At 62.6% G+C, this 56556-nt stretch carries 53 protein-coding genes (2 of these 53 only partly in view); 37 read left to right on the top strand and 16 right to left on the bottom strand.

Annotated elements, in window-relative coordinates; translation table 11 throughout:
* Both rnr and AC07R0_RS18465 read left to right on the top strand, forming a co-directional pair.
* Positions 1-319 carry the 3' portion of a ribonuclease R gene (gene rnr / locus AC07R0_RS18470; RefSeq protein WP_495105912.1) on the top strand. The gene continues 1964 nt to the left of window position 1, outside the view, so the window shows 319 of its 2283 coding nt (coding positions 1965-2283); its start codon lies off the left edge, out of view; its stop codon occupies positions 317-319.
* 13 nt (positions 320-332) lie between these two features.
* Positions 333-1088 (top strand): SDR family oxidoreductase, encoded by a 756-nt coding sequence (locus AC07R0_RS18465; protein WP_495105911.1) that lies wholly within the window; start codon positions 333-335, stop codon positions 1086-1088.
* Between the two features lie 33 nt (positions 1089-1121).
* Here the strand turns inward: AC07R0_RS18465 and AC07R0_RS18460 are convergent, their stop codons facing one another.
* The 3 genes from AC07R0_RS18460 to AC07R0_RS18450 all read right to left on the bottom strand — a co-directional run bounded on the left by AC07R0_RS18460 (position 1122) and on the right by AC07R0_RS18450 (position 5320).
* Entirely contained in the window at positions 1122-2600 is a 1479-nt protein-coding gene (locus AC07R0_RS18460) for an NAD(P)H-hydrate dehydratase (RefSeq protein ID WP_495105910.1), read from the bottom strand.
* A gap of 2 nt (positions 2601-2602) precedes the next feature.
* A complete protein-coding gene (locus AC07R0_RS18455; RefSeq protein WP_495105909.1) occupies positions 2603-3856 on the bottom strand; it encodes a D-amino acid dehydrogenase in 1254 nt (417 codons plus the stop codon).
* A gap of 93 nt (positions 3857-3949) precedes the next feature.
* Positions 3950-5320: an amidase gene (locus AC07R0_RS18450; protein ID WP_495105908.1), complete on the bottom strand. Its 1371-nt coding sequence runs from the start codon at positions 5318-5320 to the stop codon at positions 3950-3952.
* A 175-nt stretch (positions 5321-5495) separates the two neighbouring features.
* On the opposite strand from AC07R0_RS18450, the gene rpsB reads away from it, so the two are divergent.
* From rpsB to AC07R0_RS18350, 20 genes are all read left to right on the top strand, one after another.
* Positions 5496-6248 carry a 30S ribosomal protein S2 gene (gene rpsB, locus AC07R0_RS18445; RefSeq protein WP_490592642.1) on the top strand — a complete coding sequence of 251 codons (753 nt, stop codon included), beginning with the start codon at positions 5496-5498 and terminating at the stop codon, positions 6246-6248.
* A gap of 91 nt (positions 6249-6339) precedes the next feature.
* Positions 6340-7272 carry a translation elongation factor Ts gene (tsf, locus tag AC07R0_RS18440; protein ID WP_495077256.1) on the top strand — a complete coding sequence of 311 codons (933 nt, stop codon included), beginning with the start codon at positions 6340-6342 and terminating at the stop codon, positions 7270-7272.
* A gap of 71 nt (positions 7273-7343) precedes the next feature.
* Complete coding sequence (gene pyrH, locus AC07R0_RS18435; protein ID WP_490592644.1) at positions 7344-8066, top strand: UMP kinase; 723 nt, start codon at positions 7344-7346, stop codon at positions 8064-8066.
* 30 nt (positions 8067-8096) lie between these two features.
* Positions 8097-8657, top strand: a complete 561-nt coding sequence (gene frr / locus AC07R0_RS18430; RefSeq protein ID WP_495077257.1) for a ribosome recycling factor — start codon at positions 8097-8099, stop codon at positions 8655-8657.
* 68 nt (positions 8658-8725) lie between these two features.
* Positions 8726-9442 (top strand): polyprenyl diphosphate synthase, encoded by a 717-nt coding sequence (gene uppS / locus AC07R0_RS18425; RefSeq protein ID WP_495105907.1) that lies wholly within the window; start codon positions 8726-8728, stop codon positions 9440-9442.
* Positions 9443-9451: 9 nt separating this feature from the next.
* The gene (locus AC07R0_RS18420) at positions 9452-10303 is read left to right on the top strand and encodes a phosphatidate cytidylyltransferase (RefSeq protein WP_495105906.1); all 852 of its coding nucleotides are present in this window, start codon (positions 9452-9454) and stop codon (positions 10301-10303) included.
* Between the two features lie 19 nt (positions 10304-10322).
* Positions 10323-11501, top strand: coding sequence for a 1-deoxy-D-xylulose-5-phosphate reductoisomerase (gene ispC, locus AC07R0_RS18415; protein WP_495105905.1), 1179 nt, complete (start codon positions 10323-10325; stop codon positions 11499-11501).
* 20 nt (positions 11502-11521) lie between these two features.
* On the top strand, positions 11522-12883 hold the full coding sequence (gene rseP, locus AC07R0_RS18410) for an RIP metalloprotease RseP (RefSeq protein ID WP_495105904.1): 1362 nt from the start codon (positions 11522-11524) through the stop codon (positions 12881-12883).
* 46 nt (positions 12884-12929) lie between these two features.
* Entirely contained in the window at positions 12930-15227 is a 2298-nt protein-coding gene (gene bamA / locus AC07R0_RS18405; protein ID WP_495077262.1) for an outer membrane protein assembly factor BamA, read from the top strand.
* The gene (locus AC07R0_RS18400; RefSeq protein ID WP_495077263.1) at positions 15227-15748 is read left to right on the top strand and encodes an OmpH/Skp family outer membrane protein; all 522 of its coding nucleotides are present in this window, start codon (positions 15227-15229) and stop codon (positions 15746-15748) included. Before bamA ends, AC07R0_RS18400 begins: the two co-directional genes overlap by 1 nt.
* Before the next feature lie 8 nt (positions 15749-15756).
* Positions 15757-16773, top strand: coding sequence for a UDP-3-O-(3-hydroxymyristoyl)glucosamine N-acyltransferase (lpxD, locus tag AC07R0_RS18395; RefSeq protein WP_495105903.1), 1017 nt, complete (start codon positions 15757-15759; stop codon positions 16771-16773).
* Positions 16770-17210, top strand: coding sequence for a 3-hydroxyacyl-ACP dehydratase FabZ (gene fabZ / locus AC07R0_RS18390; protein ID WP_495077265.1), 441 nt, complete (start codon positions 16770-16772; stop codon positions 17208-17210). Before lpxD ends, fabZ begins: the two co-directional genes overlap by 4 nt.
* 9 nt (positions 17211-17219) lie before the next feature.
* Positions 17220-18008, top strand: a complete 789-nt coding sequence (gene lpxA / locus AC07R0_RS18385) for an acyl-ACP--UDP-N-acetylglucosamine O-acyltransferase (RefSeq protein WP_495105902.1) — start codon at positions 17220-17222, stop codon at positions 18006-18008.
* Positions 18008-19156, top strand: coding sequence for a lipid-A-disaccharide synthase (lpxB, locus tag AC07R0_RS18380; RefSeq protein ID WP_495105901.1), 1149 nt, complete (start codon positions 18008-18010; stop codon positions 19154-19156). The genes lpxA and lpxB overlap by 1 nt, the downstream gene beginning before the upstream one ends.
* Positions 19128-19766, top strand: a complete 639-nt coding sequence (gene rnhB, locus AC07R0_RS18375) for a ribonuclease HII (protein ID WP_310370296.1) — start codon at positions 19128-19130, stop codon at positions 19764-19766. Before lpxB ends, rnhB begins: the two co-directional genes overlap by 29 nt.
* Before the next feature lie 31 nt (positions 19767-19797).
* Positions 19798-20571 (top strand): TrmH family RNA methyltransferase, encoded by a 774-nt coding sequence (locus AC07R0_RS18370; RefSeq protein ID WP_495105900.1) that lies wholly within the window; start codon positions 19798-19800, stop codon positions 20569-20571.
* A gap of 264 nt (positions 20572-20835) precedes the next feature.
* Positions 20836-22008: a glutamine-hydrolyzing carbamoyl-phosphate synthase small subunit gene (carA, locus tag AC07R0_RS18365; RefSeq protein ID WP_495105899.1), complete on the top strand. Its 1173-nt coding sequence runs from the start codon at positions 20836-20838 to the stop codon at positions 22006-22008.
* Positions 22001-25231: a carbamoyl-phosphate synthase large subunit gene (gene carB / locus AC07R0_RS18360; RefSeq protein ID WP_495105898.1), complete on the top strand. Its 3231-nt coding sequence runs from the start codon at positions 22001-22003 to the stop codon at positions 25229-25231. Before carA ends, carB begins: the two co-directional genes overlap by 8 nt.
* A gap of 32 nt (positions 25232-25263) precedes the next feature.
* On the top strand, positions 25264-25740 hold the full coding sequence (gene greA, locus AC07R0_RS18355) for a transcription elongation factor GreA (RefSeq protein ID WP_495077271.1): 477 nt from the start codon (positions 25264-25266) through the stop codon (positions 25738-25740).
* Between the two features lie 3 nt (positions 25741-25743).
* Positions 25744-26157, top strand: coding sequence for a DUF4149 domain-containing protein (locus tag AC07R0_RS18350; protein ID WP_495105897.1), 414 nt, complete (start codon positions 25744-25746; stop codon positions 26155-26157).
* A gap of 1 nt (position 26158) precedes the next feature.
* On the opposite strand, the gene AC07R0_RS18345 is transcribed toward AC07R0_RS18350, so the two are convergent.
* Positions 26159-26641 (bottom strand): YhbY family RNA-binding protein, encoded by a 483-nt coding sequence (locus AC07R0_RS18345; protein ID WP_495105896.1) that lies wholly within the window; start codon positions 26639-26641, stop codon positions 26159-26161.
* Positions 26642-26662: 21 nt separating this feature from the next.
* Between AC07R0_RS18345 and AC07R0_RS18340 the strand changes: the two genes are divergently transcribed.
* From AC07R0_RS18340 to AC07R0_RS18320, 5 genes are all read left to right on the top strand, one after another.
* A complete protein-coding gene (locus AC07R0_RS18340) occupies positions 26663-27352 on the top strand; it encodes an RlmE family RNA methyltransferase (protein ID WP_495105895.1) in 690 nt (229 codons plus the stop codon).
* A gap of 157 nt (positions 27353-27509) precedes the next feature.
* On the top strand, positions 27510-29432 hold the full coding sequence (ftsH, locus tag AC07R0_RS18335; protein WP_495077275.1) for an ATP-dependent zinc metalloprotease FtsH: 1923 nt from the start codon (positions 27510-27512) through the stop codon (positions 29430-29432).
* 77 nt (positions 29433-29509) lie between these two features.
* Positions 29510-30370 (top strand): dihydropteroate synthase, encoded by an 861-nt coding sequence (folP, locus tag AC07R0_RS18330; protein ID WP_495105894.1) that lies wholly within the window; start codon positions 29510-29512, stop codon positions 30368-30370.
* Positions 30371-30436: 66 nt separating this feature from the next.
* On the top strand, positions 30437-31792 hold the full coding sequence (glmM, locus tag AC07R0_RS18325) for a phosphoglucosamine mutase (protein ID WP_495105893.1): 1356 nt from the start codon (positions 30437-30439) through the stop codon (positions 31790-31792).
* A gap of 164 nt (positions 31793-31956) precedes the next feature.
* A complete protein-coding gene (locus AC07R0_RS18320; protein ID WP_495105892.1) occupies positions 31957-32808 on the top strand; it encodes a GNAT family N-acetyltransferase in 852 nt (283 codons plus the stop codon).
* A 129-nt stretch (positions 32809-32937) separates the two neighbouring features.
* Here the strand turns inward: AC07R0_RS18320 and AC07R0_RS18315 are convergent, their stop codons facing one another.
* Both AC07R0_RS18315 and AC07R0_RS18310 read right to left on the bottom strand, forming a co-directional pair.
* Positions 32938-33807, bottom strand: coding sequence for a segregation and condensation protein A (locus tag AC07R0_RS18315; RefSeq protein ID WP_495077279.1), 870 nt, complete (start codon positions 33805-33807; stop codon positions 32938-32940).
* Between the two features lie 63 nt (positions 33808-33870).
* Positions 33871-34074, bottom strand: coding sequence for a DUF3460 family protein (locus AC07R0_RS18310; protein ID WP_495077280.1), 204 nt, complete (start codon positions 34072-34074; stop codon positions 33871-33873).
* A gap of 95 nt (positions 34075-34169) precedes the next feature.
* On the opposite strand from AC07R0_RS18310, the gene bamE reads away from it, so the two are divergent.
* Positions 34170-34652, top strand: a complete 483-nt coding sequence (bamE, locus tag AC07R0_RS18305; RefSeq protein ID WP_495077281.1) for an outer membrane protein assembly factor BamE domain-containing protein — start codon at positions 34170-34172, stop codon at positions 34650-34652.
* A 7-nt stretch (positions 34653-34659) separates the two neighbouring features.
* On the opposite strand, the gene AC07R0_RS18300 is transcribed toward bamE, so the two are convergent.
* The 4 genes from AC07R0_RS18300 to AC07R0_RS18285 all read right to left on the bottom strand — a co-directional run bounded on the left by AC07R0_RS18300 (position 34660) and on the right by AC07R0_RS18285 (position 41334).
* On the bottom strand, positions 34660-36312 hold the full coding sequence (locus AC07R0_RS18300) for a SulP family inorganic anion transporter (protein WP_495077282.1): 1653 nt from the start codon (positions 36310-36312) through the stop codon (positions 34660-34662).
* A 2-nt stretch (positions 36313-36314) separates the two neighbouring features.
* Positions 36315-38393: a methionine--tRNA ligase gene (metG, locus tag AC07R0_RS18295; protein WP_495077283.1), complete on the bottom strand. Its 2079-nt coding sequence runs from the start codon at positions 38391-38393 to the stop codon at positions 36315-36317.
* Positions 38394-38478: 85 nt separating this feature from the next.
* On the bottom strand, positions 38479-39735 hold the full coding sequence (locus tag AC07R0_RS18290; RefSeq protein ID WP_495077284.1) for a patatin-like phospholipase family protein: 1257 nt from the start codon (positions 39733-39735) through the stop codon (positions 38479-38481).
* 129 nt (positions 39736-39864) lie between these two features.
* Positions 39865-41334 carry an aminotransferase-like domain-containing protein gene (locus AC07R0_RS18285; RefSeq protein ID WP_495105955.1) on the bottom strand — a complete coding sequence of 490 codons (1470 nt, stop codon included), beginning with the start codon at positions 41332-41334 and terminating at the stop codon, positions 39865-39867.
* 111 nt (positions 41335-41445) lie between these two features.
* On the opposite strand from AC07R0_RS18285, the gene AC07R0_RS18280 reads away from it, so the two are divergent.
* On the top strand, positions 41446-41745 hold the full coding sequence (locus tag AC07R0_RS18280; RefSeq protein ID WP_495095927.1) for a DUF2917 domain-containing protein: 300 nt from the start codon (positions 41446-41448) through the stop codon (positions 41743-41745).
* A 91-nt stretch (positions 41746-41836) separates the two neighbouring features.
* Here the strand turns inward: AC07R0_RS18280 and AC07R0_RS18275 are convergent, their stop codons facing one another.
* A complete protein-coding gene (locus AC07R0_RS18275; protein WP_495105891.1) occupies positions 41837-42730 on the bottom strand; it encodes a LysR family transcriptional regulator in 894 nt (297 codons plus the stop codon).
* 99 nt (positions 42731-42829) lie between these two features.
* Between AC07R0_RS18275 and AC07R0_RS18270 the strand changes: the two genes are divergently transcribed.
* The 7 genes from AC07R0_RS18270 to fdhD all read left to right on the top strand — a co-directional run bounded on the left by AC07R0_RS18270 (position 42830) and on the right by fdhD (position 51571).
* On the top strand, positions 42830-43522 hold the full coding sequence (locus AC07R0_RS18270) for a Bax inhibitor-1/YccA family protein (RefSeq protein ID WP_495105890.1): 693 nt from the start codon (positions 42830-42832) through the stop codon (positions 43520-43522).
* Between the two features lie 93 nt (positions 43523-43615).
* A complete protein-coding gene (gene apbC / locus AC07R0_RS18265; protein WP_495105889.1) occupies positions 43616-44707 on the top strand; it encodes an iron-sulfur cluster carrier protein ApbC in 1092 nt (363 codons plus the stop codon).
* 167 nt (positions 44708-44874) lie between these two features.
* Positions 44875-46506 carry an OFA family MFS transporter gene (locus AC07R0_RS18260; protein ID WP_495077290.1) on the top strand — a complete coding sequence of 544 codons (1632 nt, stop codon included), beginning with the start codon at positions 44875-44877 and terminating at the stop codon, positions 46504-46506.
* 87 nt (positions 46507-46593) lie between these two features.
* Complete coding sequence (locus AC07R0_RS18255; RefSeq protein ID WP_495105888.1) at positions 46594-48132, top strand: methyl-accepting chemotaxis protein; 1539 nt, start codon at positions 46594-46596, stop codon at positions 48130-48132.
* A gap of 50 nt (positions 48133-48182) precedes the next feature.
* Positions 48183-50528, top strand: coding sequence for an FdhF/YdeP family oxidoreductase (locus AC07R0_RS18250; RefSeq protein ID WP_495105887.1), 2346 nt, complete (start codon positions 48183-48185; stop codon positions 50526-50528).
* Positions 50529-50532: 4 nt separating this feature from the next.
* Positions 50533-50784: a hypothetical protein gene (locus AC07R0_RS18245; protein WP_495077293.1), complete on the top strand. Its 252-nt coding sequence runs from the start codon at positions 50533-50535 to the stop codon at positions 50782-50784.
* Positions 50777-51571: a formate dehydrogenase accessory sulfurtransferase FdhD gene (fdhD, locus tag AC07R0_RS18240; RefSeq protein ID WP_495077294.1), complete on the top strand. Its 795-nt coding sequence runs from the start codon at positions 50777-50779 to the stop codon at positions 51569-51571. The genes AC07R0_RS18245 and fdhD overlap by 8 nt, the downstream gene beginning before the upstream one ends.
* A gap of 6 nt (positions 51572-51577) precedes the next feature.
* On the opposite strand, the gene AC07R0_RS18235 is transcribed toward fdhD, so the two are convergent.
* The 3 genes from AC07R0_RS18235 to AC07R0_RS18225 all read right to left on the bottom strand — a co-directional run bounded on the left by AC07R0_RS18235 (position 51578) and on the right by AC07R0_RS18225 (position 54520).
* Entirely contained in the window at positions 51578-52375 is a 798-nt protein-coding gene (locus tag AC07R0_RS18235) for a hypothetical protein (protein WP_495105886.1), read from the bottom strand.
* A 202-nt stretch (positions 52376-52577) separates the two neighbouring features.
* Complete coding sequence (locus AC07R0_RS18230; protein WP_495105885.1) at positions 52578-53516, bottom strand: SMP-30/gluconolactonase/LRE family protein; 939 nt, start codon at positions 53514-53516, stop codon at positions 52578-52580.
* Positions 53517-53566: 50 nt separating this feature from the next.
* Entirely contained in the window at positions 53567-54520 is a 954-nt protein-coding gene (locus AC07R0_RS18225; protein ID WP_495105884.1) for a LysR family transcriptional regulator, read from the bottom strand.
* Between the two features lie 111 nt (positions 54521-54631).
* Here AC07R0_RS18225 and AC07R0_RS18220 point away from each other — a divergent pair, with 111 nt between their 5' ends.
* Positions 54632-55552 carry a DMT family transporter gene (locus tag AC07R0_RS18220; RefSeq protein WP_495105883.1) on the top strand — a complete coding sequence of 307 codons (921 nt, stop codon included), beginning with the start codon at positions 54632-54634 and terminating at the stop codon, positions 55550-55552.
* 71 nt (positions 55553-55623) lie between these two features.
* Here AC07R0_RS18220 and AC07R0_RS18215 read toward each other — a convergent pair whose 3' ends face one another.
* A complete protein-coding gene (locus tag AC07R0_RS18215) occupies positions 55624-56514 on the bottom strand; it encodes a hypothetical protein (protein ID WP_495077299.1) in 891 nt (296 codons plus the stop codon).
* Positions 56511-56556, bottom strand: partial view of an esterase/lipase family protein gene (locus tag AC07R0_RS18210; protein WP_495077300.1) — the final stretch only. The gene runs 878 nt beyond the window's last position; the window shows 46 of its 924 coding nt (coding positions 879-924); its start codon lies beyond the right edge, outside the window — the gene reads right to left on this strand; the stop codon is at positions 56511-56513. Before AC07R0_RS18210 ends, AC07R0_RS18215 begins: the two co-directional genes overlap by 4 nt.

Here is a 56556-nt window from a genome sequence, read left to right as displayed (position 1 = left end):
CATCGGCACGCGGGTGCAGGTCCAGGTCAGCCGCGTCGATCTGGACGGACGCAAGATCGACTTCCGCCTGATACGCGAAGGGGAAGATCTGGTGAACCGCGCCATGAAAGACAAGGGTGTGCAGCGCGAGGGCCCTAACCGTTCCAAATCCGAGGCTGCGCCTTCCAAGCGCTCTGGCCGCAGGGAGTCGCAGTCACGTGATCACGCGCCGCGCACGCCCGTGCAGGCGGCCAAGTCGGCTGCCAAGTCCTCGAATTCGGCTTCAGCCAAGGGCGGTGCGGCCAAGAAGAAGACCCAAAAACCGCGTACCCGCAGATAGGCGAAGGAAGGCTATGGTTCACCATTCCAAAGTCGCCGTGGTGACCGGCGCCGGCAGCGGCATCGGCCGGGCTGTGGCCTTGGCCCTGCTGGCCGATGGCTACCGTGTCGCGCTCGCCGGGCGGCGCAGCGAAGCCTTGTTGGCTGTGCAGGCCGAATCCGGTGCCGCGCAGAATGCGCTGGTAGTGCCTACCGATGTGACCGATCCTGTGGCCGTCCAGGCCTTGTTCGAGGCCACGGTGCAGACTTTTGGCCGCGTCGATCTGTTGTTCAACAATGCCGGCACCAGTGCGCCAGGCGTGTTGCTGGAAGACCTGAGCCTGGCACAGTGGCAGGGCGTGGTGGATGTGAACTTCACCGGCATGTTTCTGTGCATACAGCAGGCCTTCCGGGTGATGAAGGCGCAGACGCCGCGCGGCGGGCGCATCATCAACAACGGCTCCATCTCCAGCACCACGCCGCGGCCCAATTCGATTGCCTACACCGCCACCAAGCACGCGGTACGCGGCATGACCAAGTCGGCCGCGCTGGACGGGCGCAAATACGATATTGCGGTGGGCCAGATCGACATCGGTAACGCCGCCACCAAGATGACCCAGCGCATGACCACCGGCATCTTGCAGGCCCACGGCGAGATGGTGGTGGAGCCGGTCATGGACGTCAACATCGTCGGTAAGTCGGTGCTCTATATGGACAGCCTGCCGCTCGATGCCAATGTGCTGTTCCACACCGTGATGGCGACCAAGATGCCGTTCGTGGGCCGGGGCTAGGCTGCTTTTACTCTGTCGTATTGTGCCGGGCGGCTAGAACTGCGCCAATGCGCTGGCCGTTAAAGGCTTGCCCTCGGGCCAGCGGTCTGCTGCCAGTCCGTGGGCATAGACCGCGTCACAGGCCGCATCCATGGCGTACTGGCCCGCCGCCAGCCGTGCGCCCACCATGCCTGCCAGCACGTCCCCCGTTCCCGCAGTGGCCAGCCGGGCGTTGCCCGTGGGGTTGATGGCCGGTGTTCGCAGTGGGGCCGTGATTACTGTGCCCGAACCTTTCAGCACGGCCACGCAGGCAAAGCGGTCGGCCAGTTGTTGGGCGGCGGCCAGGCGGTCGGCCTGGATCTGCAGCGTGGTGCAGCCCAGCAGGCGTGCGGCCTCCAGGGGGTGCGGCGTCAGCACCGTGGGCAGGCCTTGGGCCGCGCGGTGGCGCAGCAGGGCTTGCAGGGCGGTGTCGCTGGCGATGGCGTTCAGGGCGTCGGCGTCCAGCACCAGGCGGGCAGCTTCGCCCAGCACGCGCGGCAGCAAGGGGCGCACGGCCTCGCCGCCGCCACATCCGCAGACCAGGGCCAGTGCATGCAGTTTGAGCGCGCCCGGGGCGCGGAACATCAGCTCGGGCTGCTGTGGGTGGACCTGCATGCTGCCGCCGTCCAACAAGCCGACGAAGACCCGGCCCGCGCCGTGGTGCAGGGCGGCCGTGGCCGCCAGTAGCGCGGCACCGGTCATGCCGGGCGCGCCGCCGATAACGGCCACGTCGCCGTAGCTGCCCTTGTGGCTGGCGTGGCTGCGCTGTGGGGGCTGCGGCGCACCCAGCAGCCGGGCGCTGGCCGCGATACCGGGCGTGACGCCCAGTGCGTCCAGCCAGACCTGGCCTGCGCTGTCCCGGCCATGGGCGGTGAACAAACCGGGTTTGAGCGTCAGCAGGCTGAGTGTGTGGTCTGCATAAATGATGGCTGCAGCGCTTGTTTCATCTGCGCGGGCAGCTACTGAATTTGTAGCAAGTGCGCCGGTGTCTGTTTGCAGGCCGGTGGGTAGGTCCACTGCCAGCGTGGGGGCAGGGCTGGCGTTCATGGTGACGATCCAGCTGGCCATGCTACCGCTGGGGGCGCGGCTTTGGCCTAAGCCGAGCAGGGCGTCTATGCATAGGTCCTGGGCGTCCAAGTCGGTGGGTGGGGTGTCGGCAAATTGCACGCCGGCCGCCCGGGCGCGCCCCAGGGCGGCCAGGGTGTCGCTGGAGGCCCGGGCTTCCTGGCCCAACCAAGTCACCACGACCTGGACGCCGTGCTGTTGTAGCTGGGCCGCGGCTTCCAGGCCGTCGCCGCCGTTGTTGCCGGGGCCGCAGGCGATCCAGATGCGGCGCGCATGCGGTGCCAGGGCGCGGGCCAGACGGGCCACGGCCAGGCCGGCGCGGGGCATCAAGGTGTTGTCGGGCAGGCCGGCCAAGGCGGCCTCTTCGATGCGGCGCGAGGCGGCGGTATCGAAAAGGGGCTGCGATTGGTCGGCGTTGATGCGTTGCATACTCAGTTCCTCAGGCGTTCCAGGCCTAGGCCTTCCATGTCGATGGCCGGGCTGTGGCCGGCTACCAGGTCAGCCGTGGCGCGGGCACTGCCGCAGGCCAGGGCCCAGCCGCTGGAGCCGTGGCCCAGGTTGAGCCAGACGCCGGGCAGGCCGCTGGCACCGATCAGGGGAGGGCCGTCGGGCAGCATGGCGCGGGCGCCTTTCCAGATCTGCACATTGCTGGCCAGTTGGGCCGCACCGGGGAACCAGTCGTGCAGCACTTTGTACAGGGTGGCGATGGCGGCGGGGTTCTTGGTGTCGGGCTGGCCGCCGAGCTCGGCGCTGCCGGCCACGCGTACGCGCTGGCCCATGCGCGAGATGGCGACCTTGTAGTGCTCGTCCATCACGGCGCTGACCGGGGCGTTCAGCGGCTCGCGGATATTGGCAGTGAGCGAATAGCCGTACACCGCCGCCAGCGGTATGTGTACGCCCAGCGGCTTGAGCAGGGCGGCCGAGGCCATGCCGGCGCACACCACCACGGCATCGAAGCGCCGGGGCGTGGTCTCGTTTGCTATGGAAACCGTAGCTGCTGGCGCAGGATTTATCTGCGCTACCGTGCGATTGAACTCAAATTTTGCACCCAGCTGCTGGGCCGCGGCCTTGAGCAGCATGGTGAATTGGCGGCAGTTGCCCACCTCGTCGTCCGGCAGGTGGATTGCGCCGAAGAAGTCGGTCTCGGCGCACAGCGCGGGCTCGATGCTGCGTGCCGTGGCCACGTCGATCTGCTGAAAGCGCACACCCGCATCGCGCAGCAGCTGCAGGCCGGGTTCGGCCATGGCGGCGTCCTGCGCCGTACGCAGCAGCACCATATAGCCGTCGCTGCGGTCGTATTCCAGGTGCAGCGTGTGGGCCAGCGCGTGCAGGCGTTCGCGGCTGTAGAAGGCCAGGCGCTGCAGGCGGCTGCGGTTGGCCAGGTAGGTGTCGAGCTTGCAGGCGCGACGCCACTTCCACATCCAGGCCAGGTCGCCGGTGGACAGGCGCAGACCCAGCTGCAGCGGGGCGTGGCGCTGGAACAGACTTTTGAACATCTTGCCCGGCATGCCTGGGGCCGCCCAGGGGGTGACGTAGCCGGGCGCGATGATGCCGGCGTTGGCAAAGCTGGTTTCTTCGGCGGCGGCGCTGCGGCGTTCGAAAACGGTGACTTCGTGGCCGTCGGCGGCCAACTCATAGGCTGTGCTGACGCCGATGACTCCGGCGCCAATGATGGCAACTTTCATGCGGAAAACATCCGCATCTTCACGACATGCATGAGGACCTTGTTTTTATAAGAAAAGTGGCTCTTGCGCAGGTATCGTCTGCGCAGGTAGCTATTAAAACTGTAGTGCTTGCTCGGCCTGCAATGCCAGGCCGAGCAGGGCATCATCGCGCATCGCGGTACTCCACAGCATCAGGCCGGTTGGTAGTTCATCGCGCGTATGGCAGGGCAGGGAGATGGCGCAGCCGTCCAGCATGTTCACCACGCTGGTATTGCGCAACAACAGGCCGTTGGCGTGGAAGAAGGCGTCGTCGCGCGCCGTGCCCGGTGCCATATGCGAGATGGGTGGCGCCACGATGGGCACGGTGGGCGAGACCACGGCGTCAAAGCCGCGCAAGGCGGCCTCCATCTGTGTGATCCAGGCGGCGCGTGCTTCTACCAGCTCGAAATACTCGAAGGCCCGCATCTGCGCACCGCGTTCTATGCGCACCAGTACCCGGGGGTCGTAGGCGGCGCGCGTGAGCGGGCCACGGCCCAGCAGAGGGCGGTGCCAGATATACGACTCTACCGCCGAGAAGCCACCGGTTTGCTGGATGCGGGCCAACTCGTTGACTGGCTCCAGAGGGAGCTCCACCAGCGTGGCGCCGGTATCACGCAGGCGCTGCAGCGCGCGCTCGAAGGCGCGGGCCACGGTGGAGTCCAGGTTGTCTAGCAGGATGTTGTTGGCCACGGCAATGCGGTATTGCGACAGCGGTGCGTCGCTGAGCGCCACGCTGCGCTGGGCCAGGATTTCATGGGCCAGCACGGCGTCACGCGTGCTGCGGGTCAGCGCGCAGACCGTGTCCAGCGTACTGGACAAGGGGATGGCGCCGGTCGTAGGTACCAGCCGGGTCGTGCTTTTGAAGCCCACGATGCCGTTCAGCGCGGCCGGGATGCGGATCGAGCCGCCGGTGTCCGAGCCCAGCCCGATGAAAGCCGCACCGGTGGCCACCGACACCGCAGCGCCCGACGATGAGCCGCCCGGCACCCGCGCCACGGGGCCTACGGTACGGGCGCCCGCAGGCTGGTTGTAGCGGCCATCCCAGGCGGCCGGTGTGTCGAAGTGCGGGTTGGTACCCACGCCGGAAAAAGCGAACTCCACCATGTGGGTGCGGCCCAGGATGGCGCCGCCAGCGGCCTGCAGGCGCGCCACGGCGGGGCTGTCGGCTGCGGCAGCGGGTCGGTCGGCCAGCACCGTGGAGCCGGCGCTGCTGACTTCGCCAGCCACATCGAACAGGTCTTTGACCGACACCGCCAGGCCGGCCAGCGGTGTTTCTATGATGCGGGGCTGTGCGGCCACGCTGCGGGCGGTATCAAAGCGGGTATGCAGAAAAGCGCTTTTGCATGCATCCGACTGGGCGATGGCGATCGACCGTTCCAGCTCTTTCAGGGGGGTGGACTGCTGCGATTGGAGTTTCAGGCGGGTGGCGACAAGGTCTGTAAACATGGTGTGGCGTGGAGCGTGCTACACTCCTTGGGTTTTGCTGATCGGTCAGAATCGTTTGACTGTTGCAGTAAAACTAATCGCAAACCAGTCCATTCAAGGTGTTGCGCTGACTTTGAGTATCTCAAAACAGTTGCAAATCGGACTGAATTTTAGACACAACCTTACGGAGAACTCCATGTCTGTCACCATGCGCGAAATGTTAGAAGCCGGCGTCCATTTTGGTCACCAAACCCGCTTCTGGAACCCCAAGATGGCCCCGTTCATCTTCGGTCACCGCAACAAAATTCACATCATCAACCTGGAAAAATCGCTGCCGATGTTCCAGGACGCGGCCAAGTTCGCCAAGCAACTGACCGCCAATCGTGGCACCATCCTGATGGTCGGTACCAAGCGCCAAGCCCGCGAAATCGTCGCTGGTGAAGCTGCTCGCGCTGGCGTGCCTTTCGTTGACCAACGTTGGTTGGGCGGCATGCTGACCAACTTCAAGACGGTCAAGACCTCGATCAAGCGTCTGAAGGACATGAAGATCCAGCAAGAAGCCGGTCTGGACAGCATGAGCAAGAAAGAACAGCTGATGTTTGCCCGCGAAATGGCCAAGCTGGAAAAAGACATCGGTGGCATCCAGGATATGACCACCTTGCCAGACGCGATCTTCGTGATCGACGTTGGCTACCACAAGATTGCCATCGCTGAAGCCCGCAAGCTGGGCATTCCGCTGATCGGCGTGGTCGATACCAACCACTCGCCCGAAGGCATTGACTACGTAATCCCAGGCAACGATGACTCCTCCAAGGCTGTCACTTTGTACGCCCGTGGTATCGCTGACGCCATCATCGAAGGCCGTAACAACGCCGCCAGCGACGTGGTCAAGGCCGTGGCTGCTGAAACTGCCGACGAATTCGTGGAAGTGAGCGAAGCCGCTGCCTAAGCGCTTCTCCATTGCGCGGTTCGCCGCCATGAAAGAGGGGCGCAAGCCCCCTTTTTTTTACTAATTTTTTTGATTTAAGACGGAGAGAAATATGGCTGCAATTACCGCAAGCATGGTCGCTGAACTGCGTGGCAAGACCGATGCTCCCATGATGGAATGCAAGAAGGCCCTGACCGAAGCCGAAGGCGACATGGCCAAGGCTGAAGAACTGCTGCGCGTCAAGCTCGGCAGCAAGGCTGGCAAGGCCGCATCGCGCGTGACCGCTGAAGGCGTGGTGACCAGCTACTTCGAAGGCACCGGATCGGCATCTGTGGGCGCTCTGCTGGAAGTGAACTGCGAAACCGACTTCGTGACCAAGAACGACAGCTTCCTGGCTCTGGCCCAAGGTGCGGTGCAATTGATCGCCAAGCACAACCCAGCCGATGTGGCTGCCCTGAGCGCCCTGGCTTACGAGCAAGACGGTTTCGGCCCCACGCTGGAAGATGTGCGCAAGGGTCTGATCGGCAAGATCGGCGAAAACATGACCTTCCGCCGCTTCAAGCAATTCTCCGGCTCCAAGCTGGCGGGTTACCTGCACGGCACGCGCATCGGCGTGGTGGTTGAGTTCGAAGGCGACGAAGTGGCGGCCAAGGATGTCGCGATGCACATCGCCGCCATGAAGCCCGTGGCCCTGACCAGCGCTGACGTGCCTGCCGACTTGATCGCCAAGGAGCGTTCCGTGGCAGCTGCCAAGGCCGCTGAAGACGCTGCTGTGGCAGTGGCCGCCGGCAAGCCTGTGCAGTCCGACGAAATCGTTGCCAAGCGCATCGAAGGCGGCGTGCAGAAGTACCTGAAGGAAGTCTCGTTGTTCAACCAGAGCTTCGTCAAGAACGACAAGCAAACTGTGGAGCAAATGCTCAAGGCGGCTTCGACCAATGTCAAATCATTCACCCTGTACGTGGTGGGTGAAGGCATTGAAAAGAAAGTTGACGACTTTGCTGCCGAAGTAGCGGCGCAAGTGGCTGCAGCCAAGGCTACGGCCTAAGTCCTGTTCCAGACATCTACGCGAAACACTTTGCCCCTACCATTTTTCATCCAACCATCCAAGGAGTTTCAATGACCCAAGCCCAACCAGCCTACAAGCGTATCTTGCTCAAGCTGTCGGGGGAGGCACTCATGGGAGACGACCAATTCGGTATTAACCGTGACACCATCGTGCGTATGGTGGAAGAGGTCGCCGAAGTCACCCGCTTGGGTGTGGAGGTTGCGGTGGTGATCGGTGGCGGCAATATTTTCCGTGGTGTGGCGGGCGGCTCGGTCGGTATGGACCGCGCCACCGCCGATTACATGGGCATGTTGGCCACGGTGATGAACGCATTGGCATTGGCCGATGCGATGAACAAGGCCGGCCTGACAGCGCGTGTGATGTCTGCCATCGCCATCGACCAGGTGGTCGAGCCCTATGTGCGGCCCAAGGCTTTGCAGTACCTGGAAGAGGGCAAGGTCGTGGTGTTTGCCGCCGGTACTGGCAACCCATTTTTCACCACCGATACGGCTGCAGCTTTGCGCGGCGCGGAGATCGGTGCGCAGGTGGTGCTCAAGGCCACCAAGGTGGATGGCGTGTACACCGCCGACCCCAAGAAGGACCCCTCGGCAACCCGTTACGCCAGCCTGTCCTTCGATGAAGCCATGTCGCAAAACCTGGGCATCATGGACGCAACGGCCTTTGCCTTGTGCCGTGACCAGAAGTTGCCGATCAAGGTGTTTTCCATCTTCAAGCACGGTGCGCTCAAGCGTGTGGTGATGGGTGAAGATGAGGGCACCCTGGTCCATGCCTGACCCTGTGTGCAGGCCCCTGAGGAGAAAAGCATGACTATCGCCGACGTTAAAACCAATCTGCAAGCCAAGATGGACCAGTCCATCGTGGCATTCAAGAACAACCTGGCCAAGATCCGTACGGGTCGCGCCAATCCCGCTTTGCTGGATACCGTACAAGTGGAGTATTACGGCTCCATGGTGCCTATCAGCCAGGTGGCCAATGTGTCGCTGATCGATTCGCGCACCATTGGTGTTCAGCCCTGGGAAAAGAACATGGCGTCCAAGGTCGAAAAGGCCATCCGTGACAGCCATCTGGGTTTGAACCCCGCTTCGTTGGGTGACCTGATCCGCGTGCCCATGCCGGCCATGAGCGAAGAGCGCCGCAAGGAACTCACCAAGCTGGCACGCACCGAAGGTGAAAGCGCCAAGATCGTGGTGCGCAGTGTGCGCCGCGATGCCAACGAAGCCGTGAAGAAGCTGGTCAAGGACAAGCTTGCCTCCGAAGACGACCAGAAGCGTGCTGAAGCCGATGTGCAAAAGATCACCGACCGCCACATCGCCGAAATTGACCAACTGGTGGTTGCCAAAGAGCAGGACATCATGGCCGTCTAGCATGTGGAGCATCCCCGGTCTTTATGCAGTCGGTTCCACGGTGTTTTTGACAGGGGTTGATTTTTAACATGGCTACTTCTCTATCTTCGGTTCCCGGCCATATTGCCATCGTCATGGATGGCAATGGCCGCTGGGCCACGCGGCGCTTCATGCCGCGCATTGCCGGTCACCACCAGGGTGTGGATTCTTTGCGTCGCTGCGTGCAGGCTTGCCTGGACCGTGGTGTCGGCGTGCTGACCGTGTTTGCGTTTTCCTCCGAGAACTGGGACCGTCCGGCAGAAGAGGTTTCGGGGTTGATGTCCTTGATGGTTGGTGTGCTGGCCAAGGAAGTCGCCAAGCTCAAGGCCAATGGTGTGCAGTTGCACTTCGTGGGCGACCTTGGCGCCTTGTCGGAAAAGGTCCGCAATGGCCTGCTGGAAGCCGAGAAGGCGACGGCCGACAACACCCGGTTGGTGCTCAACATCTGTTTCAACTACGGTGGTCGCTGGGATATTGCTCAGGCCGCGCGCAAACTTGCTGCGACGGGCGAGGCCATCACCGAGAAAAGCCTGGACCGCGCCATGGCCCTGGCGCATTCGCCGGACCCGGATCTGCTGATACGCACCGGCGGTGAGTTCCGCATCAGTAACTTCCTGATCTGGCAGGCCGCATATTCCGAGCTGGTCTTCAGCGACAAGCTGTGGCCCGAATTCGATGAAGCCGCGCTGGACGAGGCGATTGCCGTTTACAGCCGCCGTGAACGCCGCTTTGGCAAAACCTCGGAGCAGGTGGCTACGCCCACCTGATCACCTTCCATGCTGTTGCAACGTGTCATCACGGCCATCGTTCTGTTGGCGATTCTTTTGCCTGCGCTGTTTTATCCAGCACCCGAGCCGCTATGTCTGCTGGCCGTCGTGGCGATAGTCGCAGCCGCCTGGGAGTGGGGTCGCATGAATGGCTTGAGCCAGGCCAAATCTTTGGGCTTGGGCCTGCTGATGGCACTGGCCTGCGCCGTGTCCTGGTTGATGGGTTTGCTGACCGCGCATACCCCGATGCTGTGGACCGTGGTCGGTGCAGCCTGGGTGCTGGTGGGTGCCTGGCTGCTGCGTGGCGGCGTGGATGGGTGGGGACGCATCCCTGGCGTCGTGCGTGGCACGGTGGGGTTTGCCGCCCTGTGGGTCGCTTGGCTGGCTATGTGCCAAGCCCGCGTGGTGGGCATTAACTTTCTGCTGTCGGCGCTGGTGCTGGTTTGGGTGGCCGACATCTTTGCCTACTTTGCAGGGCGCGCCTTCGGCACCAAATTTTTCAAGAACAAACTGGCTCCCGCCATCAGCCCCGGCAAGAGTTGGGAAGGTGTGTGCGGTGGTATGTTGGGGGTTGTGGTGTTGGCGTTTGCCTGGGTGGCCGCAGATAGTGCGAACCACGTCACGGTGGCCAGTCTGTACACCCGCCTGGCGGAGCGCAGCAATGTGCTGTTGTTGTTGGCGGCCTTGTTCCTGGCCGCCATGAGTGTGGCGGGGGATTTGATCGAGTCTCTGGTCAAGCGCAGCGCCGGTGTGAAAGACAGCAGTGGTTTGTTGCCCGGTCACGGCGGTGTGCTGGACCGGGTGGATGCCTTGCTGCCAATCCTGCCGCTGGTGATGATGTTGGCCTCCGCTGTAGGCTAATGAACCCATGAAGCAGGGTATGAAACAGGTTTTGACGATTTTGGGTTCTACCGGCTCGGTGGGTACCAGCACGCTGGATGTGGTGGCCCGCCATCCCGAGCGCTTTGAGGTTTTCGCTCTGACGGCGGCGACCCAGGTGGATTTGATGCTGCAGCAATGCGTGCAGTTCAAACCCCGTTTTGCCGTGATGGCCAGCGTACCGCATGCCGAACTGCTGGTCCGAAAATTTAAGGAAATAAGCCTTCCAACGCAGGTATTGTCTGCGCCAGCAGCTATTGAAATGGTAGCGTCGCATGAAGATGTGAACGCGGTGATGGCGGCCATCGTCGGGGCTGCTGGCTTGGCCCCTTGTCTGGCCGCGGCCCGCGCCGGCAAGCGTTTGCTGTTGGCAAATAAAGAGGCGTTGGTGGTCGGCGGCGAGGTGTTTCTGGCGGCGGTAAAAGAAGGCGGTGCGCTGCTGCTGCCTATCGACAGCGAACATTCCGCGGTGTTCCAGTCGCTGCCTGAAGACCCGGCGGTCTGGCCACGGCGCATCGAGAAGATCATGCTGACATCGTCGGGCGGCCCCTTCCGTACCCGTGACCCGGCCACGTTGCGCGATGTCACGCCAGAGCAGGCTTGTGCCCATCCCAACTTCGCCATGGGCCGCAAGATCTCGGTGGACTCGGCCACCATGATGAACAAGGCGCTGGAGGTGATCGAGGCCAAGTACCTGTTTGGCGTCACGCCTGAGCAGATCGAGGTGGTCATCCATCCGCAGCAAATCATCCATTCCATGGTGCAGTTCCATGATGCCTCGGTAATGGCCCAGCTGGGCACGCCGGATATGCGGGTGCCGATTGCCTACGGCCTGTCCTGGCCGGAGCGCATCGAGAGCGGCACGGCGCGGCTGGACTTCGCCAAGATGGCGGCGATGACTTTTGAGCTGCCTGATTTTCAACGCTTCCCTTGTCTGCAGTTGGCCTGGGAGAGTTTGCGTGCGCCGTCTGGTACCTGCGCGGTACTGAATGCGGCCAACGAGGTGGCGGTCGCCGCGTTTCTGGACCGGCGTATCCGCTTCGACCAAATTCATTCCATTAATCTTGCAACTTTGGCGGCAGTACAGCCGTCCAAGCCGCAGACGCTGGAAGATTTGCTGGTGTTGGACGCGCAATCGCGCGCCGCTGCACAGCAGACCGTATCGCGTCTGCAAATCTAGAAATCTAGTAAAGGACTGCCATGTTGACCATAGTGGCTTTTGTCGTGGCGCTGGGCTTGTTGATTGCCGTGCACGAGTACGGCCACTACCGCATGGCTGTGGCCTGTGGCGTCAAGGTGCTGCGCTTTTCCGTGGGCTTTGGCCAGCCCTTGTTACGCTGGCAGCCCAAGGGTTCACCGACCGAATTCGTGCTGGGGGCATTTCCCCTGGGCGGTTACGTGAAGATGCTGGACGAGCGCGAAGCGCCCGTGGCGCCGGCAGAGCGTCACCTGGCTTTCAACACCCAGACCCTGGCCAAGCGGGCGGCCATCGTGGCGGCTGGGCCCTTGGCCAATTTGTTGTTGGCGGTATTGCTGTACGGCGTCGTCAATTGGAGTGGTGTAGACGAAGCCCGCGCAGTGCTGGCCAGCCCGGGCATAGGCTCGGTGGCGGAAAAGGCTGGCGTGCAGGGCGGCGAAGTTGTCACCCGTGCCGGCTGGGACGGTGAAGAGCTGGACGACGTCCAGTCCTTTGACGACCTGCGCTGGCTGCTGACGCGCGGCGCGCTGGATGGCCGCGATGTGCGTCTGGAATTGGCTTCGAACGAACATGGCGCCCGCCGCGAAGTCGTCATGGGCCTGGCCAGCCTGCATGCCCAGGATGCGGATGCCCAACTGTTCCGCACCATAGGTGTGGTGGGGCCTTGGACGCGTCCGTTGCTGGGAGATGTGACGACTGATGGAGCCGGCGCCCGTTCCGGTTTGCAGCGCGGTGACCTCGTCGTGCAGGTCGGCGCCACGCCGATTGTGGATGGCCAACAGTTGCGCGCGGTGATACGCGCCTCCTTGGTGGACGGCCAGCCGCTGGCGCAGACCTGGCGCGTGGAGCGTGCGGGCCACATGCTGGATGTGACCGTCACACCGGACATCAAGCCCGAGGGCCTGCAGTCGGTGGGCCGCATTGGCGCCTATGTGGGCGCCCCGCCTGAAATGGTGACCATTCGTTACGGGTTGGTCGAGGGGCTGTGGCGCGGTGTGGAGCGCACCTGGGAGGTGTCCGGCCTGACCTTGCGCATGATGGGCCGCATGCTGGTGGGCGACGCCTCCATCAAGAATCTGAGTGGCCCCTTGTCCGTGGCCGAGTACGCGGGCAAGTCGGCCAGTCTAGGCTTTACACAGTATCTGGTGTTCTTGGCGTTGATTAGTGTGAGTCTGGGCGTGCTGAACCTGCTGCCCGTGCCCATACTCGATGGTGGGCACCTGTTGTATTATCTTTGGGAGGCCGTGACAGGCAAATCCGTATCTGACGCCTGGATGGAGCGCTTGCAACGCGGAGGTGGTGCGGTGCTGTTGCTCATGATGTCCATTGCGCTGTTTAACGATGTCAACCGCCTCTTTGGCTAACATTCAATCGCTGAGCTGCTCTGCAGGTTTGGCAAGACCCTTATCCATGAAAAACCACTTTAATAGCTTTCGCCTGCGGTCTTTGTCGGCTGCTGCGGCTTTGATTTTTGTCGCCAATACGGCCTGGGCCGTGACACCGTTTGCCGTGCGTGACATCCGCATCGAAGGCCTGCAACGTGTAGAGCCCGGCACTGTTTTCGCATCTTTACCTTTCCGTGTGGGTGATACCTACAACGACGAACAGGGCTCGGCGGCCATCCGCACCTTGTTTGCTTTGGGGCTGTTCAAGGACGTGCGCCTGGAAGTGAATGGCGATGTGCTGGTGGTAGTGGTGGAAGAGCGCCCGACGATCGCCGACGTGGAGTTTGTCGGCTCCAAAGAGTTTGACAAGGACGCACTGAAGAAGTCCATGCGCGATGTGGGCTTGACCGATGGCCGTCCTTTCGACAAGGCCTTGGCCGACCGCGCTGAGCAAGAGCTCAAGCGCCAGTACATCAACAAGAGCCTGTATGCGGCCACCGTGGTGACTACCGTCACGCCGGTGGAGCGCAACCGCGTCAACCTGACCTTCACGATCACCGAAGGCGAGCCGGCCAAGATCAAGGACATCCATATCGTAGGCGCCAAAGCCATCGAGGAGTCCACCCTGCGCGGCCTGTTTGAACTGGACACCGGCGGCTGGCTCAGCTGGTATACCAAGTCGGATCGCTATACCCGTGCCAAGCTCAACGCCGATATCGAGACCTTGCGTTCCTACTACTTGTCGCGCGGTTTCCTGGAGTTCAAGGTGGACTCGACCCAGGTAGCGATTTCACCTGACAAGCAGGACATGTCTATCACCATCAACATCACCGAAGGTGAGCGTTTTGTGGTGTCCGCCGTGCGCCTGGAAGGCAACTACCTGGGCAAGGAAGACGAGTTCAAATCTCTGGTCAGTATCAAGCCCGGTGAAGCTTACAACGCCGACCTGGTCGCCAAGACCACCAAGGCGTTCAAGGATAACTTTGGCAGCTTCGGCTTTGCCTTTGCCCAGGTTGAGGCCCGTCCAGAAATCGACCGTGCCACCAACCGCGTGGTGCTGGTGCTGCAGGCCGAACCTTCGCGTCGCGCCTATGTGCGCAAGGTGAATGTGGCCGGCAACAGCCGCACGCGTGACGAAGTCATCCGCCGAGAATTCCGCCAGTTCGAATCGTCCTGGTATGACGGTGACAAGATCAAGCTGTCGCGCGACCGCGTGGACCGTCTGGGTTATTTCAAGGAGGTTGGCGTAGAGACGCAGGACGTGGCCGGTTCGCCCGACCAAGTGGACCTGCAGATCAATGTGGAAGAGAAATCCTCCGGCAGCATCCAGCTGGGTGCAGGCTTCTCCAGCGCTGAAAAGCTGGCGCTGTCGTTCAGCATCAAGCAGGAAAACGCCTTCGGCTCGGGCAACTACCTGGGCCTGGAAGTCAACACCAGCAAATACAACCAGGTGGTGGTGGTCAGCACGGTCGATCCGTATTTCACCAACAGCGGTATTTCACGCTCGATCGACGTGTTCCACCGCGCCACCAAGCCCTATAACGACCAGGGCGGTAACTACCAACTGGTGACCCAGGGCGCGGGCTTGCGTTTCGGCGTGCCGTTCAGTGAGCTGGACACCATCTACTTCGGCGCCAGCCTGGAGCGCACCACCATCAAGCCAGGTACCAATATCCCGGCTGCCTATTTGGCGTACGCCGAGAAATTTGGCTACACAAGTTCGGCTTTTCCCTTGACCGTGGGTTGGTCGCGTGACAACCGCGACAGCACCTTGGCGCCCAGTTCCGGTATCTACCAGCGCTTCAACACCGAAGCTGGCTTGTTCGGCGATGCCCGCTATCTGCGCAGCAACTACCAGTACCAGCAGTATGTGCCTTTGACCAAGCAGTTCACCTTTGCCTTCAACGGTGAGCTGGGCTATGGCAAGGGCCTGGGCGGTGAGCCATTCCCGGTGTTCAAGAACTTCTACGGCGGTGGCCTGGGTTCGGTGCGTGGTTTTGAGCAGGGTACGCTGGGGCCACGTGACGTGACGGGCTCGGTCATTGGTGGTCCGAAGAAGTTCACCTTGAACACCGAAATCCAGTCGCCGTTCCCCGGTGCTGGTAATGACCGTACCCTGCGTTTGTTCGCATTTGCCGACGTTGGCAACGTCTACGGCGAAGACCAGAAAATGAGCTTCAGCGACATGCGGGCATCCACCGGCGTGGGCCTGAGCTGGATTTCTCCGGTCGGTCCGCTTCGCCTGGCTTATGCCAAACCGATACGTAAATTCGCTGGCGATAGAATCCAGTCCTTGCAATTCCAAATAGGCACGTCTTTCTAATGAAGAAATTTCTACGCAACTGGGGCTCCGGCATTGTTCTGGGAGCCATGCTTCTGTCGGCACACGCGCAGGCAGACGAGTTCCGCGTTGGATTTGTCAACACGGACCGTATCTTCCGCGAGTCTGCGGCCGCCAAAGCAGCCCAGTCCAAGCTGGAACAAGAGTTCTCCAAGCGCGAAAAAGAACTGACCGATGCGGGTTCGGTGCTCAAGGCCGCCTCAGACAAGTTCGAGCGTGAAGCTACGACCCTGGCCGAAAGCCAGCGTACGTCGCGCCAGAAGCAGCTGGTCGACCAAGACCGCGAATTCCAGCGCAAGCGCCGTGAGTTCCAGGAAGATCTGAATTCCCGCAAGAACGAAGAGCTGCAGCAGGTCCTGGAAAAGGCCAACAAGGTCATCAAGCAAGTGGCAGAGACTGAAAAGTACGATGCCGTTCTGCAAGAGGCCGTCTACATCAACCCCAAGTACGACATCACTGACAAGGTCATCAAGGCCTTGAATGCGACGACGGGCGCTAAATAATTGAAGTGATGACGGGGGCTTCCAGCGTGGTGTTGCGCCTTGGCGCGATCGTGGAGGCCCTGGGGGGCGAGTTGCATGGTGATGCATATCTGGCCATTACCGGCATTGCGCCCCTGGAGTCTGCGACTGCCAGTCAGATCGCCTTTCTCAGCAATCCCAAATACCAGCAGCAGCTGGCGCATTCCCAAGCTGGGTGTGTGATCGTCGGCCCTACCCAGCGCGACATGGCGCTGGCGCGTGGTGCCTGCATCGTGGCCGATGCGCCATATCTGTATTTCGCCAAACTCACCCAGTTATGGAAGCGCCAGCGCGCGGCCGCGCAATCGCCGGGCATACACCCCAGTGCCGTGGTGGACCCGAGTGCCGACATCGACCCGACGGCCACCATCGGCCCGCTGTGCGTGGTGGAGCGCGGTGCGCGCATCGGCGCCGGTACGGTGCTCAAGTCCCGCGTCACCCTGGGTGAAGACTGTAGTGTCGGCGCGCGCTGCCTGCTGCATGCGGGTGTGGTGATCGGTGCCGATGGCTTCGGCTTTGCGCCGAATGCCGGCGCATGGGAAAAGATCGAACAGCTGGGCGCGGTGCGCATCGGCGACGACGTGGAAATCGGCGCAAATACCTGCATAGACCGGGGTGCGCTGGACGACACCGTGATTGGCAACGGCGTCAAGCTCGACAACCTGATCCAGATCGGCCACAACGTGCAGATAGGCGAACACACTGCCATGGCCGGCTGTGTCGGTGTGGCCGGCAGCGCCCACATCGGCGCGCATTGCACTGTGGGCGGCGGGGCTATCGTGCTGGGCCATCTGGCGCTGGCCGACCGTGTCAACATCTCTGCGGCCACGGTGGTGACCCGTTCCATTGCCCAACCCGGCCACTACACCGGCATGTTTCCGATCGATGAAAACAGCAAGTGGGAAAAGAATGCCGCTTCCCTGAAACAGCTGCACAGTTTGCGTGATCGTTTGAAAGCGGTCGAAAAATCACTAGAACAACATTTGAAGAGCCTAGAAACACCATGATGGACATCCACCAAATCCTCAAGCAGCTGCCCCACCGTTACCCCTTTCTGATGGTGGACCGGGTGGTGAGCATCGACAAATCCAAGTCCATCCGCGCGTTCAAGAACGTCACCATCAACGAACCGTTTTTCCAGGGCCATTTCCCGCGCCGTCCGGTCATGCCCGGCGTGCTGATGCTGGAAGCGCTGGCCCAGGCTGCTGCTTTGCTGGCTTTTGATGCATTGGGTAAATCGCCCGAGGATGACACCGTCTACTACTTTGCCGCCATCGACAACGCCCGCTTCAAGCGCCCGGTCGAGCCCGGCGACCAGCTGATGCTGGACGTGGAACTGGTGCGCATGAAGTCCGGTATCTTCAAATTCAAGGGCAAGGGCACCGTGGGTGAAGAGCTGGCGGTCGAAGCCGAGCTGACCTGCGCGATGCGCACTATCGCCTAAGGACTGCGTGTGACCGCTATCCACGCTACTGCCCTGGTGGACCCGTCGGCCCAGCTGGACCCTACGGTCAGCGTCGGCCCGTACACCGTGATCGGCCCGTATGTGCAGATCGGCGCCGGCACCACGGTCGGCCCACATTGCGTCATCGAAGGCCACACCACGATAGGCCGTGACAACCGCATCTTCCAGTTCAACTCCCTTGGCGCAGTGCCACAGGACAAGAAGTACGCCGGTGAACCCACCGAACTGCAGATCGGTGATCGCAACGTCATCCGCGAGTTCTGCACCTTCAACCTCGGCACGGTACAGGATGCCGGCGTGACCCGTATTGGCGACGACAACTGGATCATGGCCTATGTGCACATCGCGCACGACTGCCAGTTGGGCAACCAGATCACCATGGCCAACAACACCACGCTGGCCGGCCATGTGCAGATAGGTGATTGGGCCACGATTGGCGGCCTTACTGGCGTGCTGCAGCGCATGCGTATCGGCGCCCACACCATGGTCGGCTTTGCCAGCCATGTGAACAAGGACGTACCGCCCTTCATGGTGGTGGATGGCCACCCGCTGGAAGTACGCGCGGTCAATCTGGTGGGCCTGAAGCGGCGTGATTTTTCGGATGCGAGCCTGAAGGCCATCCGCGAGATGCACAAGCTGATCTACCGCCAGGGCAAGACCCTGGACGAAGCCCGTGCCGCGATCCAGGCCCTGGCGACCCAGATGCCCGAAGCCGCGGCGGACATCGCGCTGATGGACGACTTCCTCGGCTCTTCCGTCAGCGGCATCGCCCGCTAATGTCCGCTCCCCGTATCGCCATGGTGGCCGGCGAGGCCTCTGGCGACTTGCTGGCGGGTCTGGTGCTGGACGGTTTGCGCGCGCGCTGGCCCGATCTGCAATCCACCGGCATAGGTGGTCCCCAGATGGCCAAGCGCGGCTTCCAGGCGGCCTGGCCCAGCGACAAGCTGGCCGTGCATGGCTACAACATGGACGTGTTTCTGCGTCTGTATGAGCTGATCAACATCCGCAAGCAGCTGCGCGAACGCCTGCTGCAAGAGCGCCCGGCGGTGTTCATCGGCGTGGATGCGCCCGACTTCAACCTGGGCCTGGAAGCCGCGCTGAAGGCCCAGGGCGTGCCCACCGTGCATTTCGTCTGCCCGTCGATCTGGGCCTGGCGCGCGGAGCGGGTAGAGAAGATCCGCCGTGCGGCCGACCATGTGCTGTGCATCTTCCCCTTCGAGCCGGCCCTGCTGGCCGAGCACGGCATTGCCGCCACCTATGTCGGCCACCCGCTGGCCAGCGTGATCCCGCTCAACCCCGACCGCGCAGCCGCACGGCAGAAGCTGGGCCTAGACGCTGCTGACGATGTGGTTGCCATCCTGCCTGGCAGCCGGCAGTCCGAAATCAAATACCTGGCTTTGCGGTTCTTTCAGGCTGCGGCGCAGATGCTGCTTGCGCGGCCAGCTATTAAATTTGTAGTGCCGGCGATCCCCTCGTTAAAAGAGCGGATCGAAGCCATCGCCGCCCAGGCCGGTATGGCCGGGCGCGTGCAGATTGTCGCCGGCCAGTCGCACACCGTGCTGGCAGCCTGCGATGTGACCCTGATCGCCAGCGGCACGGCCACGCTGGAGGCGGCGCTGTTCAAGCGGCCCATGGTCATCGCCTACAACATGCACTGGCTGTCCTGGAAGCTGATGCAGCGCAAGCAGCTGCAGCCCTGGGTCGGACTGCCGAACATCTTGTGCGCTGACTTCGTGGTGCCCGAGCTGCTGCAGGACGCGGCCACGCCCCAGGCGCTGGCCAAGGCCACACTGCAGTGGCTGGACGCCAAGGGCTCTGCGAAAATCGCCGCTCTTGAAGAAAAATTCACCGCGCTGCACCACACGCTACAGCGCGACACCGCCCAGCTTGCCACCCATGCCATCGAAAAAATCATCCGCACCTGAACAGGTTCCGCTGGCCTGGAGCCCGCGCGGCCTGGTCGCCGGTGTGGACGAAGCTGGGCGGGGGCCGTTGGCCGGGCCGGTGGTAGCCGCGGCGGTGATCCTGGACGATTTGCGCCCCATCCGCGGCCTGGCCGATTCCAAGAAGCTCACGGCCAAACGGCGCGAGCAGCTGTTCGACGAAATCCTGGCCAAGGCCTTGTGCTGCTCGATTGCCGAAGCCAGCGTGGAAGAAATCGAAAAGCTGAACATCCTGCAGGCCACCATGCTGGCCATGCAGCGCGCCGTCACCGGACTGCGCCTCAAGCCCGGCCATGTGCTGGTCGACGGCAACCGCCTGCCCACGCTGAGCATGACCAGCGACGCCATCGTCAAAGGCGACTCCCTGGTGCCGGCGATCTCGGCGGCCTCCATCCTGGCCAAGGTGACGCGGGACCGCTGGTGCGCCCAGGTCGATCTGGACTACCCACAGTACGGCTTTGCCGGCCACAAGGGCTATGGCACGGCCGCCCACCTGGCGGCGCTGCAAGCCCATGGCGCCTGCCCGCTGCACCGAAAAACTTTTGCCCCCGTGACTTCCATGCTTGGGCGGCAGAGCCGTCCCGAAGCATGAAAGCCACTCTAGGTTCAACGCAGGTACTTCGATGAGCTCCGACCCCATCACCCACATCCAGTCGCGCGACAACCCGCTGCTGAAAGAACTGCGCCGCTTGTCGCAGGACAGCACGGCCTACCGCAAGCAGGGCCGGGTCTGGCTCGAAGGCGACCACCTGTGCCGGGCCGCGCTGGCCCGCGGCTGGAAGCCGGCGCTGGCGGTGTTTTCAGAGTCTTTTTGGCCTCAGGCGCAGGCGCAATATGCGCAGGCAGCTATTAAAACCATAGTAATGGCCGACAAACTGCTGGCCGACCTGAGCAGCCTGGAATCGCCGGCGCCCATGGGTTTTGTCATCGACCTGCCCAGCGCCACCGCGCTGGACCCGGCGGCGGCCAGCGTTATCCTCGACCGGGTGCAGGATGCTGGCAACGTCGGCTCCATTCTGCGCAGCGCTGGTGCTTTCGGCTTCAAGCAGATCATCGCGCTCAAGGGCACGGCGGCGCTGTGGAGCCCCAAGGTGCTGCGCGCCGGCATGGGTGCGCATTTCGGCCTGCGGCTGATCGAAGGCCTGGAGCCCGAGGCGCTGGAGGCGCTGGCCGTGCCCCTGGTGGTCACCAGCTCGCACCAGGGCGCGCTGCTGCAAGACCAGAAGCTGCCCTTTCCCTGCGCCTGGGCCATGGGCCACGAAGGCCAGGGCGTGGGCCCGGCTCTGCAGGCGCGCGCACAGATTGCAGTACGCATCGGCCAGCCCGGCGGCGAGGAATCGCTGAACGTGGCGGCGGCGGCGGCTATCTGCCTGCATGCTTCCAGCGTCGGGCGTTAGCGGGTTGTAGAGAGTCGCGGTGGTCGTCCCGCATCCGTCGCAGGAACCCATGGAACCGGCTTTGCCGGGTCATCGGGTTCGCCCCCAGCAAGGGGGTTGGCGCAGCTACACGCAGTGGGCGGAGCCTGGGGGTGAGCTATAATGATGGGCTTTCCCGCATCCACGTACGCCTAGCGCCGGTCTCACCGAACCCCCTTCCAGAGCATTTGCAAGAGTTTTCTCTTGGACCGCTTGGGCGTACCCGTAACTATTTCGGAGAACCCAGTGCTTTTGTCTCTTCAGGGAACCTTCCCATCCGCCATCCTGGCGCTCGCAGACGGCACGGTCTTTGTTGGCAATTCCATTGGAGCCCCCGGCTCCACCGTGGGCGAGGTGGTGTTCAACACCGCCATGACCGGCTACCAGGAAATCCTCACCGACCCCAGCTACTGCCAGCAGATCGTCACCCTGACGTACCCCCACATCGGCAACTACGGTGTCAATGTGGAAGACGTTGAAGCCGCCCGCGTGCATGCCGCCGGCCTGGTCATCAAAGACCTGCCGCTGGTCGCCTCCAACTTCCGCAGCCACCTGAGCCTGTCGGACTACCTAGTTCAGCAAAAGACGGTGGCGATCGCCAACCTCGATACCCGCAAGCTGACCCGCCACCTGCGTACCCACGGCGCGCAGAACGGCTGCATCCTGGCACTGCCCGCGGGCCACGACGTCACGCCCGAGGCCATTGCCCAAGCGGTGGCTGCCGCCAAGGCCGCACCCAGCATGGCCGGCCTGGACCTGGCCAAGGTGGTGTCGGCCAAGGAATCCTATGCCTGGACCCAGACCGAATGGCAGCTGCACCAAGGCTATGGCGACCAGACCGCACCGCGCTTCCACGTGGTGGCGTATGACTTTGGCGTCAAGTTCAACATCCTGCGCATGCTGGCCAGCCGCGGCTGTCGCATCACCGTGGTGCCGGCCCAGACCAGCGCCAAAGACGTGCTGGCACTGAAGCCCGATGGCGTATTCCTGTCCAACGGCCCTGGCGACCCGGAGCCCTGCGACTACGCGATTGCCGCGACCCGCGAGCTGATCGAAACCGGCATCCCCACCTTCGGCATCTGCCTGGGCCACCAGATCATGGCCCTGGCCAGCGGCGCCAAGACCTTCAAGATGAAGTTCGGCCACCACGGGGCCAACCACCCGGTCAAAGACCTGGACGATGGCCGCGTCAGCATCACCAGCCAGAACCACGGTTTTGCCGTGGACCAGGCCAGCCTGCCGGCCAATCTGCGCGCCACCCATGTGTCCTTGTTCGACGGCACGCTGCAAGGCCTGGCCCGTACCGACAAGCCGGCGTTCTGCTTCCAGGGCCACCCTGAAGCCTCACCCGGACCGCACGATATCTCGTACCTGTTTGACCGCTTTACCGCACTGATGGAGAAAACAAAAAATGCCTAAGCGGACCGACCTTAAATCCATTCTGATCATTGGCGCTGGCCCGATCATCATCGGCCAGGCCTGCGAGTTCGACTACTCGGGCGTGCAAGCCTGCAAGGCGCTGCGCGAAGAAGGCTACAAAGTCATTCTGATCAACAGCAACCCCGCGACGATCATGACCGACCCGGCCACGGCCGACGTCACCTACATCGAGCCCATCACCTGGCAGACGGTCGAGAAGATCATCGCCAAGGAGCGCCCGGACGCGATCCTGCCAACCATGGGCGGCCAGACCGCGTTGAACTGCGCGCTGGACCTGTGGCACAACGGCGTACTGGAGAAGTACAAGGTTGAGCTGATCGGCGCCAAGCCCGAGGCCATCGACAAGGCCGAAGACCGCCTGAAGTTCAAGGACGCGATGACCAAGATCGGCCTGGGCTCGGCCCGTTCCGGCATCGCCCACAGCATGCAGGAAGCCTGGGATGTGCAGAAGACCCTGGGTTTCCCCACGGTCATCCGCCCCAGCTTCACCCTGGGCGGCACCGGTGGCGGCATCGCCTATAACGCCGAAGAGTTTGAAACCATCTGCAAGCGCGGCCTGGAAGCCTCGCCGACCAACGAGCTGCTGATCGAAGAGTCGCTGTTGGGCTGGAAAGAGTACGAGATGGAAGTGGTGCGCGACACCGCCGACAACTGCATCATCGTCTGCTCGATCGAAAATCTGGACCCCATGGGCGTGCACACCGGCGACTCGATCACCGTGGCCCCGGCCCAGACCCTGACCGACAAGGAATACCAGCTGCTGCGCAACGCCAGCCTGGCGGTGCTGCGCGAAATCGGCGTGGACACTGGCGGCTCGAACGTGCAGTTCTCCATCAACCCCAAAGACGGGCGTATGGTGGTGATCGAGATGAATCCGCGCGTCTCGCGTTCTTCGGCTTTGGCTTCCAAGGCCACCGGTTTCCCCATCGCCAAGGTGGCGGCCAAGCTGGCGGTCGGCTACACGCTGGACGAGCTGCGCAACGACATCACGGGCGGCGCTACGCCGGCCAGTTTCGAGCCCAGCATCGACTATGTGGTCACCAAGATCCCGCGTTTTGCGTTCGAAAAGTTCCCCACCGCCGATGCGCGCCTGACCACGCAGATGAAGTCGGTTGGCGAAGTCATGGCCATGGGCCGGACCTTCCAGGAATCGTTCCAGAAAGCCCTGCGCGGCCTGGAAGTCGGCGTGGACGGCATGAACGAGAAGACCCAGGACCGCGAAGTGCTGGAGAAAGAACTCGGCGAGCCCGGCCCTGAGCGCATCTGGTACGTGGGCGACGCGTTTGCCCAGGGCATGAGCGTGGACGAAGTGTTTGTGCTGACCAAGATCGACCCCTGGTTCCTGGTGCAGATCGAGCAGATCGTGAAGATTGAGCTGGAGCTGGAAACCAAGTCGCTGGCCGATATCGACGCCGCTACGCTGCGCGCCCTGAAGCAAAAAGGCTTCTCGGACCGCCGCCTGGCCAAGCAGCTGAAGACCACCGACACCGCGGTGCGCAATGCCCGCCGTGCGCTGGGCGTGCGCCCGGTCTACAAACGCGTCGATACCTGTGCAGCCGAGTTCGCTACCGACACCGCTTACTTGTACTCGACCTACGAGGCCGAAGGCGGCGAGTGCGAAGCCGCGCCTACCGACAAGAAGAAGATCATGGTGCTGGGCGGCGGACCGAACCGCATCGGCCAGGGCATCGAGTTCGACTACTGCTGCGTGCACGCCGCGCTGGCCATGCGCGAAGACGGGTACGAGACCATCATGGTCAACTGCAACCCTGAAACCGTGTCCACCGACTACGACACCAGCGACCGCCTGTACTTCGAGCCGCTGACCTTGGAAGACGTGCTGGAAATCGTCGACAAGGAAAAGCCTTTCGGTGTGATCGTGCAGTACGGCGGCCAGACCCCATTGAAGTTGGCGCTGGATCTGGAAGCCAACGGTGTGCCCATCATCGGCACCAGCCCCGACATGATCGATGCGGCCGAAGACCGCGAGCGCTTCCAGAAGCTGCTGCACGCGCTGGACCTGCGCCAGCCACCGAACGCCACGGCCCGTACCGAGCCGGAAGCGCTGGAAAAGGCTGCTGCCCTGGGTTATCCCCTGGTGGTGCGTCCCAGCTACGTGCTGGGCGGCCGCGCCATGGAAATCGTCCACGAGCAGCGCGATCTGGAGCGTTACATGCGCGAAGCCGTCAAGGTCAGCCATGACTCTCCGGTGTTGCTGGACCGCTTCCTGAACGACGCCATCGAATGCGATGTGGACGCGATCTGCGACGGCCAGCGCGTGTTCATCGGCGGTGTGATGGAACACATCGAGCAAGCCGGTGTGCACAGCGGCGACTCGGCCTGCTCGCTGCCGCCGTACTACCTGTCGGTGGAGACCGTGACCGAGATCAAGCGCCAGACCACGGCTATGGCGCATGCGCTGAAGGTGGTCGGCCTGATGAATGTGCAGTTCGCCATCCAGAACGTGGACGGCAAGGATGTGATCTACGTGCTGGAAGTGAACCCGCGTGCATCCCGCACCGTGCCCTTTGTCAGCAAGGCCACCGGCATCCAGCTGGCCAAGGTGGCTGCGCGCTGCATGGTCGGCCAGTCGCTGGACGCGCAGGGCATCTTCAAGGAAGTCACGCCACCGTATTTCAGCGTCAAGGAAGCCGTGTTCCCCTTCGTCAAGTTCCCCGGTGTGGACACGATTCTCGGCCCCGAGATGAAGTCCACCGGCGAGGTGATGGGCGTGGGCAAGACCTTTGGCGAAGCCTTTGTGAAGTCGCAGATCGGTGCGGGCACCAAGCTGCCGCGTTCCGGCGTGGCCTTTGTGTCGGTGAAGAACAACGACAAGGCGCGTGCCGTGGAAGTCGCGCGCGGTTTGGCCGCTCTGGGTTTCAGCCTGCTGGCCACCAAGGGCACGGCGGCGGCGATCCAGGCGGCGGGCATTGCCTGCAACGTGGTGAACAAGGTCACCGAGGGCCGACCGAATATCGTGGACATGATCAAGAACAACGAGATTGCCCTGGTCATCAACACCGTGGAAGAGCGCCGCAATGCGATCGCCGATTCCCGCCACATCCGTACCTCGGCCTTGCTGGCCCGCGTCACCACCTTCACCACCATTTTTGGTGCCGAAGCGGCGGTGGAAGGGATGCAGTACCTGGACGATCTGGATGTGATCTCGGTACAGGAAATGCACGCCCAACTGCTTGCTTGATTGGCGGCTTAAAACAGAACCCGGATTTTTCTATGTCTACTATTCCCATTACCAAGCGCGGCGCTGAGACGCTGAAAGCCGAGCTGCACAAGCTCAAAACCGTGGAGCGGCCATCGGTGATCGCGGCCATCTCCGAGGCGCGGGCCCAAGGCGACTTGAGCGAAAACGCCGAATACGAAGCCGCGAAGGACCGCCAGGGCTTTATCGAAGGTCGTATCCAGGAAGTGGAAGGCAAGTTGTCCGCCGCCCAGATCATTGATCCCGCAGCACTGGATGCCGGTGGCCGCGTCGTGTTCGGCGCCACGGTCGATCTGGAAGACGAAGATTCCGGCCAGGCCGTGCAATACCAGATCGTCGGCGAAGACGAGGCCGACCTGAAGCTGGGCCGCATCAACGTGTCCAGCCCGATTGCCCGCGCCCTGATCGGCAAGGAAGTCGGCGATACCGCCGAGGTGAATGCGCCCGGCGGCATCAAGCGCTATGAAGTGATGGCGGTCAGCTACATCTAAGCCATGCGCCAGCGTTTGCCCATCGGTTTGGCGGCCCTGTGGTGGGGCAGCCTGACCACGCTGGGTTTCATGGTGGTGCCGCTGCTGTTCATGGTGCTGCCGACCCCGGCCTTGGCCGGCAGTACGGCGGCGAAGCTGTTTACGGCGCAAACCTGGCTGTCGATGGCCTGTATCTTGTTGCTTCTGTTGATTTCCAGGTCAAATGAGGCTTTGGCGCAGGTAAAGCAAGCGCCAGTAGCTACTATTTTTATAGCTTTTGGGCTGCTTGCCGCGGTACTGGTGGAGTTTGCCGTATCCCCGCACATCGTGGCGCGGGAGAACTTGAAGCTTTGGCATAGCCTGGGTACAGGCTTGTATCTGCTGCAGTGGCTGGCAGCGGGCGCGACACTCTGGAAGGTGTCGGCCCCGCGGACCTAGATCAGGTCTGGTTGCGCTTTTTGAGGCTGGTTTTTGGCTTCGGCTTGGCGCGTTTCACTGTACCGCCTGCCGTCAGGCGCTGGTTGCCCAGAACCCGCAAAGTTTTTACTTCAGGACGCTGGCCACCGCGCGTGCTATGTTTCAGCACCTTGAAATCGCGCGGACCGGGCATGCGGTCTTCGTCGATCTTGCGTTCCTTGGTGATTTCCGGCTGCGGGCGCCAGAGTATCAGCAGCTTGCCAATGTGCTGGATGGGGGCTGCGCCGAGTTCATCCGCCAGAGTTTGGTACATGGTTTCGCGGGCGACGCGGTCGTCCGAGAAAATACGCACCTTGATCAGGCCGTGGGCGTTCAGCGCCAGGTTGACTTCTTTGATGACAGCGGGGGTCAGGCCGTCGCTGCCAACCATCACCACCGGGTTTAAATGGTGGGCTTCAGCGCGATGAACCTTGCGCTGGGCAGGGGTAAGTTGTATTTGAGACATGTCCGTATTATCAAGGCCAAGATGAAAGTTAAAACACAAAGTAAAAAAGTCAACAAGGCTTGGTTGAATGATCACGTCAATGACCCTTACGTGATATTGGCCAAAAGAGAGGGCTACCGGGCCCGTGCGGCCTACAAATTGAAGGAAATTGACGAGACCTTCCAGTTGATCAAGCCGGGGCATGTGGTGGTCGATCTGGGGTCCAGTCCTGGCGCCTGGAGCCAGTATGTGCGCCGCAAGCTGTCACCCAAGACGGCGGTGGGTGGTGGTGCTGCGGTGGGTGAGCTCAATGGCAGCATCATTGCCATCGACCTGCTACCCATGGAGCCTATCGAGGGCGTGGTGTTTTTCCAGGGCGATTTCTGCGAGCAGGGCATGCTGGACAAGCTGACCCAGGAACTGGGTGGCCGTCTGGCGGACGTGGTGGTGTCCGATATGGCGCCGAATCTGTCGGGCATCCATTCGGCGGATGCGGCGCGGGTAGAGGGCTTAGTGGAGTTGGCCGTGGATTTCTGTCAAAGCCATTTGAAACCCCAGGGGGCTTTGGTGGTGAAGTTGTTCCATGGCGGCGCCTACGACCCGCTGGTGAAGCTGTTCAAGCAGTCTTTCCATACGGTGAAACCCATGAAACCCAAAGCTTCGCGTGACAAGTCCACGGAGACGTTCTTGGTGGGCTTGGGCTTGAAATCAGTGGCCAAAGCCCAACAGTAGTTTCGTAACAGTTTCGTAACAGTACGGTGGATTGCGTAGTTGTGCCGTTAAACCCTTGTTACGCCTATGGCTGCCATAGTCAAGATATACGGTGCGTGGCCTTGAAACGCCTAAAATAGTACGCACTTACGTTGAAGTCTTTCTACCGGAGCCTTGCTTGAAAAATCCGTGGTTTTCCAAAATTGCCGTCTGGCTCGTCATTGCGATGGTGCTATTCACGGTTTTCAAACAGTTCGACACCCGCGCTAGCGTGGGGTCTGGCTATCTTGGCTATTCCGAGTTTCTGGACGAAGTGCGTAACAAGCACATCAAGACAGCAACCATACAGGAAGGCCAGGGCGGTACCGAGATTGTGGCCATCACCAATGATGACCGCCGTATCCGCACCAATGCCACTTATCTGGACCGTGGCTTGGTTGGTGATCTGATCGCCAACAATGTCAAATTCGACGTCAAGCCCCGCGAAGAAGGTTCCTTGCTCACCACGCTACTGGTCAGCTGGGGCCCCATGCTGCTGTTGATCGGCGTCTGGGTGTACTTCATGCGCCAGATGCAAGGTGGTGGCAAGGGTGGTGCGTTCAGCTTCGGCAAGAGCAAGGCCCGCATGCTGGACGAAAACAACAACGTTGTGACCTTTGCCGATGTGGCGGGTTGCGACGAGGCCAAGGAAGAGGTCAAGGAAGTCGTGGACTTCCTGAAAGACCCGCAAAAATTTCAAAAACTGGGTGGCCGTATTCCGCGTGGGTTGCTGCTGGTAGGCCCTCCCGGTACTGGTAAGACGCTGTTGGCCAAGGGCATTGCTGGTGAAGCCAAGGTGCCTTTCTTCTCGATTTCCGGTTCTGATTTCGTCGAAATGTTCGTCGGCGTGGGCGCAGCCCGTGTTCGCGACATGTTCGAAAACGCAAAAAAGAATGCACCCTGCATCATCTTCATTGATGAAATCGACGCAGTTGGCCGCCAACGTGGCGCCGGCTTGGGCGGCGGTAACGACGAACGTGAACAAACCTTGAACCAGATGCTGGTCGAGATGGACGGTTTTGAAACCAATCTCGGCGTGATCGTGGTGGCTGCTACCAACCGCCCTGACATTCTGGATGCGGCCTTGCTGCGCCCAGGCCGCTTCGACCGCCAGGTCTACGTAACCCTGCCGGACATCCGTGGTCGTGAGCAGATCCTGCATGTGCACATGCGCAAGGTACCGGTCAGCCAGGACGTGAACGCCAGCATCATCGCCCGCGGCACGCCCGGCATGTCGGGTGCGGACCTCGCCAACCTGTGCAATGAAGCTGCGCTGATGGCCGCTCGCCGCAATGCCCGTGTGGTGGAAATGCAGGACTTCGAGAAGGCTAAGGACAAGATCCTGATGGGCCCGGAACGCAAGAGCATGGTCATGCCCGAGGAAGAGCGCCGCAACACGGCCTACCACGAGTCTGGCCACGCCCTGATCGGCAAGCTGCTGCCCAAGTGCGACCCGGTGCACAAAGTTACCGTCATCCCCCGTGGCCGCGCGCTTGGTGTGACCATGAGCTTGCCGGCCCAAGACCGCTACAGCTACGACAGCGAATACATGCTGAGCCAGATCAGCATGTTGTTCGGTGGTCGTATCGCCGAAGAAGTGTTCATGAACCAGATGACCACCGGCGCCAGCAACGATTTCGAGCGTGCCACCTCCATCGCCCGCGATATGGTGACCCGTTACGGCATGACCGATGCACTGGGCCCGATGGTGTACGCGGAAAACGAAGGCGAAGTGTTTCTAGGCCGCTCGGTGACCAAGACCACCAATATGAGCGAACAGACGATGCAAAAGGTGGACAGTGAAGTCCGCCGCATCATCGATCAGCAATACTCCTTGGCGCGCAAGCTGATCGAAGACAACGCCGACAAAATGCACGCCATGGCCAAGGCCTTGCTGGAATGGGAAACCATCGATATCGACCAGATTGATGACATCATGGCCGGCCGTGAGCCGCGTCCTCCCAAGGACTGGACGCCGCGCACACCAACGGGTGGCGGCAGCAATGGTGGCAGCGGCGGAGCACCTGCTGTCACTACTGACCCAGCACCTACCGCAGCCTGAGCGCTGCGCCGGTTGAAAAGGGCCCTCTAAGGGCCCTTTTCTGTTTTTGAAGTAGTCCTTCTCGGTATTGAGCGCTCATGTATTGGCAAACCTCCCGCTTTCAGGTTAATTTGGATCAGCCCCAGGTCATGGGCATCGTCAACCTCACCCCTGACTCGTTTTCAGACGGTGGCCAGCATGCAGTCACCTCGGCTGCCTTGGCGCATTGTGAGCAGTTGCTGCTCGACGGGGCCCAGATTCTGGACCTGGGCGCGGAGTCCACTCGCCCTGGCGCCCAGCCGGTGCCGGTAGAGCAGGAGCTGGCACGCCTGCTGCCCGTGTTGCGTGCGGCAGCCACCTTGGGTGTACCTATCTCGGTGGATACCTACAAGCCGCAGGTCATGCAGGCCGCGCTGGATGCCGGAGCGGACATCGTCAACGATATCTGGGCGCTGCGTTGGACGGACCCCGCCGCACCGCAGTACCGAGGCCCTGACATCGTGGCCAGCCATCCGTCATGCGGGGTCTGCCTAATGCACATGCACCGTGAACCTATGACCATGCAGGCCGCACCCATGCAAGGCGATGTGGTGCAGCAGGTGCTATTGTTTTTGAAGCGCTCAGCGCAGGGTTTGTCTGCGCTGGGGGTTGAAAAGGCTCGTATTACACTCGACCCTGGTGTTGGCTTTGGCAAAACCGTGGAGCAGAACTTTGCCTTGCTGGCGCGCCAGTCTGAATTGCTGGCCTTGGGGTATCCGCTCTTGGTGGGTTGGTCTCGCAAATCTTCTTTGGCTCTGATGGGAGCTGGTGGTGGCGCTTTGCCCCCGCAGGAGCGGCTGGTGCCCAGCATAGCGGCCGCCTTGCTGGCGGTGGAGCGTGGTGCCCGTATCGTGCGCGTGCATGACGTGGCCCAGACGGTACAGGCCCTCAAGGTTTGGCGGGTGGCGAGCGCTGGTTGAGACAGCTATTAGAAAACTAGCAAAACTGCGATGTAATCGCACGCATTTCATAAGAACAGGAAAAAAATGACCCGTACCTATTTCGGCACCGACGGCATCCGAGGCACCGTCGGCCAAGCTCCCATCACCCCTGATTTTGTATTGCGTCTGGCCCATGCCGTGGGGCGCGTGCTGAAGCAGACCGAGGCCCGTCCCACCGTGCTGATTGGCAAGGACACCCGTATTTCCGGTTATATGCTGGAGTCCGCGTTGGAGTCCGGCTTCAACTCTGCCGGTGTCGACGTGGTCTTGCTGGGGCCGCTGCCCACGCCGGGCGTGGCTTATTTGACGCGCGCGCAGCGTGCCAGCCTGGGTGTCGTCATCAGTGCCAGCCACAACCCCTTCCCGGACAACGGTATCAAGTTCTTTAGCGCCGAAGGCACCAAGTTGCCCGACGCCTGGGAAATGGCGGTCGAAGAGGCCTTGGACAAACCTCCGGTGTGGGCCGATTCAGCCTCGCTGGGCAAGACCCGCCGCCTGGAAGATGCCGCTGGCCGCTATATCGAATTCTGCAAAAGTACCTTCTCCAACGCCTTGACGCTGAAAGGCTTACGCATCGTGGTGGATGCCGCCCACGGCGCGGCGTACCACATTGCGCCCAAGGTCTTTCACGAGTTGGGCGCCGAGGTCATCGCCATCGGCTGCGCACCCGATGGTCTGAACATCAACCACAAGGTGGGTGCGACCCATCCCCAAGCCCTGGTAGAGGCCGTCAAAGCCCACCAGGCCCACTTTGGTGTGGCCTTGGATGGCGATGCCGACCGTCTGCAAATGGTGGACAGCCAGGGCAGGCTGTTCAACGGCGACGAGATCCTGTACCTGATGGTGAAAGAGCGCCTGTCGCGTGGTGGCAAGGCCGCCAGCAAGCGCGCGGGCGATGCCGTGCCCGGTGTGGTGGGCACCTTGATGACCAATATGGCCGTGGAGCTGGCTTTGCAGGAACAGGGCGTGGAATTGGTGCGCGCCAAGGTGGGTGACCGCTATGTGCTGGAAGAACTGGAAAAACGCGGCTGGTTGCTGGGTGGCGAGGGCTCCGGCCATTTGCTGGCGCTGGACAAGCACACCACGGGCGACGGCTTGGTCAGTGCGCTACAAGTGCTGCAAGCCTGCGTGCGCGCCGGCCAAAGCCTGTCTGAACTTCTGGCCGACCTGACCCTGTTCCCACAAACCCTGGTGAATGTACGTTTGCAGCCTGGCCAGGACTGGAAGGCCAATACCCAGCTGCCAATTGCCACCAAGGCGGTGGAGGCCGAGCTGGGCAAGAACGGCCGCGTGCTGATACGCGCCAGCGGCACTGAACCCCTGGTGCGCGTCATGGTGGAAGCCCGCGACGCGCAGCAGGCCCAGGCCTGCGCCGAGCGGATCGCGGCGACCTTGCGCTGAGCGTCTTTGCTGCCAAACAAGGGCCGCCATGTTGCGGCCCTTCGTCTTTAGCCTGCTCGGCGCCACTGCGAGATGTATCAGTTGTAATGTCACGCTGACGCCATAAAACCTACACGGTGTTGTCATGACGCTCTTTCAGACTCTCTCCAACACAGGAGAAGTCCATGAAAGAACTGCCTACCCCCACCTTCGCACTCTCGCCGTTGACGCCCGCGTCTTTGCTTCGGGGGTCACTTCATCGACCCTCAGAACGGTTGGAAGCACCGGGCCGCAGTGCGGATGCGCAGCCTGGGGCGGGGTTCGTGGTTTCCTGGGCGCGGCAGCAGGACGAAGTCCGCGAAGCCCAGCGCCTGAGGTACCAGGTTTTTGCGGTGGAAATGGGCGCACGCCTGTCCAGCCGCGTACCGGGCCACGATGTGGACCTGTTCGATGACTTTTGCGAGCATCTGCTGGTGCGGGATGTGGCCACCCAGGAAGTGATTGGCACCTACCGCGTGCTCACCCCGGTTCAGGCCAAGCGCGTGGGCAGCACCTACAGCGATACCGAATTTGACCTGGTGCGCTTGCGCAGCCTGCGCAGCCGCATGGTGGAGCTGGGCCGCAGCTGCGTGCATCCCGCGCACCGCCACGGTGGCGTGATCCTGGCCCTGTGGAGTGCCTTGGCCGAGTTCATGCAGCGCAACCAGCTCGACACCATGGTGGGCTGTGCCAGCATCCCCATGCTGCACAACGGCCTGGTCAGCGGCGACGCGGCAGCCAGCATCTGGCGCCAGCTGCAGGCCAGCCATATGGCACCGATTGAATACCATGTGCAACCCCGCTTGCCGCTGCCGTTGCACCAGTTCGACAGCAGCCTGGACATCGAGCCACCGGCTCTGATCCGCGGCTACTTGCGCTTGGGCGCCAAGGTGCTGGGCGCACCGGCCTGGGACCCGGACTTCAACACCGCTGACCTGCCCATGCTGATGCGCGTGGCCGACTTGCCAGGCCGCTACCGTAAGCAATTTAAAGGTTGAAGAACTTTTAAGGCAAGCGTAGCGAAGCTGCCGTTCCAGAAGTACCGCGGAACTGGCTTTGCCAGGCCGCTGGTACTGCCCCCTGCAAGGGGGTTGGCGGAAAGTGCTACGCACTGGAGCCTGGGTGTGTTATACAGATACGTAGGCTAGGCGCACGTAAATCGGCGCAAAGGCCTCGGCCTGGACGATTTCAACCAGGGTTTCCTTCCCCAGCTCCAGCAGGGCGATGAAGGTCACGACCAGCACCGACATGCCCTTGGCCGGGTCGAACAGTTCTTCAAACTCGACGAACTTGCGGCCCTGCAGCACTTTCAGCACAAAGCTCATGTGCTCGCGCACCGACAGTTCCTCGCGGCTGATCTTGTGGTGCTGCACCAGCTTGGCTCGGCGCAGGATGTCGCGCCAGGCCTCTTGCAGATCGGCGATGTGGACCTCGGGCAGGCGGGGCTGCAGAGCCTGTTCGATGTAGACCTGGGCCTTCAGGAAGTCGCGGCCGAACTGCGGCAAGGCGTTGAGCCGGGCGGCGGCCAGTTTGATCTGCTCGTACTCCAGCAGGCGGCGCACCAGGGCGGCACGCGGGTCTTCGGCCTCTTCTCCCTCGGCCACCTTCTTGGGTGGTAGCAGCATGCGCGACTTGATCTCGATCAGCATGGCCGCCATCAGCAGATAGTCGGCCGCAAGCTCCAGGTTGCGGCTGCGGATCTCGTCCACATAGGCCAGGTACTGGCGCGTCAGCGGCGCCATGGGAATGTCGAGGATGTTGAAGTTCTGCTTGCGTATCAGGTACAGCAGCAAGTCCAGCGGGCCTTCGAAGGCCTCCAGAAACACCTCCAGCGCGTCGGGCGGGATGTACAGGTCCAGTGGCATGGCAAACAGCGGCTCGCCGTACAGGCGCGCCAAGGCCACCTGGTCAACCACTGCGGGCATGCTTTCCAGGGCGGCGGCACTGCCTGCGGGCAATGCTTCTGCGTCCGCGTGTGCGGGCTTGGCGGATGCCATTGCTGCTATGGAATAAATAGCTGCTTGCGCAGGTACTACCTGCGCTGCAAGCAGTTTTTCTATTTAACTATTGGTTTGGTAGACGTAGGGCTTTTGCTCGACCCGGCCGGCGCGGAATTCGGCCTGCGCGTCGCGGTCCACTTTTTTGTCCCACAGCAGGGCACGGCCTGCGAGTTGCTGGGCCTCCAGCTGGGGTTTTTGGGCTTTCAGCTGTTCGATGAAATCCGTGGTTTCGGACGTGTAGTCGGCGCGGCGGAAGAAGGGCATAAACTAAACCTCAGTGTTGGCTCTGGCATGCCGCAGAACGGGCATGGATGGGCGTGATTTTACCGGGGGCGCGTGTGGTGCAAAGGATTTGGCGAATGGCGTTGATGGCGACGATCTGGGCCGCCGTGGTGGGCCTGCTGGGCTGTGATGCGCAGCGTATAGACCAGCTCGAAGAAGGTGTGGCCACCGAGGCCGATGTGCGCGCCCAGTTCGGCACGCCCGAGAACATCTGGGACGCGCCCGGTGGCGCCCGTATCTTTGAATACAACCGCCAACCCGCCGGCCACCGCAACTACATGGTCACCATAGCCCCGGACGGCAAGATGGCCGCGCTGCGCCAGGTGCTGACGCCGGAAAACTTCGCCAAGGTGCAGCCCGGCATGGCCATGGAAGAGGTGCGCCGCATGCTGGGCAAGCCCATGAAGATCACGCCCTTTGTGCTCAAGCACGAGACCGACTACGACTGGCGCTACCTGTTGCCGCCCAACCAGTCCATGGTGTTCACCGTGGTGTTTGACCCGGACATGCGGGTGCTGCGCACCTTGTCCGTCACCGACCCGGACACCGAGCGGCGCTAGCGCAATCTCAGTACCGGGTGGCCGGTGCCGGCTGGAAGCCGTTCAGCCGCGCCGCAAAGCCCGAGCGCTCCATCAGCCCACGTGGCTGGGGGTTCACATGGCGGATGTGCAGCTGGCCACCGTGCTGCAGCACCACTTTGAACAGCTGCTCCAGCGCGTCCAGGCCGGTCGCATCCAACGAGATCAGCTGCGATGCGTCTAGCTCCACCCGCATGCCCGCAGGGTGTTTTTCCACCGCCCGCACAATGGGGTCGATCTTGGCCACCGCGCCAAAAAACAGCGCGCCATACAGCTTGAATGCCAACACCTCCGGTTTGGACGGCAGTGGTGCCACGCGGAACAGCGAACTCATGCGGCGTATGAAAAGAATGCAGGCCAGCACCATGCCCACCTCCACGGCCACGGTCAGGTCGAACACCACGGTCAGAAAGAAGGTGCCCAGCAACAGCGTGCGGTAGTGGCTGCTGAAGTTGCGCAGGCGCACAAACTCATGCCATTCGCCCATGTTCCAGGCCACGAACAGCAATATGCCTGCCAGCACCGCCAGCGGGATGTACAGGGCCAGAGGCGCGGCCACCAGCACCACCACGGCCAGCACCAGGGCGTGCACGATGCCCGCGATGGGTGATGTGGCGCCGGAGCGGATATTCGTCACCGTGCGCGCAATCGTGCCGGTGGCCGGCATGCCGCCAAAGAAAGCCACCACGAAATTGGCCACGCCCTGGGCCATCAGCTCCTGGTTGGGGTCGTGCTTCACATGGTGTGGGTCGGTGGCCAACTGGTCGGCCACGCGGGCGCACAGCAGCGACTCGATGGCGCCCAGCAGAGCGATGGTGATGGTGGGCGTCACCAGCAGGCGCACCGTGGCCCAGCTGAAGTCGGGCAGCGCAAACGCCGGCAGGCCGCCCGGAATCTGGCCAAAGCGGCTGCCCAGCGTCTCTACCGGCAGGTCCAGACCCCAGGCCAGCAGCGACAGGCTGACCAGCGCCATGATGGGCCCTGGCACGCGGGCGAAGGTGCGCACCGTGCGCCCCTCCAGCAGGCGTATCACCGGCGAACCCTGCACGAATATGCGCGGCCAGACCACCAGCCCCAGGATGCATAGTGCGCCCAGCGCGAAGGCATACGGGTTGGCGCTGCCCAGGTGGGCGGCAATGGTCTTGATCTGCGAGAAGAAGTCGCCCGGCATCTTGGCAATGTCCAGCCCCAGCAAGTCCTTCAGCTGCGATAGCGCAATCAGCACCGCAATACCATTGGTGAAGCCGATGACGATGCTCACCGGCACATAGCGCACCAGCGTGCCCAGCTTGAACAGGCCCAGGCCGAACAGCAGCACGCCCGCGCAGGCGGTGGAGATCAGCAGGTTGGCCACGCCGTAGCGCTCGACGATGCCGTAGACGATGACGATGAAGGCGCCCGCCGGCCCACCAATCTGCACCGTGGTGCCGCCGAGCGCGGAGATGATGAAGCCGGCGATGATGGCCGTCCACAGCCCCGCCTGGGGCGTGAGGCCGCTGGCAATCGCAAACGCCATGGCCAGCGGCAGGGCCACGATGCCGACCGTGACGCCCGAGCCCACGTCCTTGGCGAAACGCTCCCCGCTATAGCCGCGCAACGCGTCCCACAGACGCGGGCGGAAGCGGGCAAGCGGGGAGGCCATGCTTAGCCGATGCGCATACCGGGTTGCGCTCCGGGGAAGGGCTCCAGCACGTAGACGCCGGGCTGGGCTTTTTCATCCGCATGGCTGGCGGCCAGCACCATGCCTTCGCTGATGCCGAACTTCATCTTGCGCGGTGCCAGGTTGGCCACCAGCACGGTGAGCTTGCCGATCAGCTGGTCCGGCGTGTAATGGGCGGCAATGCCGCTGAATACATTGCGCATGCGGCCTTCGCCGGCGTCCAGGGTCAGGCGCAGCAGCTTGGTGGAGCCGTCGACCGGCTCGCAGTTCACTATTCTTGCGATGCGCAGATCGACCTTGGCGAAGTCGTCGATGGTGATGGTCGGTGCAATCTCCTCGCCACCCGGTACTACAGTTTCTGTAGCTGCTTGCGCAGGTTCCGCCTGCGCTGGAGGCTCAAACAATGCATCAAGTTGTTTGATGTCCACGCGCTGCATCAAATGCTTGTAGTCGCCAATCGCATGGCCTGCGCCCAGCTGTGTGGCGGCATCGGCAAAGCCGAGTGGAGCCACGTTCAGGAACGATTCCACTTGTGCGGCCAGCGCGGGCAGCACGGGCTTCAGGTAGATGGTCAGTAGGCGGAAGGCTTCGATACAGGTGCTGCACACGTCTTGAAGTCTTGCGTCAGCACCTTCCTGTTTGGCCAGTTCCCAGGGTTTGTTGGCGTCCACATAGGAGTTCACGCGGTCGGTCAGCAGCATGGTTTCACGCAGCGCCTTGGCGTATTCGCGCTGCTCGTACATTGTGGTAATGCTCTCTTTTTGAGAGCTGATGGTACTGATCAAATCTGCGCCGTCGGCCGAAATCGTGCCCAATTTTCCGCCGAAGCGTTTGCTCAGGAAACCGGCCGCACGAGATGCAATATTGACGTACTTGCCAATCAAATCGCTGTTCACGCGGGCCATGAAGTCGTCGGCGTTGAAGTCGATGTCTTCGTTGCGGGCGCTCAGCTTGGCGGCGATGTAGTAGCGCAGCCATTCGGGGTTCATGCCCAGGCCCAGGTACTTCAGCGGGTCCAGGCCGGTGCCGCGACTTTTGCTCATCTTCTCGCCGTTGTTGACCGTGAGGAAGCCGTGGACGAACACCGAGTCCGGCGTCTTGCGGCCGCTGAACTTCAGCATGGCCGGCCAGAACAGGGTGTGGAAGGTGACGATGTCCTTGCCGATGAAGTGGTACTGCTCCAGCGCGCGGTTGGCCATGTAGGCGTCATAGCTCTCGCCGCGCTTGTCCAGCAGGTTCTTCAGGCTGGCCAGGTAGCCCACGGGTGCGTCCAGCCAGACGTAGAAGTACTTGCCGGGCGAGTCCGGGATCTCGATGCCGAAGTAGGGCGCGTCGCGGCTAATGTCCCAGTCGCCCAGGCCTTCGCTGGTGCTGCCGTCGGGGTTGGTGCGCACGGTGAACCATTCCTTCACCTTGTTGGCTACCTCGGGCTGCAGGCGGCCGTCTTGCGTCCACTGCTCCAGAAACGCCACGCAGCGCGGGTCGGACAGCTGGAAGAACAAATGCTCCGAGCTTTTCAGCTCGGGCGTAGCGCCGGACAGGGCCGAGTACGGCTTGATGAGGTCGGTGGGCGCGTAGACCGAGCCGCAGACTTCGCAGTTGTCACCGTACTGGTCTTTGGCGTGGCACTTGGGGCATTCGCCCTTGATGAAGCGATCCGGCAGGAACATGTTCTTCTCGGGGTCGAAGAACTGCTCGATCACCTTGCTGGAGATCAGGCCGTTGGCCTTCAGCTCGCGGTAGATCTGCTGCGCCATGGCGTGGTTTTCCGGCGCGTCGGTGCTGTGCCAGTTGTCGAAGGCGATATGGAAGCCGTCCAGATACGGCTTGCGGCCGGCGGCGATGTCGGCGACGAACTGCTGTGGCGTCTTGCCGGCTTTTTCGGCGGCGATCATGATGGGCGCGCCATGGGTGTCGTCGGCACCGACGAAGTTCACTGCATTGCCCTGCATGCGCTGGAACCGCACCCATATGTCGGCCTGGATGTATTCCATGATGTGGCCGATGTGGAAGTTGCCGTTGGCGTAGGGTAGGGCGGTGGTGACGAAGAGTTGGCGTGGCATGGACAGACTAGCTTTCAGAACAGCCTTTGATTTTAGTCGGGGGCTATCGCTTCGGGTGGGGCCGTTGCCAGCGGGCCGGGGCGGTTCAGCGGAATGCGTGTTTGCGCCGCTCGACCCGGGGTGTTGCGGGGTCGGCCAGGGGATCGGTCCAGCGGAAGAATCGGCATATTTCGGCGCGCTGGCGCTGCGCGTCGGCATAGCCCAGCGCCATCAACTCGCGGGTGAAGTTGGATTCGAACAGCAGATAGCTGGCCAGGGCCGAGCCTTTGGCGTCTTCTGGCTGAGAGCGCATGCCCAGGCCGCCCAGCATGGTGCGTATAGCGGGGGGCAGGTCGTGCAGATGGCGTGCGGCGATCTGGTCGATGCGCTGCGACGGCGCGATCAGCAGCAGCTCCACCGGGCGCAGGGCGCTGTTGTGGCGTAGCTCGGCGGGTATCAGCGACAGGGTATGGTTGATGCGCCGTACCCGCTCCACGTCAACCGCCAGGGCGTCCAGGAAGATATTCGCCAGCGCGTGGCCGGCGATCTGCGCCAGCGAGGGGTAGCTGTCATTGGGCTTGAGCGAGGCGTCTTCGCGCGGTTCGTGCATGCGGCCCGCGCCGATGACCAGTACGCGCTCCGCCCCCAGGTGGATGGCCGCACCCACCGGTGCCGACTGGCGCATGGAGCCGTCGCCAAAGTATTCGGTATGGCCGTGGATCTGCAGCGGAGTGGCCGGAAACACAAAGGGAATCGCCGAAGAGGCCAGCAGGTGGTTCAGCCGCAGGCGCCCGCGCACGCCCTGGCGCTGCGAGCGCACCCAAGGCTTCAGGTCGGTGCTGCCCTGGAAGAAGGTCAGATGCTCGCCCGAGCTGTAGCTGGACGCAGTGACGGCCAGCGCCCGTACATGGCCCTGGCGCACCAGGCGCGGCAGGCGCTCCAGCGGCACCAGGTGCTTCAGCAGTTCGTGCAAAGGGCTGTTGTCCAGCAGCGAGCGCGGGTGGACCTTGCGCCACTTGGCCAGCATCCAGCCAACCGACAGCAGCGTCAGCCAGCGCGCGCCGCTGCGCATCACGCCAATGGCATCGGTGCGGTAGACCTGGTCGGCTGTGAAGTTCTTCCAGATGCCCACCATCTGGCGCACGATGCTGTCGAAGTTGTCCGCGCCGCAGGCCAGCGCGGCGGCATTGATGGCACCGGCCGAGGTGCCGGTGATGATGGGAAAGGGATTGCCCTGGTCGCCCGCGCCGCAGGCCAGGCGCAGGTCGGCGATGGCCTCCAGCACGCCCACCTGGTAGGCTGCGCGGGCGCCGCCGCCGGTGAGCAATAAACCCGCAGGTGTGTGGGGGAGTGTGGAGGACATGGCTGCATTGGACGGCGCCACGCAGGCCGCCGTCAATCAGGGTTTATGGGGCTGGCGTGCTTGCTTTGCATGCTATTGAATATGTAGCGAAATGTGCTTATTTCATCTGCGCAGCAGGCTGATTTCACTTTATTTTTGTCCGCGGCTGCGTAGTTGTTCCAGGGTTTTTTCCAGCCAGGCCAGCATGCCGGGGTCCTGGCTGGTGGCGATATTGACGCCCATCCACGGGCTGGGAGTTTGCTGTAGCGAAAACAGTGTGCCTGGACGCAGTAGGTAACCCGCGTCCAGCCCCAAGGCGGCCAGGTGGTTGGTGTCCACCCCGGTATCGAACCAGCCCAGAAAACCGGCCTGCGGCTGGCAAAAAGCCTTTAGTCCCAGGTCTTGCATACGCTTGAACGCAGGCTCGCGCAGGCTGTCCAGAGCTGCGTGCACCCGCTGGCAGTGCTTACGGTAGCTGCCCTCGGTCAGCGCCTTGTAGACAATGCGCTCATTGATCTCGGGGGTGGTCAGCGCGGTCAACAGCTTGTGTGTGGTCAAGGTGTCCACCAGTTCAGCCGGGCCGGCCAGATAGCCCACGCGGATGTTGGGCGCAAGCATTTTTGAAAAGCTGTTCACATACATCACGCGGCGTAACTGGTCCAGGCTGGCCAAGCGCGTCACGGCCATGCCCTGGGGCAGAAAGTCGGAATAAATATCGTCTTCGATGACCAGGATGTTGTGGGCCTCGGCCAACCGCAGAATCTGGTAGGCCGTGGCGGCACTCAGCAATGTGCCGGTGGGGTTGTGCAGCACGGGGTTGAGGAACATCAACTTTGGTTTGTGCTTTTCTACCAGCGCGGTGAGGGCCTGCACGTCAAGTCCTTGCGGCGTATAGGGGACACCCACCACCTCCACGCCTTGCAGCCACAGCAGCGGATTGCACCAGCCGGGTTCGCCCACCAGCACAGTGTCGCCTGGGCGTAGCATCATGCGAAATACCAGGTCTATGGCCTGGGCTGCGCCGGTGGTGGTGAGTATTTGCGATGGATGGGCCTCGATGTCTCGCTCCGCCAGCGTACGCTGGATTTGCGTACGCAGCGGGGCATAGCCCTGGGCCGAAGCCCCCTGCGCCAACTGCTGGCTGGTGCTGTGGTTGGCCATCGCCCGCAGGCCCATTTTGAGCAGGTCGCCACCGCACATATCGGGCGGCAGGTAGCCCGAGCCTGGCGACAGGTGGGCCGGAATGCCACTGGTCATGTTGCGCACCATCCAACCCATGTTGATGGCCTGCTGCGGTTTGGCGCGGGCAGGAGCCGACCTGGCGCGCGTGCTGGGCGGCGGCGCGGCTTCGCGCACAAAAAAACCCGCCCCGCGCCGTGCCAGCAGGTGCCCACGCGCCACCAGCCGCTCGTAGGCTGCCACTACCGTAAAACGCGACACCCCCCGTTCCTGCGCCAGCTCTCGCACCGAAGGCATGCGCATGCCGGGGCGAAACACGTGCTGCTGGATGCGCTGCTCGGCCCACTGCACCAGTTGGTCTACCAGGGTGGTTTGCGCTCCCAGGGTTGCGCTGTGATAGGTGGAGGACGTGGGCATGGACTGTATTGGTGATTTGAGCAGGCCAGTGGCGGTAGTTATTCGGTGAACTGTACCGGTACTGTATAGGTGCCAAGACTACAGTGAATGCCACTCCACCGCAAGTCGTGGTGGGTGATTCTTCAGGAGACGGCAATGGTCAAAATTGAACACTTCGAACTGCGCACACCCGATGTGGTGGCGCTGCGTTTGGCCGCAGGCATGGTGCTTCGTGTCAGCACCGGTCGTTTGTGGTTGACGCAGGATGGCCGCAGCGAAGACGTGTGGCTGCAAGCCCCCGCCAGTTGGACTGCGCCGCACGCGGTCAACGTGCGGCTGAGTGCCGAGCCGTCGGTGGACTTTCAGATTGCACGGCCAGCGGCGGTGTGGCGTGCTCCGCGCATCCGCATGGCGCGGACGAGGCTGGACATCGCCGGTGCCATCGGCGCGGCCTGATCAGGGTTTATGGGGCTGGCGCATGCGCCTTGCATGCTATTGAATATGTAGCTGTTGGCGCAGGTTTTATGTGCGCTGGTGGCCTTTTTGTTCAAGAGGCGGGTTTCTTGGCCGGTAGCAGGCGCTGCACCAGCGGGTGTTGCACCTTCTTCTCGGTTCCGATGGCGTAAAACTGTTCTTCTACCCCTTGGCACGCCCCTATGCGCTGCACGCCGTAGCGGGTGGTCAGGTCTTCATGGACCCATTCGGCCGCCGCGAACACACCCATGCCTTCGGCTCCGAAGGTGGCCAGCAAGGCACTGTCTTCAAATTCCCCGGTGATATGCGGCTTGATGCCCAGGTGCTCGAACCAGTGGTCCAGCCGGGGGCGCACGGCGGCATGCGTGGTGGGCAGCAGTACCGGTACTTTGGCCAGGCTGCGGGGGAAGTCCTGCGTGGCTGCGTCCAGCAGATGCGGCGGCGCGTACCAGGTCATGTCGGACGCGCCCAGCCGGTGGCTGTAGACCTTGAGGTTGGGGTTGGGCGGCGCGGCGCGGTCGGCTAGCACCACGTCCAGCCGGTGCAGGGCCAGGTCGCCCAGCAGGTCCTCGAATTCATCTTCATGGCAGATCAGGTGCAGGCGCGGCTCCTGCATCACTGGCTGCAGCAGGCGCCGGGCGACCAGCTTGGGCAGGCCGTCGGAGATGCCCACGGCCAGCCGCACGGACGGCGCGCTGACGGCATCGCGCACCGTGGCGGGTAACTGCTCGCCCAGTTGGAAGATCAGGTCGGCCTGGCGTAGCGCGGCCACGCCGGCTTCGGTCAGCGCCAGGCCGCGGCCGTCGGGCTTGAGCAGGGTTACGCCCAGCGAACGCTCCAGCTCACGTACCTGGGTACTGATGGTTTGCACCGCCATGCCCAGACGATCGGCTGCGCGCGACATGCCGCCCTCGTGCGCAACGACCCAGAAATAGTGCAGGTGCCGGTAGCTGAAGCTTTGTTCCATATTCAGGTATTTGTGAATGGTTTGTTCTAAATTATCTGCTTTTTAAGAGGTAATGCGCGGCGTATGGTCGGGGCTTGTTTCCTCTTTTGGAGAAAGACCATGGAAAACCTAAACTCAACCGTTCGCACCCACCCGGGCGGCGGGCTGGTTACCACGGCGGTGGCACAGACCGTGCCCGTCAACCGCGTGCTGCGCAATACCTATGCCTTGCTGGCGATGACACTGCTGTTCAGCGCCGTGGTTGCCACGGCCAGCCTGGTGCTGCAGGCGCCGTCGCCCGGTTTGCTGATCAGCCTGGCGGGTAGTTTCGGCCTGCTGTTTGCGGTGTACAAGTTGCAAAATAGCGGCTGGGCCTTGCCGGCGGTGTTCGCTTTTACCGGCTTCATGGGCTACACGCTGGGGCCGGTGCTGGCACGCTCGTTGGCCTTGCCTGGCGGCAGAGAAGTCGTGGCGATGGCACTGGCGGCCACGGGCGTGACCTTCCTGGCACTGTCGGCCTGGGTGGTGACAACGCGGCGCGACTTCAGTTTCCTGGGCGGCTTCCTGTTTGCCGGCATGGTGATTGCGCTGCTGGCCGGCTTGGCAGCCGTGTTCATGGAAGTGCCCGCGCTGGGTCTGGCGGTGTCGGCCATGGTGGCTTTGCTGTCGGCGGGTTTCATCCTGATGGATACCAGCCGTATCGTGAACGGCGGTGAAACCAACTATGTGCTGGCTACGGTGGGTCTGTACCTGTCGATCTTCAACTTGTTCAGCAGCCTGTTGAGTTTGTTTGGCATCGGCAGCGACGAATAAGCGTGGCAGGTCCCTACGGGCAAGAGCGGCAAGCCCCTACGGGGCAGGGGCGTGCTGGTTTGAAATAGACTACGCGCCCCTTAGGAGTTATGCATGCCTCTCTCAGAACAGCAGGTGCTGGATGCCATCAAAACCGTGGTGGACCCCAATACCGGCACCGATTTCGTCTCCACCAAAGCCATCCGCCATCTGGCCGTCACCGGCGGTGCGGTGGTGTTCGGCGTGGAGTTGGGTTACCCCGCGAAAAGCCAGGAAGCGGCCTTGCAGGCTGCCCTGACTGCAGCGGTACAAAGCCTGGACGGTGTGGGCAGCGTCAACATCACCGTCACCACCAAAGTCGCCGCCCATGCGGTACAGCGCGGTGTGCAGCTGCTGCCGGGCGTGAAGAACATCGTTGCCGTGGCCTCGGGCAAGGGTGGCGTGGGCAAGAGCACCACGGCGGTTAACCTGGCGCTGGCACTGGCCGCCGAGGGCGCCAAGGTCGGCCTGCTGGATGCCGATATTTACGGCCCCAGCCTGCCCATGATGTTGGGAATAGCAGGCAAGCCCGAAAGTGCCGATGGCAAGACCATGGAGCCCATGGAGCATTACGGCGTACAGGCCATGTCGATCGGCTTTCTGGTGGACCAGGACCAGGCCATGGTCTGGCGCGGCCCCATGGCTACCCAGGCACTGGAGCAGCTGCTGCGCCAGACCAACTGGAAGGACTTGGATTACCTGGTGGTGGACATGCCCCCTGGTACTGGCGACATCCAGTTGACGCTGAGCCAGCGCGTGCCCATGACCGGTGCGGTCATTGTCACTACGCCGCAGGACATTGCGCTGCTGGACGCGCGCAAGGGTATCAAGATGTTTGAAAAAGTGGGCGTGCCCATTTTGGGCATCGTGGAAAACATGGCTGTCCATGTATGCAGCAACTGCGGCCACCAGGAGCATATTTTTGGCGCCGATGGTGGCAAGAAGATGGCGGCCGACAACGGCATGGACTACCTGGGGGCCTTGCCCTTGAACATGCAGATCCGCATACAGGCAGACGGTGGCAAGCCTACGGTGGTTGCTGATCCAGAAGGCGAAATTGCAGCGATTTACAAGCGTATTGCCCGCCAGGTCGCGGTGTCGATTGCCGGCAAGAACAAGGACTTCTCGTCCAAGTTCCCGTCGATCACGATCTCCAAGAACACCTGAGCTTTGTCGCTCCGTTGGCCGCCCCCGTTTGGGGGCGGTTTTGTTTCTGGCGCCTGAATAACCCTTCAGATAGGAATGATTCTTGTACCGCCCTATTCGTTCTTTGTGTAACTGATTGTGTAGACTGTTGCGGCCCGCTTCGGGCTTTTTCTGCAATGGAGGACTGAATGGCAGGATTTTTAGACAAGGAACGCATTATTGCGGGCCCCGGTTTCAACCGTTGGTTGGTGCCGCCGGCTGCGTTGGCGATCCATCTATGCATCGGCATGGCCTATGGCTTTTCGGTGTTTTGGCTGCCTTTGTCCAAGGCTTTGGGCATCAAGGAAGCCATCAAGTGCGGCCCCGAAGTGGGTTTTTGGGCTGAGCTGTTTACCACCAACTGTGACTGGAAGATTTCCACCCTGGGCTGGATGTATACCTTGTTCTTCGTGCTGCTGGGTTCGTCGGCCGCGCTGTGGGGTGGCTGGCTGGAGCGCGTAGGTCCGCGCAAGGCGGGCGTGGTGTCGGCCGTTTGCTGGTGTGGCGGCATGCTGCTATCGGCAATTGGGGTGTACCTGCACCAGTTCTGGCTCATGATTGTGGGCTCGGGCGTGATCGGTGGCGTGGGCCTGGGTTTGGGCTACATCTCGCCGGTATCGACCTTGATCAAGTGGTTCCCGGACCGCCGTGGCATGGCCACCGGCATGGCCATCATGGGCTTTGGTGGTGGCGCCATGATCGGCTCGCCACTGGCCGCTGATCTGATGAAGTATTTCGCCACCCCCACGAACGTAGGCGTGGCCCAGACCTTCGTGGTGATGGCCGTGGTCTATTTCGTGTTCATGATGGGCGGCGCCCTGACCTACCGCGTGCCTGAAACTGGCTGGAAACCCGCAGGCTGGACGCCGCCGCCCGCCCAGGTCAACAACGCCATGATCACCCAGCGCCACGTGCACGTGAAGAAGGTCTGGGGCATTCCCCAGTTCTGGCTGGTCTGGATGGTGCTGTGCATGAACGTGAGCGCCGGCATTGGCGTGATCGGCATGGCGTCGCCGATGTTGCAAGAGGTGTTTGGCGGTACCTTGATTGGCGTGAGCCAGAAGTTTGGCGAGCTGGACAAAACCCAGCTGGCGGCAATTGCTGCCGTGGCGGCCGGCTTCACCGCGCTGCTGAGCTTGTTCAACATCGGTGGCCGCTTCTTCTGGGCCAGCCTGTCCGACAAGTTGGGCCGCAAGCTGACCTATGTGGTGTTCTTCGTGCTGGGCGGCGTGATGTATTTCAGCGTACCTGGCAGCGCGGCCGCCGGCAATATCGTCTTGTTCGTGGGTGCCTTCTGCGTCATTCTGAGCATGTACGGCGGTGGCTTTGCCACCGTGCCAGCCTATCTGGCCGACCTGTTCGGTACGCAAATGGTGGGGGCCATCCATGGTCGCCTGTTGACCGCCTGGGCTACGGCGGGCATTTTGGGTCCAGTGGTCGTGAACTACATGCGCGAGTACCAATTGGGCTTGGGCATTCCCCGCGAGCAGGTTTACAACCAGACCATGTACATCCTGGTTGGCATGCTGGTTATTGGTTTGATTTGCAATCTGCTGGTCAAGCCGGTGGCCGACAAGCATTTCATGACGCCGGAAGAGCTGGCCCATGAAAAACGCCTGGCGCACGAAAAAGCTGCTGCCTCCGAAGTCGGCTCCAGCGGCGTGGTCAACGACCATGCCGTGAGTCCGGTGCTGGTGGCTTTGGCCTGGGTGGCCGTAGGCGTGCCATTGATCTGGGGTATTTACCGCACCCTGCAAAGCGTAGCCAAGTTCTTCCACTGAAGCTACTTTGCCCAAAGCCTGCCGGTTGCTGTGTTAAACAGCGCCTGGCAGGCTTTTTCACTTTTCAGACGAGACGAGGTTTACGCAATGCAGCCATTCAAAACATTGAAGCAGCGTATCGAATCTGCAGCCAGGGCATTCGCGGCTACGTTGCCCGAGAGATTTGTAGTGGACGCATCGCAGCAGATCGATGTACAGGGCAAGAAGACGCCGGTACTGCGCTGTGGAAACCGGGTTTTGAATCTGGATTTCTCCGTGCCCGACGGCTTTACCCAAAGAACCGGTATGCGGGCCACGATCTTTGTGCGCACGGGGGAAGACTTCATCCGCATCACGACCTCCGTGCGCAAGCAGGACGGCGAGCGTGCTATCGGCACCCCGCTGGACCGCTCCCAACCGGCCTACCGAGCGGCGCTGGTCGGTAAGTCCTATGTGGGCTACGCCACGATTTTTGGCAAGCAGTGCATGACCCGCTACGACCCGGTGCGCGATGCCTCCGGCCAGGTGGTGGGTATTTTGTACGTGGGCCTGGATGTGAGCGATATGGCGCCGGTCCATGTGGCGCCTCGTATGGCGACCACCCTGGCGCTGGCCTATGCGGTGTTGGCCTGCGCCTTTCATGCGGCCACCGGCAAATTGTTGGACCCGCTCAGCATCGGTTTCACGTTGCTTTCCATGGCCATGCTGTGGGGGTTGACCTATTTCTTGATGCAGCGCCACGTCACCGAGCCTATGAACCAGGGGCGCCAGGCCGCGTTGCGCCTGGCTAGCGGCGACCTGACCAACCAGGTGGACGTGCGCGACCGTGACGATGTGGGCAAATTGCTGCTAGCCATCAACGGCATCAGTATCGGCCTGACCGGCTTGGTGGGCAATGTGCGCCAGGCGGCGTCCATGGTGGCCAGCGGCACGAGCGAGATCGCCGATGGGAACAACGACCTGGCATCGCGTACCGAAAAGCAGGCCAGCGAGATCAACTCCGCCGCCTCGGCCATCGTCGAACTCACCGCCACGGTGAGCCAAACGGCCGACAAGGCCAACCAGGTGAACGCTCTGGTCGGCTCCGTGGCCCAACTGGCGTTGACCAGTGGCGGTATCGTGGGCCAGGTGGTGGACACCATGGGGCAGATCAAGTCCAGCGCGCACCGTATCAACGACATCATCGGCCTGATCGACGGGATCGCCTTTCAGACCAATATCCTGGCCCTGAACGCGGCCGTAGAGGCGGCCCGTGCGGGCGAGCAGGGGCGTGGCTTCGCGGTGGTGGCCTCGGAAGTGCGCAGCCTGGCGCAGCGGTCCGCCACCGCCGCCAAGGAGATCCGCAACCTGATTGCCGCATCGGTGCAAACCGCCGATACCGGAGGGGAGTTGGTGGAGAAAGCCCAGCGGTCCATGACCGATATCACCGGTTCCATCCAGCAGGTGGTGGGCTACGTCGATGAAATTGCGCTGGCCAGCAACGAGCAGCGCGCCGGCATTGCCGATGTCAACCGCAGCGTGGCCGAGATTGACGAAATGACACAACAAAATGCCGCGCTGGTAGAAGAGTCCGCCGCTGCGGCCATGAAAATGCGCGAGCAAGCCACCGCGTTGGGCGCGGCGGTGAACAGCTTTAAAACCCCTTAGCTACCAGGGTAGGGCGCAAGGCCGTATAAAACGAGACGAAAGAATCTCCCATGAGCGAACAAAAAATTGAGTTTTATACCGGCCCCGCAGGCGGCTGGGGCGCGCTGAGGAGCGTGGGCAAGGCCTTGGTTTACCAGGACGTGGCCCTGAAAGGCGCCAAGACCTTGCTGCATGCCAACCAGCCCGACGGTTTTGACTGCCCGGGCTGTGCCTGGCCGGACCGCAACCACGCATCCACCTTCGAGTTTTGTGAAAACGGCGCCAAGGCCGTGGCGGCCGAGGCCACGGCCCGGCGCGTGACGGCAGACTTCTTCGCGCAGCACACCGTCACCGAGCTCGCCACCCAGAGCGACTTCTATCTGGAAGACCAGGGCCGGCTGACCGAGCCCATGGTTTTTGATCCGGCCGACGACAAATACAAGCCTATCGCCTGGGACGACGCTTTTGCGCTGATCGCCCGGCACCTGAATGCCTTGCCCGACCCGAACCAGGCCATCTTCTATACATCGGGCCGGGCCAGCAACGAAGCTGCCTTTTTGTACCAGCTGTTCGTACGCGAGTACGGCACCAACAACTTCCCCGACTGCTCGAATATGTGCCACGAGCCTAGCGGCAGCGGCATGCGTGAAAGCGTGGGCATAGGCAAGGGCACGGTCACGCTGGACGACTTTGAACAAGCCGATGCCATCTTCATCTTCGGCCAGAACCCCGGCACCAACCATCCGCGCATGCTGGGCGAACTGCGCCACGCCGCCAAGCGCGGTGCGCGCATCGTCAGCCTGAACCCGCTGCGCGAGCGCGGCCTGGAGCGCTTTGCCGACCCGCAGGACAAGCTGCAAATGGCCACCCTGGGCGATACGCCCATCAGCACCCACTACTTCCAGCTGCGCATAGGCGGCGACTTCGCCTTTGTCAAAGGCATGATGAAGCATCTGGTGGAGCTGCAGGACGCGGGCCAGGATGTGCTGGACCATGCCTTTATCGCCGAGCACACCATTGGTTTCGAGGCCCTGCTGGCCGACCTGCGCACCGAGTCCTGGGCGCTGCTGGAGTCCGAATGCGGCCTGGGCGCAGAGCACATCCGCGCCGCAGCCGAGGTGTATCGCCAGGCCAAGAGCGTGATCGCCTGCTGGGGCATGGGCATCACCCAGCACCAGAATTCGGTGGCCACCATCCAGATGATCACCAATCTGCTGCTCATGCGCGGCAACATCGGCCGCCCAGGTGCTGGCCTGTGCCCGGTGCGCGGCCACAGCAATGTGCAGGGCGATCGCACCATGGGCATATGGGAAAAGCCGCCCGTGGCCTTGCTGGACAACCTGCAAAAAGTCTTTGGCTTTACGCCGCCGCGCGAACATGGCTTTGATACGGTCGAATCCATCCAGGCCATGCTGGACGGCAAGGGCAAGGTGTTTTTTGCGCTTGGCGGCAATTTCGCCACGGCCACGCCCGACACCGTGCAGACCTGGAAGGCGCTGCGCAAGTGTGACTTGACGGTGCACGTCACCACCAAGCTGAACCGCAGCCACATCGTGCATGGCAAGGCCGCGCTGATCCTGCCCTGCCTGGGCCGTACCGAGATCGACATGCAGGCCGGCGGCGCGCAGGGTGTGACGGTGGAAGACTCGATGAGCATGGTGCATATCTCCATGGGCATCAACCCGCCCGCGTCTGCGCATTTGCTGTCCGAGCCGGCTATCGTGGCCCGGCTAGCCGCCACGACTCTGGCTGGGCGTAGCAAGACACCCTGGCTGTGGCTGCTGGAAGATTACAGCCGTATCCGCGACAAGATCGAGGCTGTGTTCCCCGACTTCAAGGACTTCAACCAGCGCATCCAGGTGCCCGGGGGCTTCCGGTTGCGCAATACGGCCAGCGAGCGGGTCTGGAACACCGCCTCCAAAAAGGCCGTGTTCAAAACCCATGCCGTGCCCACCGGCACGCCGCTGCAACGCGCCCGCGAGCGCAAGGGCGACGCCATCGTGTTCGCGCTGATGACCACCCGTTCGCACGACCAGTACAACACCACCATCTACGGCGCGGACGACCGCTACCGTGGCGTTTACGGCCAGCGCCGCGTGGTGTTTGCCAACGTAGATGACATCCGCGCGCTGGGCATGAAAGACGGCGACTGGATCGACTTCCACACCGTATGGGATGACGGCCAGGAACGCCGGGCCGATGGCTTCAAGCTGGTGGCCTACAACATCCCTCGCGGCTGCGTGGCGGCCTACTATCCCGAGACAAATCCGCTGGTGCCGCTATCTTCTGTGGCGGCGAATGCCGGTACGCCCACCTCCAAGTGCATTCCGGTGCTGATGCTGCCGCACCAGAAACCGGCTGCGCCTGCGGCTCAAAAGCTGGGCCAGCCCGCCATACCTCACGCGGCTGCGGTCTGAATCCGTGGACGCGCTGCACCAGGCCATTTTGCTGGCTTTGCTGCCCGAGCCCGAGCCCATTTCCCTGCCCCGCCTAGGCAAGCGCCTGGGCCTGGGTGCCAGCGTGCTGATGCGTGCGCTCACGCTGATGGGCGAGGCCAGCCTGGGCGGCCAGCCCGGCCCGGGCTGGGTCACGCTGCGCCTGGAAGATGAACGCTGGATGGCCGGACTGACCGAGGCTGGCCGGCGCTTTTGTGTGGAGGCCTTGCATGGCTGAGCTGCCGCCGCCCCTGGTGTCCGTGGCCGTACGGCGCTTTCCTGCCGACCTGGAGCAGGCCGACCAGGTGGCCGCCGAAGTACCCGTGGCCCTGGTGTTCAACGGCATCTCGCATGCAGTGATGATGGCCACGCCGCAAGATCTGGAAGCGTTTGCACTTGGCTTTGCGTTGAGCGAAGGCATTCTGGACAGCGTGGCCGACTGCTATGGCATCGAGGTGCAGGCCGGTGCCGACGCCTGTGAAGTGCAGCTGGATGTGTCCTCCCGCTGCTTCCAGCGCCTGAAGGAACGCCGCCGCAGCCTGGCCGGTCGTACCGGTTGCGGAACCTGTGGTATCGACAGCCTAGCCGCGCTGGACCTGGAGCCCAGGCCCATGCCGCCGCAGGCCTGGGCCGCTCAGCTGCAGGCCGCAACCGTGCTGCAGGCGCTGCAAGCCATGCCGCCCCTGCAGGTGCTGAACCTTGCCTGCGGCTCCTTGCACGCGGCAGGCTGGGCCACACCTGAAGGCGTGCTGACCGATGTGCTGGAAGACGTGGGCCGGCACAACGCGCTGGACAAGCTGCTGGGCCAACTGGCACGCGCCGGGCGTCTGGGCGAGCCAGGCTTTGTGTTGATGTCCAGCCGGGCCAGCTACGAGCTGGTGCGTAAATGCGCGCGCCTGAATGTGGCGGCGCTGGCCACTATCTCGGCACCCACGGCGCTGGCCATCCAGATCGCCGAAACCGCCGGCCTGCAGCTTTGGGGCCTGTGCCGCGACCCGCGCGCAGTGCGCTACGTGCCGGCCTGAGCGATTTCAGTTCGGTGTCAGCGCGTAGGAGAGCGACGAGGCCACGTCGTTCCAGCCGAACTGGCGCAGGTCGCTGAAGCCCTGCCGCTCCGGCACCCACAGCTGGGTTCCCGCGAAGTTGATGTGCTGGTGCAGCACTACAAACGAACGCTGCGGCCGCAGATTGGCCCAGACCTCGCTCTGGTTCGACACCGAAGACACTTTGTCGTTGATGTTCTGCAAAAACACCGCGGTACGAAAGTCGCTGATATTGCCATTGCCCGCCTGGCGTCCGCCGGGGCTGCTGGTGGTGCCTGCGCCAAAGCGCCATAGCCAACCCGAGAAGTTGATGTTCTCCCACAGGAACACCGCGCCGCCGATGGCATTGGCGATCTGTTGCGGAGATGAGGACGTGTCCAGCGTTACCGGCGGCGCCTTGGATTTCTTCGCCGGCTTGGGGTTGCCAGGGTTGTCTTCCAGGTGGCGCATGGCTTTGCCGGTCTGCGAGAACACCCGCAGCAGCTCGCCGTCGCGGGCAGCTTCGTCCAGCAGGTAGATCAGCGGTTTCCCGTCGAAGTCTTTCACCGATTCTGCTGTGGCGCGTTTGCCGTCGATGGCGACCGGCAACAGCGGAATCTTGTGGATGCAGGTCGGCGTGGCCGGCTCGCTGCGGTCATCGCCGGTGCGGCTGCCGGTCTGTTCCAGCCCGGTTTTCAGCCCCGCCAGGTAGGCGCTGCCGATCAGCGCCAGATCGGTCTGGCTGCGGTTGTCGAACAGGGATGCAAGGCTGGGGTGGATCGTCTGCGAGGGGGCTGTTGCGGCCATTGTGGTGTCTCCAAATAGCACCTGGCCGTTGAACATTGCGCTGCCGGCACGTGACCAGGCAAACCGGGCCAGCAGCGCATTTCACTGTTGACCCAGGTGAAAGTCAAGCTGGTCGATGGCGCTGAAGCCTGAATTGAATTGCTATTGATACCATAGCTACTGGTGCAGGTTTCATCTGCGCTGCAGGCATATTCTTTATAAATTACCCGCCGGCCACACCCTGGGTGTTCACATACAGGGCATAGACCGACTGGCTGGCCGCCATAAACAGGCGGTTGCGCTTTAATCCACCAAAACACAGGTTGGCGCAGCGCTCGGGCAGGGCGATGTGGCCTATCGGTGTAGCGTCGGGGGCGAACACCATCACGCCGTCGTGTTCAGGGCCGCCACCCCAGCCGGCCCACAGATTGCCGTCCACATCGCAGCGAAAGCCGTCGGGGCTGACGCCCTCTTCGCAGGTGAAGAACACGCGGTCGTTCACCAGCTGGCTGCCATTGGCCGCCAGGTCAAATACCCGGATGCGCCGGGGCGAGGCACCGGACTCCACCACATACAGCAGCCGCTCATCCGGTGAAAAGCACAGTCCATTGGGGCGCGCCACCGCATCCGTCACCACCGTGCACAGGCCAGTGGCTGGGTCGAAACGGTAAACGCAGGTGGGCAGCTCGGGTGTGGCGTCATGCCCCTCGTAGTGGCCGAGGATGCCGAAGGGTGGGTCGGTAAACCACACCGTGCCGTCGGACTTCACCACCACGTCATTGGGCGAATTCAGCGGCTTGCCATTGAAGCTGTCCACCAGCACCGTGGTGCTGCCGTCGTGCTCGGTGCGCACCACGCGGCGCCCACCGTGTTCACAGCGGACCAGCCGGCCCTGGCGGTCGCGGGTATGGCCATTGGCAAAGCGGGACGGCTGCTGAAACACGCTAACTGCGCTGGTCTGCTCCTCCCATTTCATGACGCGGTTGTTCGGGATGTCGCTCCACAAAAGATAGCGCCCATCGCCGAACCACACAGGCCCCTCGGCCCAGCGCATGCCGGTGGCCAGGCGCTCCACGGCGGCGGCATACAGACGGTAGGATTCAAAACGCGGGTCCAGCGTTTGGATGGCTGGGTCGGGGTAGTGGGGGCTGGGTTGCCACATGGGGAGCTTCCAGAAAAGCAAAGCGGCCAGTATGCCCGTGCCGCAGGCTGTCATGCCGGGTCGGGCCGGTCCCAGGGTGGCACGTCGCCCAGCATCTCCAGCAGAAAGTCGATCAACGCGCGCACTTTGGGGCTGGGAAAGCGGCTGGGCAGGTAGACGGCATACAGCGTGTCGGCATCGGCCGGACGGCCCACGGGTTGCCACTCCTCCAGCAGGTGGACCAGGCGGCCGGCGCGAAGATCGGCACCGGCGGCGTAGGTAGGAAGTACCGCCAAGCCCATGCCAGCCAGGGCCGCCACGCGCAGAGCTTCGCTGCTATTGGTGGTGAGGCCGCTTTCAAACCGCAGCGCCGATTGCACGTCCACCAGCTCTTCGTGTCCTTGCGTGGTGTGGCGAAAGCGCCATTGCGTGGGCGTATGCAGGTAGCCGAAGGTGAGGCAGCGGTGTTGGGCCAGCGCCTCCAGCGTGGTGGGTGTGCCGTGCTGCGCCAGGTAGGCCGGTGTAGCGCATAGCCGGTACAGGATGGGCGCGAGCCGCCGTGCCACCAGCCCGGGACTGGGGCTTGCGGTCAGGCGCAGCACTACGTCGAAGCCTTCTTCGGCCAGGTCCACATAGCGGTCGTTCAGGCCTACCACCACGCGCAACTGCGGGTAGCGCGCGCAGAACTGCGTCATCAGAGCCGTCAACTGCTGGTTGCCAAAGGCTGTGGAGGTGCTCAGCCGTAGCGTGCCCCGGGGCAGCGCCTGCCCGCCAGCGACTTCGGCTTCCAGCGCCTGGGCTTCCTCCAGCATGCGTTGCGCGCGTTCGTAGATGCGGTGGCCGTCGTCCGTAGGGCTCACGCTACGGGTGGTGCGGTGCAGCAGCCGGGTGCCGAGCTGGGCTTCCAGGCGGTTCACCTGTTTGCTGACGGCCGACTTGGTGCTGCCCAGGCGGCGCGCGGCACCCGAGAGGCTGCGCGTTTCGATCACACGGCTAAAGGTGGCAAGGTCTTCCAGACGGCCCATGGTTGTTCTACTTTTGGAAACTCTGATGCGCCATTGTGGTGGATTGTGTCCAAAGACACCAGTTTCTACATTAGCAGGGCGGCCTGTCTGTGGTGCCGCGAGGAGTTGACCATGGCTGTATCCAGCACTTTCTCTACGATTTCTACCTCTGGCCTGGCACCGCGCATGCAGGGGCTGGCCGACGCGAGCCTGCCGCTGACTTTCATTTTGCTGTGGAGCACGGGCTATGTGGCCGGCAAGCTGGCGCTGCCGTATGTAGGGCCGTTCACTCTGTTGGTACTGCGGTTTGGCCTGGCGGCCCTGGTATTGGGACTGGTGTCCTGGGTGGGCCGTGCACATTGGCCCCAGCGGGCGCGCGACTGGGGGCATCTGGCCGTGGTCGGTTTGCTGATGCAGGCGTTGCATTTTTCGGGTGTGTACTGCGGCCTGCGGCTGGGCTTGCCGGCCGGGGTAGCTGGTTTGCTGATCGGCATGATGCCGCTGGTCACGGCGCTGGGCGCGCATGTTTGGCTGGGTGAGCGGGTGGGTCGCCAGCAACTGCTGGGTCTCGCCGGTGGGGTACTTGGGGTGGCGCTGGTGGTGGCCGGCAAGGCGCCGGGCGGCGGTACCAGTGCGGCGGCGGTGGCTGTCACCCTGTTCGGGCTGCTGGGCCTGGTGGCTGGCACGCTATACCAAAAGCGCTTTTGCGCCGACATGGACTTGCGCAGTGGCGCCTGTGTGCAGATGGCCGTGGCCACCATCGCCGCCGCTGCGCTGGCAGGGCCTGTTGAAGGTTTTTCTGTGCACTGGCATGGTGAGCTGGTGTTTGCCGTGCTGTGGCTGGGGCTGGTGAATTCGATTGGCGCGTTCAGCCTGCTGTTTGTGATGGTGCGTCGGGGCCAAGCCGCACAGGTGGCCAGTTTGTTTTATTTGATTCCGGGCGTGACAGCGCTGCTCGGCTTTGCGCTGTTGGGCGAGCATCTATCGCCGCTGGCGTTGGCCGGGTTTGCGGTGTCAGCCTTGGCGGTGCTGGCTTGTGTGCGAGGTCGTTAGGGACGCTCTGCATAACTCCCTGCGGTCCACGGCGGTACGGACTCGGGTTTCAAATAAATTGCAAACAGCCTCTAGGGCAGTGCCTCGTTGGCCTCTATCAGCGCGCGCACCCGGCGCTGTTCTTTGGCATCAAAACGCTCGGCCAGCCAGCGGTTGACTGCGGCTTCGCGCTGCGGTGTCGAGAGTTCGGGAGCCAGCTGTATCTGGGCGACGGCCTGCTTGGCTTCGTTGACGCGGGTTTTCCAGCGGTCCCATTCGGCCTCGGCGGCTTGCAGGTTCTGGCTTTGCTGAGGGGTTAGCTCCGCGCGGCGGATCAGCGGCGGTTCGGTGACAGGGGTGGTACTGTTGTTGGACTGTGCGACTTGGATCTGTTGCGCCAGTTGCTGCTCCTCGTCGCGGTAGAAGGCGTCGGCCCACGCTGGTCCCAGTAACGCATAGCGTATGCGGTGCTGCTCGGTCAGGGCCGCCTGCCAAGTGCGCCAGTCCCGTGGGTCCACCACCTGTTGGAATGGGGTGCCCACCAACTGTACATAGCGCCGCCAGATGTCCAACACCTCGGCGGCGGCCTGTGGTCCGGCTTGGGCGCGTACCGTGGCTTCGATGTACTGTCGCAGCTGTTCCAGCGTGGTTTCGCCCAGCAGGGTCAGCAATTGGTCGAAGCGCCGTCTGAGCGCCAGGGTCGGGTGCAGCTTGCCCTGGGCGTCTAGCCCCCAGTCGCCGTCCAGCTGGGCGCCGCGCAGCGAGCTTTCCTCCGCCAGCCAGGTGACGAATTCAGCGGTGGAGCGCTCGGTTGAAGTGGTGGTTTCGGCCTCCGGGACGGGACGCGCGGCCGGGTGGCTGGCCCAGGGTGTTAGCTCTACGGCTTGGTGGGTTTTAGAGGTATTGGCGGGTTGCCACAGTAGCGCCAACAGAGCCGCAACCACCAGCCCGGCGACCAGCCAGAGCCAGCGCCCTCGATTCAAAGCCCGAGACCTTGTAAACGGTTGGCCTGGCTGCGGTAGAAG

This window comes from Rhodoferax sp. GW821-FHT07F03 (assembly GCF_059418745.1).
Note: the sequence above shows the minus strand (reverse complement) of the source record. Positions and strands in the feature narration are given on the sequence as shown.

Excerpts from the sequence above, each read along its gene's own strand:
- apbC (WP_495105889.1), top strand. The coding sequence starts at position 43,616 with ATGCCTCTCTCAGAACAGCAGGTGCTGGATGCCATCAAAACCGTGGTG.
- AC07R0_RS18350 (WP_495105897.1), top strand. The coding sequence starts at position 25,744 with ATGCGCCAGCGTTTGCCCATCGGTTTGGCGGCCCTGTGGTGGGGCAGC.
- frr (WP_495077257.1), top strand. The coding sequence starts at position 8,097 with ATGACTATCGCCGACGTTAAAACCAATCTGCAAGCCAAGATGGACCAG.
- bamA (WP_495077262.1), top strand. The coding sequence starts at position 12,930 with ATGAAAAACCACTTTAATAGCTTTCGCCTGCGGTCTTTGTCGGCTGCT.
- AC07R0_RS18235 (WP_495105886.1), bottom strand. The coding sequence starts at position 52,375 with ATGGCCGCAACAGCCCCCTCGCAGACGATCCACCCCAGCCTTGCATCC.
- AC07R0_RS18460 (WP_495105910.1), bottom strand. The coding sequence starts at position 2,600 with ATGCAACGCATCAACGCCGACCAATCGCAGCCCCTTTTCGATACCGCC.
- bamE (WP_495077281.1), top strand. The coding sequence starts at position 34,170 with ATGGCGTTGATGGCGACGATCTGGGCCGCCGTGGTGGGCCTGCTGGGC.
- glmM (WP_495105893.1), top strand. The coding sequence starts at position 30,437 with ATGACCCGTACCTATTTCGGCACCGACGGCATCCGAGGCACCGTCGGC.
- AC07R0_RS18300 (WP_495077282.1), bottom strand. The coding sequence starts at position 36,312 with ATGGCCTCCCCGCTTGCCCGCTTCCGCCCGCGTCTGTGGGACGCGTTG.
- fabZ (WP_495077265.1), top strand. The coding sequence starts at position 16,770 with ATGATGGACATCCACCAAATCCTCAAGCAGCTGCCCCACCGTTACCCC.
- folP (WP_495105894.1), top strand. The coding sequence starts at position 29,510 with ATGTATTGGCAAACCTCCCGCTTTCAGGTTAATTTGGATCAGCCCCAG.
- pyrH (WP_490592644.1), top strand. The coding sequence starts at position 7,344 with ATGACCCAAGCCCAACCAGCCTACAAGCGTATCTTGCTCAAGCTGTCG.
- rseP (WP_495105904.1), top strand. The coding sequence starts at position 11,522 with ATGTTGACCATAGTGGCTTTTGTCGTGGCGCTGGGCTTGTTGATTGCC.
- AC07R0_RS18450 (WP_495105908.1), bottom strand. The coding sequence starts at position 5,320 with ATGTTTACAGACCTTGTCGCCACCCGCCTGAAACTCCAATCGCAGCAG.
- rpsB (WP_490592642.1), top strand. The coding sequence starts at position 5,496 with ATGTCTGTCACCATGCGCGAAATGTTAGAAGCCGGCGTCCATTTTGGT.
- AC07R0_RS18310 (WP_495077280.1), bottom strand. The coding sequence starts at position 34,074 with ATGCCCTTCTTCCGCCGCGCCGACTACACGTCCGAAACCACGGATTTC.
- greA (WP_495077271.1), top strand. The coding sequence starts at position 25,264 with ATGTCTACTATTCCCATTACCAAGCGCGGCGCTGAGACGCTGAAAGCC.
- uppS (WP_495105907.1), top strand. The coding sequence starts at position 8,726 with ATGGCTACTTCTCTATCTTCGGTTCCCGGCCATATTGCCATCGTCATG.
- AC07R0_RS18420 (WP_495105906.1), top strand. The coding sequence starts at position 9,452 with ATGCTGTTGCAACGTGTCATCACGGCCATCGTTCTGTTGGCGATTCTT.
- fdhD (WP_495077294.1), top strand. The coding sequence starts at position 50,777 with ATGGCTGAGCTGCCGCCGCCCCTGGTGTCCGTGGCCGTACGGCGCTTT.
- AC07R0_RS18465 (WP_495105911.1), top strand. The coding sequence starts at position 333 with ATGGTTCACCATTCCAAAGTCGCCGTGGTGACCGGCGCCGGCAGCGGC.
- metG (WP_495077283.1), bottom strand. The coding sequence starts at position 38,393 with ATGCCACGCCAACTCTTCGTCACCACCGCCCTACCCTACGCCAACGGC.
- AC07R0_RS18280 (WP_495095927.1), top strand. The coding sequence starts at position 41,446 with ATGGTCAAAATTGAACACTTCGAACTGCGCACACCCGATGTGGTGGCG.
- AC07R0_RS18250 (WP_495105887.1), top strand. The coding sequence starts at position 48,183 with ATGAGCGAACAAAAAATTGAGTTTTATACCGGCCCCGCAGGCGGCTGG.
- AC07R0_RS18230 (WP_495105885.1), bottom strand. The coding sequence starts at position 53,516 with ATGTGGCAACCCAGCCCCCACTACCCCGACCCAGCCATCCAAACGCTG.
- carB (WP_495105898.1), top strand. The coding sequence starts at position 22,001 with ATGCCTAAGCGGACCGACCTTAAATCCATTCTGATCATTGGCGCTGGC.
- tsf (WP_495077256.1), top strand. The coding sequence starts at position 6,340 with ATGGCTGCAATTACCGCAAGCATGGTCGCTGAACTGCGTGGCAAGACC.
- AC07R0_RS18340 (WP_495105895.1), top strand. The coding sequence starts at position 26,663 with ATGAAAGTTAAAACACAAAGTAAAAAAGTCAACAAGGCTTGGTTGAAT.
- AC07R0_RS18320 (WP_495105892.1), top strand. The coding sequence starts at position 31,957 with ATGAAAGAACTGCCTACCCCCACCTTCGCACTCTCGCCGTTGACGCCC.
- AC07R0_RS18400 (WP_495077263.1), top strand. The coding sequence starts at position 15,227 with ATGAAGAAATTTCTACGCAACTGGGGCTCCGGCATTGTTCTGGGAGCC.
- AC07R0_RS18255 (WP_495105888.1), top strand. The coding sequence starts at position 46,594 with ATGCAGCCATTCAAAACATTGAAGCAGCGTATCGAATCTGCAGCCAGG.
- AC07R0_RS18225 (WP_495105884.1), bottom strand. The coding sequence starts at position 54,520 with ATGGGCCGTCTGGAAGACCTTGCCACCTTTAGCCGTGTGATCGAAACG.
- AC07R0_RS18260 (WP_495077290.1), top strand. The coding sequence starts at position 44,875 with ATGGCAGGATTTTTAGACAAGGAACGCATTATTGCGGGCCCCGGTTTC.
- lpxD (WP_495105903.1), top strand. The coding sequence starts at position 15,757 with ATGACGGGGGCTTCCAGCGTGGTGTTGCGCCTTGGCGCGATCGTGGAG.
- AC07R0_RS18275 (WP_495105891.1), bottom strand. The coding sequence starts at position 42,730 with ATGGAACAAAGCTTCAGCTACCGGCACCTGCACTATTTCTGGGTCGTT.
- AC07R0_RS18455 (WP_495105909.1), bottom strand. The coding sequence starts at position 3,856 with ATGAAAGTTGCCATCATTGGCGCCGGAGTCATCGGCGTCAGCACAGCC.
- AC07R0_RS18345 (WP_495105896.1), bottom strand. The coding sequence starts at position 26,641 with ATGTCTCAAATACAACTTACCCCTGCCCAGCGCAAGGTTCATCGCGCT.
- rnhB (WP_310370296.1), top strand. The coding sequence starts at position 19,128 with ATGCCATCGAAAAAATCATCCGCACCTGAACAGGTTCCGCTGGCCTGG.
- AC07R0_RS18370 (WP_495105900.1), top strand. The coding sequence starts at position 19,798 with ATGAGCTCCGACCCCATCACCCACATCCAGTCGCGCGACAACCCGCTG.
- AC07R0_RS18270 (WP_495105890.1), top strand. The coding sequence starts at position 42,830 with ATGGAAAACCTAAACTCAACCGTTCGCACCCACCCGGGCGGCGGGCTG.
- AC07R0_RS18220 (WP_495105883.1), top strand. The coding sequence starts at position 54,632 with ATGGCTGTATCCAGCACTTTCTCTACGATTTCTACCTCTGGCCTGGCA.
- AC07R0_RS18290 (WP_495077284.1), bottom strand. The coding sequence starts at position 39,735 with ATGTCCTCCACACTCCCCCACACACCTGCGGGTTTATTGCTCACCGGC.
- lpxB (WP_495105901.1), top strand. The coding sequence starts at position 18,008 with ATGTCCGCTCCCCGTATCGCCATGGTGGCCGGCGAGGCCTCTGGCGAC.
- ispC (WP_495105905.1), top strand. The coding sequence starts at position 10,323 with ATGAAACAGGTTTTGACGATTTTGGGTTCTACCGGCTCGGTGGGTACC.
- AC07R0_RS18315 (WP_495077279.1), bottom strand. The coding sequence starts at position 33,807 with ATGGCATCCGCCAAGCCCGCACACGCGGACGCAGAAGCATTGCCCGCA.